At 47.0% G+C, this 57,671-nt stretch carries 56 protein-coding genes and 1 tRNA gene (1 of these 57 only partly in view); 26 read left to right on the plus strand and 31 right to left on the minus strand.

From position 1 onward, the window contains the following. Window positions 1-4: 4 nt before the first annotated feature. From fliS to LRP49_RS19095, 7 genes are all read right to left on the minus strand, one after another. The gene (gene fliS / locus LRP49_RS19065) at window positions 5-409 is read right to left on the minus strand and encodes a flagellar export chaperone FliS (protein WP_274144007.1); all 405 of its coding nucleotides are present in this window, start codon (window positions 407-409) and stop codon (window positions 5-7) included. Between the two features lie 12 nt (window positions 410-421). Next, window positions 422-712, minus strand: a complete 291-nt coding sequence (locus LRP49_RS19070) for a hypothetical protein (protein ID WP_274144008.1) — start codon at window positions 710-712, stop codon at window positions 422-424. A gap of 9 nt (window positions 713-721) precedes the next feature. Next, window positions 722-2,089 (minus strand): flagellar filament capping protein FliD, encoded by a 1,368-nt coding sequence (fliD, locus tag LRP49_RS19075; RefSeq protein ID WP_274144009.1) that lies wholly within the window; start codon window positions 2,087-2,089, stop codon window positions 722-724. Between the two features lie 16 nt (window positions 2,090-2,105). Beyond that, window positions 2,106-2,528, minus strand: coding sequence for a flagellar protein FlaG (locus tag LRP49_RS19080; RefSeq protein ID WP_274144010.1), 423 nt, complete (start codon window positions 2,526-2,528; stop codon window positions 2,106-2,108). Window positions 2,529-2,595: 67 nt separating this feature from the next. Continuing rightward, a complete protein-coding gene (locus LRP49_RS19085) occupies window positions 2,596-3,735 on the minus strand; it encodes a flagellin (RefSeq protein WP_274144011.1) in 1,140 nt (379 codons plus the stop codon). A 374-nt stretch (window positions 3,736-4,109) separates the two neighbouring features. Next, entirely contained in the window at window positions 4,110-5,249 is a 1,140-nt protein-coding gene (locus LRP49_RS19090) for a flagellin (protein ID WP_274144012.1), read from the minus strand. Next, a complete protein-coding gene (locus LRP49_RS19095; protein ID WP_274144013.1) occupies window positions 5,233-5,361 on the minus strand; it encodes a hypothetical protein in 129 nt (42 codons plus the stop codon). Before LRP49_RS19095 ends, LRP49_RS19090 begins: the two co-directional genes overlap by 17 nt. Window positions 5,362-5,713: 352 nt before the next feature. Between LRP49_RS19095 and LRP49_RS19100 the strand changes: the two genes are divergently transcribed. Further along, window positions 5,714-7,813 (plus strand): tetratricopeptide repeat protein, encoded by a 2,100-nt coding sequence (locus tag LRP49_RS19100; RefSeq protein ID WP_274144014.1) that lies wholly within the window; start codon window positions 5,714-5,716, stop codon window positions 7,811-7,813. Window positions 7,814-7,857: 44 nt separating this feature from the next. On the opposite strand, the gene LRP49_RS19105 is transcribed toward LRP49_RS19100, so the two are convergent. Further along, window positions 7,858-9,084: a sugar efflux transporter gene (locus LRP49_RS19105; protein WP_274144015.1), complete on the minus strand. Its 1,227-nt coding sequence runs from the start codon at window positions 9,082-9,084 to the stop codon at window positions 7,858-7,860. Between the two features lie 196 nt (window positions 9,085-9,280). Here LRP49_RS19105 and LRP49_RS19110 point away from each other — a divergent pair, with 196 nt between their 5' ends. Further along, window positions 9,281-10,165: an AraC family transcriptional regulator gene (locus LRP49_RS19110; RefSeq protein WP_274144016.1), complete on the plus strand. Its 885-nt coding sequence runs from the start codon at window positions 9,281-9,283 to the stop codon at window positions 10,163-10,165. A gap of 45 nt (window positions 10,166-10,210) precedes the next feature. Here LRP49_RS19110 and flgL read toward each other — a convergent pair whose 3' ends face one another. From flgL to LRP49_RS19180, 14 genes are all read right to left on the minus strand, one after another. Further along, window positions 10,211-11,404 carry a flagellar hook-associated protein FlgL gene (gene flgL, locus LRP49_RS19115; RefSeq protein ID WP_274144017.1) on the minus strand — a complete coding sequence of 398 codons (1,194 nt, stop codon included), beginning with the start codon at window positions 11,402-11,404 and terminating at the stop codon, window positions 10,211-10,213. Window positions 11,405-11,416: 12 nt separating this feature from the next. Then, window positions 11,417-13,294 (minus strand): flagellar hook-associated protein FlgK, encoded by a 1,878-nt coding sequence (gene flgK / locus LRP49_RS19120; RefSeq protein ID WP_274144018.1) that lies wholly within the window; start codon window positions 13,292-13,294, stop codon window positions 11,417-11,419. Between the two features lie 162 nt (window positions 13,295-13,456). Next, window positions 13,457-13,915 carry a hypothetical protein gene (locus LRP49_RS19125; RefSeq protein WP_274144019.1) on the minus strand — a complete coding sequence of 153 codons (459 nt, stop codon included), beginning with the start codon at window positions 13,913-13,915 and terminating at the stop codon, window positions 13,457-13,459. A gap of 42 nt (window positions 13,916-13,957) precedes the next feature. Further along, window positions 13,958-14,929 (minus strand): flagellar assembly peptidoglycan hydrolase FlgJ, encoded by a 972-nt coding sequence (flgJ, locus tag LRP49_RS19130; protein ID WP_274144020.1) that lies wholly within the window; start codon window positions 14,927-14,929, stop codon window positions 13,958-13,960. A 3-nt stretch (window positions 14,930-14,932) separates the two neighbouring features. Then, window positions 14,933-16,024 (minus strand): flagellar basal body P-ring protein FlgI, encoded by a 1,092-nt coding sequence (locus LRP49_RS19135; RefSeq protein WP_274144021.1) that lies wholly within the window; start codon window positions 16,022-16,024, stop codon window positions 14,933-14,935. A 28-nt stretch (window positions 16,025-16,052) separates the two neighbouring features. Next, window positions 16,053-16,838, minus strand: coding sequence for a flagellar basal body L-ring protein FlgH (flgH, locus tag LRP49_RS19140; protein ID WP_274144022.1), 786 nt, complete (start codon window positions 16,836-16,838; stop codon window positions 16,053-16,055). A gap of 15 nt (window positions 16,839-16,853) precedes the next feature. Further along, window positions 16,854-17,642: a flagellar basal-body rod protein FlgG gene (flgG, locus tag LRP49_RS19145; protein ID WP_274144023.1), complete on the minus strand. Its 789-nt coding sequence runs from the start codon at window positions 17,640-17,642 to the stop codon at window positions 16,854-16,856. A 16-nt stretch (window positions 17,643-17,658) separates the two neighbouring features. Further along, on the minus strand, window positions 17,659-18,408 hold the full coding sequence (locus LRP49_RS19150; protein WP_274144024.1) for a flagellar basal body rod protein FlgF: 750 nt from the start codon (window positions 18,406-18,408) through the stop codon (window positions 17,659-17,661). A gap of 180 nt (window positions 18,409-18,588) precedes the next feature. Continuing rightward, window positions 18,589-19,899: a flagellar hook protein FlgE gene (flgE, locus tag LRP49_RS19155; protein WP_274144025.1), complete on the minus strand. Its 1,311-nt coding sequence runs from the start codon at window positions 19,897-19,899 to the stop codon at window positions 18,589-18,591. A 21-nt stretch (window positions 19,900-19,920) separates the two neighbouring features. Continuing rightward, on the minus strand, window positions 19,921-20,664 hold the full coding sequence (gene flgD / locus LRP49_RS19160; RefSeq protein WP_420791631.1) for a flagellar hook assembly protein FlgD: 744 nt from the start codon (window positions 20,662-20,664) through the stop codon (window positions 19,921-19,923). A 27-nt stretch (window positions 20,665-20,691) separates the two neighbouring features. After that, window positions 20,692-21,108: a flagellar basal body rod protein FlgC gene (gene flgC, locus LRP49_RS19165; RefSeq protein ID WP_078751356.1), complete on the minus strand. Its 417-nt coding sequence runs from the start codon at window positions 21,106-21,108 to the stop codon at window positions 20,692-20,694. After that, window positions 21,108-21,506: a flagellar basal body rod protein FlgB gene (gene flgB, locus LRP49_RS19170; protein WP_078751355.1), complete on the minus strand. Its 399-nt coding sequence runs from the start codon at window positions 21,504-21,506 to the stop codon at window positions 21,108-21,110. Before flgB ends, flgC begins: the two co-directional genes overlap by 1 nt. Window positions 21,507-21,705: 199 nt before the next feature. After that, the gene (locus tag LRP49_RS19175; RefSeq protein WP_274144029.1) at window positions 21,706-22,533 is read right to left on the minus strand and encodes a CheR family methyltransferase; all 828 of its coding nucleotides are present in this window, start codon (window positions 22,531-22,533) and stop codon (window positions 21,706-21,708) included. A gap of 3 nt (window positions 22,534-22,536) precedes the next feature. Next, a complete protein-coding gene (locus LRP49_RS19180; RefSeq protein ID WP_274144030.1) occupies window positions 22,537-23,472 on the minus strand; it encodes a chemotaxis protein CheV in 936 nt (311 codons plus the stop codon). A gap of 129 nt (window positions 23,473-23,601) precedes the next feature. On the opposite strand from LRP49_RS19180, the gene flgA reads away from it, so the two are divergent. From flgA to LRP49_RS19195, 3 genes are all read left to right on the plus strand, one after another. Further along, window positions 23,602-24,300: a flagellar basal body P-ring formation chaperone FlgA gene (gene flgA, locus LRP49_RS19185; protein WP_274144032.1), complete on the plus strand. Its 699-nt coding sequence runs from the start codon at window positions 23,602-23,604 to the stop codon at window positions 24,298-24,300. Between the two features lie 86 nt (window positions 24,301-24,386). Continuing rightward, window positions 24,387-24,704 carry a flagellar biosynthesis anti-sigma factor FlgM gene (flgM, locus tag LRP49_RS19190; protein ID WP_274144034.1) on the plus strand — a complete coding sequence of 106 codons (318 nt, stop codon included), beginning with the start codon at window positions 24,387-24,389 and terminating at the stop codon, window positions 24,702-24,704. Window positions 24,705-24,709: 5 nt separating this feature from the next. Beyond that, window positions 24,710-25,135: a flagella synthesis protein FlgN gene (locus tag LRP49_RS19195; RefSeq protein ID WP_274144036.1), complete on the plus strand. Its 426-nt coding sequence runs from the start codon at window positions 24,710-24,712 to the stop codon at window positions 25,133-25,135. A 79-nt stretch (window positions 25,136-25,214) separates the two neighbouring features. Here LRP49_RS19195 and LRP49_RS19200 read toward each other — a convergent pair whose 3' ends face one another. Both LRP49_RS19200 and LRP49_RS19205 read right to left on the minus strand, forming a co-directional pair. Continuing rightward, on the minus strand, window positions 25,215-25,643 hold the full coding sequence (locus LRP49_RS19200; protein WP_274144038.1) for an LPP20 family lipoprotein: 429 nt from the start codon (window positions 25,641-25,643) through the stop codon (window positions 25,215-25,217). 17 nt (window positions 25,644-25,660) lie between these two features. Continuing rightward, on the minus strand, window positions 25,661-26,296 hold the full coding sequence (locus tag LRP49_RS19205) for a FlgO family outer membrane protein (protein WP_274144040.1): 636 nt from the start codon (window positions 26,294-26,296) through the stop codon (window positions 25,661-25,663). A gap of 208 nt (window positions 26,297-26,504) precedes the next feature. Between LRP49_RS19205 and LRP49_RS19210 the strand changes: the two genes are divergently transcribed. The 3 genes from LRP49_RS19210 (at window position 26,505) to LRP49_RS19220 (ending at window position 28,154) form a co-directional block, all read left to right on the plus strand. After that, window positions 26,505-27,638, plus strand: coding sequence for a flagella assembly protein FlgT (locus tag LRP49_RS19210; RefSeq protein WP_274144042.1), 1,134 nt, complete (start codon window positions 26,505-26,507; stop codon window positions 27,636-27,638). Window positions 27,639-27,710: 72 nt separating this feature from the next. Next, window positions 27,711-27,786 (plus strand) — tRNA-Arg (locus tag LRP49_RS19215). Between the two features lie 158 nt (window positions 27,787-27,944). Further along, on the plus strand, window positions 27,945-28,154 hold the full coding sequence (locus tag LRP49_RS19220) for a hypothetical protein (protein ID WP_274144044.1): 210 nt from the start codon (window positions 27,945-27,947) through the stop codon (window positions 28,152-28,154). Window positions 28,155-28,276: 122 nt separating this feature from the next. On the opposite strand, the gene LRP49_RS19225 is transcribed toward LRP49_RS19220, so the two are convergent. After that, window positions 28,277-29,317: a porin gene (locus LRP49_RS19225; RefSeq protein ID WP_274144046.1), complete on the minus strand. Its 1,041-nt coding sequence runs from the start codon at window positions 29,315-29,317 to the stop codon at window positions 28,277-28,279. Between the two features lie 449 nt (window positions 29,318-29,766). Then, complete coding sequence (gene gltX, locus LRP49_RS19230) at window positions 29,767-31,188, minus strand: glutamate--tRNA ligase (protein WP_274144048.1); 1,422 nt, start codon at window positions 31,186-31,188, stop codon at window positions 29,767-29,769. A gap of 254 nt (window positions 31,189-31,442) precedes the next feature. On the opposite strand from gltX, the gene LRP49_RS19235 reads away from it, so the two are divergent. Beyond that, a complete protein-coding gene (locus LRP49_RS19235) occupies window positions 31,443-31,655 on the plus strand; it encodes a hypothetical protein (protein ID WP_274144050.1) in 213 nt (70 codons plus the stop codon). Between the two features lie 56 nt (window positions 31,656-31,711). Here LRP49_RS19235 and LRP49_RS19240 read toward each other — a convergent pair whose 3' ends face one another. The 3 genes from LRP49_RS19240 to ligA form a co-directional block, all read right to left on the minus strand. After that, window positions 31,712-32,446 carry a YccT family protein gene (locus tag LRP49_RS19240; protein WP_274144052.1) on the minus strand — a complete coding sequence of 245 codons (735 nt, stop codon included), beginning with the start codon at window positions 32,444-32,446 and terminating at the stop codon, window positions 31,712-31,714. A gap of 69 nt (window positions 32,447-32,515) precedes the next feature. Further along, window positions 32,516-33,520, minus strand: coding sequence for a porin (locus LRP49_RS19245; RefSeq protein ID WP_274144054.1), 1,005 nt, complete (start codon window positions 33,518-33,520; stop codon window positions 32,516-32,518). Window positions 33,521-34,051: 531 nt separating this feature from the next. Next, entirely contained in the window at window positions 34,052-36,064 is a 2,013-nt protein-coding gene (gene ligA, locus LRP49_RS19250; RefSeq protein ID WP_274144056.1) for an NAD-dependent DNA ligase LigA, read from the minus strand. A gap of 199 nt (window positions 36,065-36,263) precedes the next feature. Between ligA and LRP49_RS19255 the strand changes: the two genes are divergently transcribed. From LRP49_RS19255 to LRP49_RS19290, 8 genes are all read left to right on the plus strand, one after another. Next, a complete protein-coding gene (locus LRP49_RS19255; RefSeq protein WP_274144058.1) occupies window positions 36,264-36,716 on the plus strand; it encodes a hypothetical protein in 453 nt (150 codons plus the stop codon). A 117-nt stretch (window positions 36,717-36,833) separates the two neighbouring features. Beyond that, window positions 36,834-38,648 carry a protein translocase subunit SecD gene (secD, locus tag LRP49_RS19260; RefSeq protein ID WP_274144060.1) on the plus strand — a complete coding sequence of 605 codons (1,815 nt, stop codon included), beginning with the start codon at window positions 36,834-36,836 and terminating at the stop codon, window positions 38,646-38,648. Continuing rightward, window positions 38,645-39,547, plus strand: a complete 903-nt coding sequence (secF, locus tag LRP49_RS19265) for a protein translocase subunit SecF (RefSeq protein WP_420791629.1) — start codon at window positions 38,645-38,647, stop codon at window positions 39,545-39,547. Before secD ends, secF begins: the two co-directional genes overlap by 4 nt. 172 nt (window positions 39,548-39,719) lie before the next feature. Beyond that, window positions 39,720-40,094, plus strand: coding sequence for a hypothetical protein (locus LRP49_RS19270; RefSeq protein ID WP_274144062.1), 375 nt, complete (start codon window positions 39,720-39,722; stop codon window positions 40,092-40,094). A gap of 50 nt (window positions 40,095-40,144) precedes the next feature. Beyond that, window positions 40,145-42,259 (plus strand): protein-disulfide reductase DsbD family protein, encoded by a 2,115-nt coding sequence (locus tag LRP49_RS19275; RefSeq protein ID WP_274144064.1) that lies wholly within the window; start codon window positions 40,145-40,147, stop codon window positions 42,257-42,259. Beyond that, a complete protein-coding gene (locus LRP49_RS19280) occupies window positions 42,252-42,773 on the plus strand; it encodes a protein disulfide oxidoreductase (RefSeq protein ID WP_274144066.1) in 522 nt (173 codons plus the stop codon). Before LRP49_RS19275 ends, LRP49_RS19280 begins: the two co-directional genes overlap by 8 nt. A 19-nt stretch (window positions 42,774-42,792) precedes the next feature. Further along, window positions 42,793-43,530: a DsbA family protein gene (locus LRP49_RS19285; RefSeq protein WP_274144067.1), complete on the plus strand. Its 738-nt coding sequence runs from the start codon at window positions 42,793-42,795 to the stop codon at window positions 43,528-43,530. A gap of 251 nt (window positions 43,531-43,781) precedes the next feature. Then, a complete protein-coding gene (locus LRP49_RS19290; protein WP_274144069.1) occupies window positions 43,782-45,350 on the plus strand; it encodes a lytic polysaccharide monooxygenase in 1,569 nt (522 codons plus the stop codon). A 65-nt stretch (window positions 45,351-45,415) separates the two neighbouring features. Here LRP49_RS19290 and zipA read toward each other — a convergent pair whose 3' ends face one another. Beyond that, window positions 45,416-46,357 carry a cell division protein ZipA gene (zipA, locus tag LRP49_RS19295; RefSeq protein ID WP_274144071.1) on the minus strand — a complete coding sequence of 314 codons (942 nt, stop codon included), beginning with the start codon at window positions 46,355-46,357 and terminating at the stop codon, window positions 45,416-45,418. Window positions 46,358-46,624: 267 nt separating this feature from the next. On the opposite strand from zipA, the gene cysZ reads away from it, so the two are divergent. From cysZ to crr, 5 genes are all read left to right on the plus strand, one after another. Further along, complete coding sequence (gene cysZ, locus LRP49_RS19300; RefSeq protein ID WP_274144073.1) at window positions 46,625-47,386, plus strand: sulfate transporter CysZ; 762 nt, start codon at window positions 46,625-46,627, stop codon at window positions 47,384-47,386. 200 nt (window positions 47,387-47,586) lie between these two features. Next, entirely contained in the window at window positions 47,587-48,555 is a 969-nt protein-coding gene (cysK, locus tag LRP49_RS19305; protein ID WP_274144075.1) for a cysteine synthase A, read from the plus strand. Window positions 48,556-48,873: 318 nt separating this feature from the next. Further along, window positions 48,874-49,131, plus strand: a complete 258-nt coding sequence (locus LRP49_RS19310) for an HPr family phosphocarrier protein (RefSeq protein ID WP_067415788.1) — start codon at window positions 48,874-48,876, stop codon at window positions 49,129-49,131. Window positions 49,132-49,185: 54 nt separating this feature from the next. Further along, a complete protein-coding gene (gene ptsI, locus LRP49_RS19315; RefSeq protein WP_274144078.1) occupies window positions 49,186-50,913 on the plus strand; it encodes a phosphoenolpyruvate-protein phosphotransferase PtsI in 1,728 nt (575 codons plus the stop codon). A gap of 42 nt (window positions 50,914-50,955) precedes the next feature. Next, entirely contained in the window at window positions 50,956-51,465 is a 510-nt protein-coding gene (gene crr / locus LRP49_RS19320; RefSeq protein ID WP_274144080.1) for a PTS glucose transporter subunit IIA, read from the plus strand. A gap of 84 nt (window positions 51,466-51,549) precedes the next feature. Here the strand turns inward: crr and LRP49_RS19325 are convergent, their stop codons facing one another. Next, window positions 51,550-52,371 carry a helix-turn-helix transcriptional regulator gene (locus tag LRP49_RS19325; RefSeq protein ID WP_274144081.1) on the minus strand — a complete coding sequence of 274 codons (822 nt, stop codon included), beginning with the start codon at window positions 52,369-52,371 and terminating at the stop codon, window positions 51,550-51,552. A gap of 243 nt (window positions 52,372-52,614) precedes the next feature. Here LRP49_RS19325 and LRP49_RS19330 point away from each other — a divergent pair, with 243 nt between their 5' ends. From LRP49_RS19330 to LRP49_RS19345, 4 genes are all read left to right on the plus strand, one after another. Continuing rightward, window positions 52,615-54,141, plus strand: coding sequence for a PTS fructose transporter subunit IIC (locus LRP49_RS19330; protein ID WP_274144083.1), 1,527 nt, complete (start codon window positions 52,615-52,617; stop codon window positions 54,139-54,141). 5 nt (window positions 54,142-54,146) lie between these two features. Beyond that, window positions 54,147-54,593, plus strand: coding sequence for a PTS sugar transporter subunit IIA (locus LRP49_RS19335; protein ID WP_274144085.1), 447 nt, complete (start codon window positions 54,147-54,149; stop codon window positions 54,591-54,593). Between the two features lie 18 nt (window positions 54,594-54,611). Beyond that, window positions 54,612-57,266, plus strand: coding sequence for a glycoside hydrolase family 38 N-terminal domain-containing protein (locus LRP49_RS19340; protein ID WP_274144087.1), 2,655 nt, complete (start codon window positions 54,612-54,614; stop codon window positions 57,264-57,266). 158 nt (window positions 57,267-57,424) lie between these two features. Continuing rightward, window positions 57,425-57,671, plus strand: partial view of a MurR/RpiR family transcriptional regulator gene (locus LRP49_RS19345; protein WP_274144089.1) — the start only. Its footprint extends 548 nt past the window's final position; only the first 247 of its 795 coding nucleotides appear in the window; it begins with the start codon at window positions 57,425-57,427; its stop codon lies beyond the right edge, outside the window.

Below are 57,671 nucleotides of genomic sequence, written 5' to 3' on the forward strand. Positions count from 1 at the left end.
GGAATTATGCGTCTGCTTGAGTGATATTGTGATATTCGGCGGGTATTTGATCCCACGCTGATTTAATTTCGCGCAAAATATCAATCACATCATCGATTGGTGCATCGAGATTATCGCGATTCGCCATCGTAACTTGTCGGATCATAAAATCATAAAGCGCATCAAGGTTGGTCGCAATTTCGCCACCATCTTCCATCGACAAACACGTTCTTAGGCTAATGATAATATCAAGAGCTTTACCCAAACGTTCGCCTTTGACGGCAATATCGCCCTGCAGCATCGCTGCCTTGCCTTGAATTAGACGCTCAATTGCGCCTGCCATCAGCATTTGAATCACTTTGTGTGGTGATGCTGCAGATAACTGGCTATCAACCGACACTTTTTTGTAGGCCTGAAGTGACCCTCTCATACCTTTCCTCACCTACTCGAATTTTTTATAAATTTGCACTGACTTACGCCCTTTAATAAGGTGACTGGCCTGAGCTGCAGTACGATCACGATGATTCTTAATCACATTAACAAGATGACGGGTTCGCTGCATTGCGATCCCCCAAGCCTCTTGTTCAGGCTTCTCCGGCAAATTCGTGATCTCTGCCAGACATTCCTTTCTTTCATTCAATAACCGTGCCATGTCATCAAGATTTACCTCTTCATGACCTAGTACAGCTAATAATTGTTCGTCTATGCGTTGCAGCTCAGCAAGGTTCGACATTGTTCACCCTTAGGCTGGCATGATATTCATCATCGCAGATAGCTGACCTTGCATCTCTGCCATTGCGTTATCCATGGCAGAAAACTGTTTCAATGTCCGATTTTCTAAATCTTCCATTCTACGATCCAGCTTCTCTTGCTCGTCTTGTAAACGTGTTCTCTGCTCACCAAGGCTCGACTCTCTATTTCGAATCGCCCCACCAGCTCCAGTGAAATTTTGAACAACTTCTTCAATTTTGCGGGCGAAACCTTGGTTACCACCAAAGAACCCTTCTAGCGCAGAGAAGTTTTGCTTTAACTGCCTATCCATCATGGAATGATTGATTTCCAATCGACCTTCCATGGTGGTGGCAATGCCCAACTCACTTAATGTTTTCAGCGAATCAGACGCACCCTCAATCGGTGTCGTAAACAATGTGCGCATTTGACTGACTGCGGATCGTATCACCGTATCGCCAATTAAAGGCCCACCTTGTTGGGTATCAGGGTCATACTTAGACAGGGCTTTGGTGACTTGGTAAAACGCATTGTACGCATCGACAAATTCTTCCATTGCCGCTTTTACCGTCGCTCTGTCTTCATCCACCTTAACGGTAACCGGACCAGATTCCACCGTTGTCAGCTTAGACACCGAAATATCAACGCCACGAATTGCATCAGAGAATGAATTCGAGTCACTCGAGACAGATGCCAAACCATCAATCAAAATGCGAGCATCTTTTGCTACCTGCATTTCGTTCATATTGTTCGTAGGACTGACCGGGTCGTAAGCAAGAGCCTCTAAGGGGCTACCAGGTAAAGCCGCTACACCAATACTAATCTGGTTCTTTTCACCCGTTTTGTCACCACTGAAGATCAATCGTGCGCCACTATCATCATTAATGACCGAGGCTTGAATACCGGGGTTGGAAGGATGCGCATTGATCGTTCGAACAATATCAAGCAAAGAACTTTTGTCCTGCTCAATATCAATGGTGGCTGAGCGACCACCTAGATTCAGCGTCAGTTGTCCTGCACCAAAATCCTCATCAGCATCTAAGCCTTCGGAAACCAGCTTGTGGGACTGTGCGAGTTGTTGAACATCGATGGAATAAACGCCAGTTGCGGCAAGGTGGGTAGCGGATGCAGAGACGGTTTCTTCATTACTAGAAACCGTACTCCGCGCCGCGAAGGTATTGTCACGACGAAAGTCATACATCAAATCTTTCATCGTATTGAGGGAAGTTTTGAGCCTACCGTAAGCACTGATGTTAGTTTCAACATCATTCATGTTCTTAACGATACGCTCTTGTTTGGGCGCGCGCTCTGCCTCAACAATTTTGTTGACCATGGAAGTAATATCCATGCCACTGCCAAGGCCCGTTGCACTCAAACCCATTTTGTCTTCACCTCAGTTATACCTTTTCTACAACAAGCCCCCTCGAATGAAGAGACAATTGTTGTGCCAGCTCGAGCATTTCTTTCTCAGGAATCTGTCGGATAATGTCACCACTACTCATTTCATAAACAGTGACGACGTTTCTTCCAGATGCCTCATCGAGTCGAAACGACAAGCCTTTGTTAAAGGTAGACACAAACTCATCCAGTCGCTCAACCAGCACCTCGAGCTGTTCTTGCTGCATCTTTCTCGAGTCTTCCAAACGGTTCGCTTGTTCTACTCGACGTTGAGACAGCTTTTCAACATTCTCTGCCATTCGCTGCTGGTTTGTGATTTCGGGTTGAGTCCCCTCCACAGAACGATTACTGCTAGCAACTTTCGTGCCTGACTGTGGAGTCACTTGAGACAGGGATGACGTTGAAACGGATGTTATGTCCATTGTTGTTCACCTCCTGTTAGCTGTTGACGGTGAGGGGCAAGCTCACCGTCACATGGCTAATTCTCTATTAACCTAACAGGCTCAGTGCAGCTGACGGTGCTTGCTTCGCTTGTGCAAGTATAGACGTACCAGACTGCTGTAGGATCTGAGATTTAGTGAACTGGGTCGTCTCTTTCGCAAAATCCACATCACGGATTCGGCTGTTAGACGCGCTAACGTTCTCGTTAACGTTGTCCAGGTTAGCAATTGCGTGGCTTAGACGGTTTTGCTTCGCACCCAACTCTGCACGGTGAGAGTCGATGTATTGCATCGCGTTATCAATCAAACCAACCGCTTTCTGCGCACCACCTACGGTACCAACATCAACGTTTTGAATGGTTTCATCAACTTTAGTTGCACCCGAAATACCCAGAGACGCAGCCAGTGCACCCGCAAATGTTACGGTAGAGCCCGCTGCCGCAACAACTTGTAGTTCGCCGTCTTCAGTTACAGACGCAGACACTTTGCCATCTGCCTGACCGTTAATGTACGTCGCTACTTCTTCCACGTCATCGCCGCCTTTTGCAGCAATGTTCAGATCCAAAGAGTTGCCATCAGCATCAACCACTTTGATATCCAGTGACGCACCCGCTGTTGCAGTCCAAGCTGCCATATCACGGCTTGCGGCTACAGACGCTTTGTAGGTTGCACCACCCATTTTGGTTTCGTCAGCACGGATGTTTTTGAATTCCATCATCACGGCTTCACCGGCGTCAGCACCAATTTGGAATGCTTTCGTGCCGAATGTGCCGTTCAGAAGTTTCGCACCACCGAAAGACGTTGTTTCCGCGATACGGTTCAGTTCGTCTTGCAGAGCAACAACTTCTTCTTGGATTGCAACACGCTCTTGGTCGCCATTCGCGCCGTTAGCTGATTGCAGAGACAAGTCACGCATACGCTGCAGGATGTTGGTGGATTCTTCCATCGCACCTTCAGCAGTTTGTGACATTGAGATACCGTCGTTTGCGTTACGAACTGCAACGTCTAGACCACGGCTTTGTGAAATCAAGCGGTTAGAGATTTGCAGACCTGCTGCATCATCCTTTGCACTGTTGATACGGAAGCCCGAAGACAGGCGCTCCATCGACGCATTCAACGAGTCAGTTGAATTGTTCAAGTAGCGCTGAGCGGTCATTGCAGGCACGTTAGTGTTTACTGTAATAGCCATAACTATTCTCCTTTGGTACTAAGTCCGGCTTCCGCCCAGCAACCCAGGGAAAACCAGTTATAAATCTCTCACAACCCATGTAACGGCAGCTTCGGAAAAACCTTTACAACTTTTTTCCCGTTTTTTTTACAGCGTGTATTTCAGAGGAAATTTTGCTGTTGCCGCATGGTCCTATGGATTGTTTTCGCCTTAGAAAAGAAAAACTTTAGTGACAAATGACATTTTTCTTTCGAGAAGCACTAACGAGGAAAGGGAATAAAAATGGTTCTACGGTAAGAAATGGTCTGAAGAGCGAGAAACGACGGTACTTTCGGGGATTTTCAGGCATAAAAAAAGCGGCAATCAGTTGCCGCTTTTTTCGATATTTTAATCGGTTATTGAAGCAGATTAAGTGCCGCTTGAGGCAACTGTTTCGCCTGTGCCAATATCGATGTACTCGCTTGCTGCAGGATTTGACCTTTCGTAAGCTCCGTCGTCTCTTTAGCAAAGTCGGTGTCACGAATTCGACTATTAGACGCAGACACATTCTCTTGGATATTCGAAAGGTTACTGATGGTGTGGCTTAATCGGTTTTGTTTCGCACCAAGATCTGCACGCTGGCTATCAATATACTGCATTGCAGAGTCAATCACGCCCACACCCATCTGTGCACCGCCGACTGTACTGACGTCAATGTCCTGAGCTGTTTTATCCGAACCTGCACCAGACGCAATACCTAACGATGTAGCGAGAGAACCGCTAAACGTCACACTACCACCAAGCTTGTTTTCTGCGACAAAGAGCTGCAACTGGCCATTTTCGGTTACTGACGCCGTTACGGCTTCATCCGATTGACCATTAATGTAGGTCGCAACCTCTTCAATGTCGTCACCTACCTTGGCTGAAATATCAAGGCTAATGGTTTGGCCGTCTTTGTTCACGAACTCGACGCCAAGTGTTGTCGCACCTGACACTTCCCAACTGGCAGACATTTGCGCCGTACCGACAAACTCTTTGCCACCCATGCGGAAATCATCTGCACGAATACTGGTGAGTCCCATGATGATCGCTTCACCTGAATCGGAACCAATCTGGAAAGCTGCTTCACCGAATGAGCCATTGAGAAGACGACGTCCACCAAACGCTGTTGTTTCAGCGATACGGTTCAATTCATCTTGCAATGCGGAAACTTCTTCCTGAATAGCCACACGCTCATCAGGACCGTTCGCACCATTCGCAGATTGTAGTGACAGATCTCGCATACGTTGCAGGATATTGGTAGATTCCTGCATTGCACCTTCCGCTGTCTGAGCGATAGAGATGCCGTCATTCGCGTTACGCATTGCGACATCTAGACCACGAGTTTGCGCAATGAGTCGGTTTGAGATCTGTAGACCAGCAGCATCATCTTTTGCGCTGTTGATCCGACTACCAGACGACAAGCGTTCCATCGACGTATTGAGATCGTTTGTCGACTTGTTCAGGTAACGCTGCGCAGTCATCGCAGACACGTTGGTGTTAACTGTTACACCCATTTTGCTCTCCTTTGACTTTCGCGTTTTTGCGAAACAGCCTACCCGCGACAAACATGTCCGATTGCGAAGCGGGACCAGCCTTCAGTTCGTTATCAGGGTCAGTATCCAGCATTGCCGATACCTCATGCCCAGATATATACAATTAGCGTGCCAATTTTTATTGTTCTTCAATTTCAAGCACTTAGCCAAATTGCACGCAGTGATATTTTCCAGAGCGGCAAAAAAAACACCACATTTTTGTTTAAGACGGCAAATCAGATCCTCTGATCCTGCCTCTTCATAAACATAGCATTACTTCTCAAAAATTAGATAGATGCACAGTAAATAAAACAAAATGTCTGCCGATAAGCTGTAATAAGGGGGACTCTAACCCTGCTAGAAATCAGCATTACGGCACGGTATTTGCTGGCTTTACAGCGATATTTAACTGCAAACTTTAAGCCACAACTTAAAACGGATTATCTATGACCAATCCCTCACCGACGAACGAGAATGCAATGACATTAGAGCAGGCATTTGAGCACGGTATCTCTCTCTACCAACACCAAAAGAAAAAAGAGGCACGTGAGGTTTTCGAGCAAATCCTTTCACATGCACCAGAAGCTGTGCCGGTGCTGCAAGTGCTTGCCGTTATGGATACTGAGGATGGTGCATGGCAAGTGGCAATTGCCAAGCTAGACAAAGCGTTAACTATTGAACCCGGTAATGCATCACTGCTTTTTGATAAAGCCAGTGTGCTGACACAATATGGTGTAAACAAAGAAGCTTTGGACATCATTGATAGCCTACTCGCCGTTGCCCCAGATCACCAAGAGTTACTGACAATGCGGCAACAGGTTACCGCTGCATCCGGCAAGTTGGGCGAAAGTCGCCGCACGGCAAAGTACAAAGCCGCGAGCCAAGAACAGAAAAACAGCGCATTAGGCAGTGAAGTGACTGAAACACTCAATCTTGCCAAACAAATGCTGACGTCAAACAACATCGACCAAGCCAAGCAGCTTTATCAAGCCGTCATTAGTGTCGCTGGTGATGTACCTGAGGCACTGTTAGGGCTTGCGCGTGTTCACATCCAAGAAGACAAGCAGGCATTGGCGTACCAAACACTCTCTCGGGCGGCGGACCAAACTGAACCGAATAAAGACATTTGGGTTTTACTTTGCCATACCGCAATCAAGATTGAAGATTACCGAGCAGCCAGAGCACATTGTCAGTTCTCCCTGAAGCAATGGCCAGAAGACCCCATTCTTTGCCGCTTGATGCTACTTAGCTACCTCAAAGAAGAAAAATGGCTCGAAGCGTATCGAAGATCAAAAGAATACGTTCGCTTGTTCCCAAATGACGCTGACATTCGTTATCGCCTGGCCAATGCAAGTTTTAACCTGCTCAAGTCTCGACATAACTTCACACCTGAAGCGATTAAAGAGTGTCAGGGGCTTATCGAATCAGCGAGCGAGATTGCAAAAGACAAAAGCAAGCTGGATTTGTCTCGCTATCTGGCGGAGGTGCTTTGGTACAAAGGTGAAGCACGAGAAGCTAAGGCCCTTCTTGAAGCCTATATGGCACAATATCCGGATGATGTGGACTCAGGCTTTAACTCGAGCTTTGTCTATCGCTCACTCGAAGAGTGGGATGAATACTATCGTACCAATGAACTGGGTATTGAAAGCGGTAAGCGTCTAAAGTACCGCGGCGATATTCCGCAATGGGATTTAACCAGACCCAAAGAAGACGTTGTATTGGTTATGCCAGAGCAAGGGGTTGGTGATGAACTCCTGTACCTACACAACCTAGATATCGTGTTGAACAACTGCCAAAAAGCATACGTTGCATGTGACCCGCGCTTAGTCACATTGGTACAAGCCTCTTTCCCTGACGTTCACACCATTCCTATTACACGTTCAGACAATCAGGATATCCAAATCCCTGAATCGGTATTGAATGAAGCAAATTCTTGGATTGCTGGTGGTAGCCTTGCCGCTCTCTGTTACCGCGAGTACGGCCGCCATGTTTTCCGTCCAGGCTACATTCAATTGCCCGCGCCAATTACAGCGAAATGGAAAGTAGCGTTAGATAAAGTGCGACAAGCCAACCCTGGCAAACCTCTTATCGGTATCTGCTGGCGAAGCGGCTTAGCCGCGGCATCTCGAAACATGCACTATTTGATCGCGGAAGAAACGGCGCATTTGCTCAAGCAGTTACCTGATGCCGTATTTATTAACCTGCAGTACGGCGAATGCAAAAAAGAGCTGGAAAAAATGGCGAAGCTAACAGGGACTCGCGTACTTCAATTAGATGGATTGGATCTTCGTGGTGACTTTTGTGGCACTGCCGCTGTTATCGGTGAATTAGATACAGTGATCACGGCGGGCACCGCCGTCCACCGACTCACCACCGCCGTCGGTACGCCTTGCCACGTGTATTTCGCGGGTACCAACGAGTCCGACTTCTCCTGCCCTCGTGAATTGAGTAATGAAAAAGAAATTGGGTATTTCTATCCGCCTATGATGGAAAACAAGTACCCGCTACTTGAGTCGATGGCGACAAACATTAAGCGGATGCTTTAATCACCACACAACAACGAAAAGGCCAGCGTTTGCTGGCCTTTTCTTTATACTCGCTCGGTGGCGAAGTTTTCCGACTCCCTCGCTTTTTCTCTGCTGAGGGAGACTGTCAGCAGCAAAAGTGCTGACACTCCGGCAAACATCATCGCAATCATCACATAGTGGTAACTGTATAACTCCGCAATCATCCCTACAGTCAAGCTAGACATCAGACTTGCCACCATCATGCTATTGTTGAAAAGCGTCGTTGCCGTCCCCATCTGATTTGGCATTTTATTTTGAATCACCACCATCCCCAAACTCGCGCTGATACCCACTGAAAAGCCATTGAGAATTTGCAGTGCATACATTTGCCACAACTGCTCCGCATTAAAGAGCAATACGTAAAACACACACGCTATTGATGCACTCAGCACCATGAGTTTTTGAGGTGCGATCTTGATGGCCCACAGTCCCGCGAACACCATAATTGGAATCTCCAAAAACGCTGCCAGTCCCAACAATTGGCCTGCAACAGACCCGGAAAGCGAGAGTTCCTTAGTGACATAGAGGGGAATAGTGATGACATACATGTTGTTTGCCCAAAACAACATGAGCACAGCCCCCAAATACATCGGTACACCGGCAATTTTTCGCCACGGCATTTTTTTAACAGTCGCCCGCTCCCCTGCCTTTTCTCCCGCGTTCTGAGTTGTAAACGGCGAGGTGTTAAGAACAACGATGACAGACACAGACATCACCAGAGCCGCAAACAGGAACGCTCCATTGAAGCCAATTATGTCTTTGACGATGAAAGCAATGGGAGGCCCAATTACCCATGCAAGTGACATCATTGCGCGCATCAAAGACACGAAAATCGTGCTGTTTTCTCCAAGTTTTTGGTCCGCAAACTCTCGACCCAATGCAAACGTTTGTGGCATCGCTGCGCACGAAACACTGAAGACAAAAATCGTCACCACCAGTGCCAGATAGTAGTTTCTGATGAAGACAAAGAGCAGCATGGTCACGATAAATGCGGCCTGAGAAAGCGCAATAATGCGTCGACGCTCCCACCCATAGTCAGACAAGGTCGCAAGAAGCTGAGAAACGAATACGCCACTGACCACCGATAACGCGAGGTAAACCCCCATTTGTGAAGGGGACGCGCCAAGTCCATCGATAACAAAAAGGCTCATTAGCGGCATAAAAAAGCCGCCGCCTAATCCAGCAAACAAACAGATAAGCAGGTAACACAGCGGCTCTTTTCTGACTAAAAAGTGTAAGTAGCTTTTCATTTTCTCTCATTCTCCTTTCAGATTTGCATATCAAACCTGATGGGTATTCGTAGTGCAGTGAGGAGAAGTGTAAAAACTAAACCTTGCTTTGTGTGATGATCATCGGGCAACCACTGATACTTTTCTGTCATTTTCTTCCATATCAATGACATTACTAGTAAAAAGAGAGGGTTATACGAAAGGATAGAGATACCCAATGAAGCCGATGATTGAACCCATAGACAAAGATGTGAGCCCCAATTGGCATTTCGCCGACTACTACTGCGATCATTCAAAAGACTTTGTTCACTGTAATTGGCACTATCACAGTGAACTGGAGCTGGTGCTTTATGTCGATCCGCATTCTGTTAGTGCAGGCAAGCTCATCATGGATGACTATGTCGGAGACATTACCGATCAAACTGCGTATCTAGTGGGGTCTGGGATCCCCCACATGCTGACAGGCAGCTCGATTGCAACAAAAGATAAAGCAAGCAGTTCTCACATCATGTGGCTTGATCAAGACTGGTTACACAAAATGATAGATAGCGTTCCTGCGCTATCTTCCGTCAACGATTTACTCGTACGAGCCCACAAGGGGCTTAAGCTTTCCCCCGTCGTTGCTCAACAACTTTTTGCTCTGATGGACGGTGCTTGTCGACTCAAACCTTCGGCGCAGTTCCTGCGTGTTGTCGAAATTCTTTTACTGCTCAGTGACGATAAGAATGCGGAAAGCCTGACATCTCGTCCGTATTGCCTGTATGTCGCCAAAGACACGCCAATTTTGGATAAGTTAGAAAAAGCGCAGCAATATATTGCCGACCACTACAACGAACCGATTACTGTTCAGCATATTTGCCAACACTTACACATGAGTGAAAGTTCGGTGTATCGCATGTTTGAAAAGCATTTTTCTAACAGCTTTTCAGAACACCTAAAACGTTACCGGTTAGGGAAAGCCAGTGAACTGCTGATCCGTTCTAACATTCTCGTTTCCGTTGTATCAGAACGGGTGGGATTCAGTAACCTTTCCAACTTTAACCGCCAATTTAAAGCCGCCAAAAGAATGACACCAACCGCATTTCGTCAGTTATTTGGATAAAAAGAAGGGAAGAAAAAGGGCAAGGTATCGCCCTTTTTATTTGGCTTAAATGTAATTAAACAAACTCAGATCTTTGGTTTTCGCAAACGCTTGTTGTGACGCTTGCAACGCGAGCATGTTTTCGTTCATGTCGATAACAGCAGTCGAGTAGTCCAAGTCTTCCATCGTGCCTAGGGAACGGTTTAGTACCAACTTGAAGTCTTTGTGCATACTTTCTTGTCGGTCAAGCGTCGTCAAACGTGTCCCGACTTCTGACCGCGCTTTGTTGAGGTGTTTAAATGCAGCGGAAAACTGCTCGGTGACTTGGTGCAATTCAGCCGTTGCGGAAGCATTGAAAATACTTTCATGAGATAGGTCGATGCCTTTTTTAAATGCATCAAACACATTAAACGTATCTTGGCGGTCCAAAACAATGCGGTCACCGTCTAGCATCTCCCCTTCAAAACTCACGCTTAACGTGCCAAATTGCACGCCATTTTGTGGGTCGTAAACCCCTGAGCTCACGACATTGCCGTCTTGTGTCAGCTCATATTGGGTCTGTCCGTTGCCATCAACGTTAAAACTCACCGCATACTCAGAGGCATCGGCGTTGTTCGTATTTGTCGCTTGAGACATCAACAACAAGGACCCATCTTGAAGATCGTACTCTGGCTGATAATCACCAAAAGGGTTTTCGATTTCCATGAAAACCTGATCACCTGGATCGCTCGTTTGTACTTCAACCGCTGGTGCAACTTGCGCGGTTCGATGGTAGCTGTCACCGGCATAACGCACATTCAGCGCGCTGTCGCGGTAGAAAGGTTGCTTGCTCGACTGTGTGCCGGAAAACAAGAAGTTGCCCGATTCATCTTTGGCATTCACCAAGTTCATAAAGTTATCGTACAGACCTTTTAAATCTTGGCGGTGTGCCGTTCGGTCATCTTCTGATAACGAACCGTTGATCATTTCCATGCTTTTTCGTTTGGCACTGTCGATGAGCTGTTCAGCATCATCAATAGCAATTTCGGCACGCGTTTGACGGTTTCTCGCCAAGGTAATGGAATCAACGTACTGATCGAGTTGCTTGTCTTGCTGACGAAAGTTTTGAATGTAGATTGATGACACAGGGTCATCCCCTGAGGTCAATACACGCTTGCCCGTCGCAAGTTGATCTTGGTTGTCCTGCAACTTCACCTGCTGGCGCATCAGGTCATTAGACACTGATTGGTAATTGTGAAAACTGGCAATACGGCTAATCATCACTCAGATCCTTTATCGGGTTGCATTCAGCAGAGTTTCAAACGTTTCATTGGCCGCGGTCATAATGCGTGATGACGCCATATAGGCTTGTTGAAACTTCATCATATTGGCCGCCTCTTCATCCAGGTTTACCCCTGAAATTTCGGCCACGCGTCCTGCCGCTGCGTCATGCTCTACGCGACTTACATCTTCGAGCCGCGCGTACGAAGCTTTCTGAACGCCAAGGTCGGTATTTAGCCCTTCGTAAACGTCGATTAAGCTTGAGCGTCCACCATCCATCAGCTTCATCGTCTGCAGTTGCTGCATACGAATTAGGTTTCCGTTCTCACCATCTGCAGGCTTTAAACTCACCGCAAAAATGTCTTCAGGGGCTGCTCCCCCGGTCAACTCAAACACCGTTCCATTCACATTCACAGGAGTGCTTGGCGGATAAGCTTGAGGAGCAACGAGAATATTGCCTTTCATATCCAATACGGCGAATTGGGAGGCATCAGGCGAAATAGCAACTTGAAACTCTTCTTGTGCACCGGGCTGCAACACTTTCAAGTTACCTTGACCTGTTAACACTGATTTTGAACTGACGTAGCTTTGCGCGGCGATCTTCGCTGGGTCTTCCATTGTGACCGTAATTTGGCCTGCACCTTGTCGGACAGGACGAACAATGACGCGCTCACCTGCCGCCAAGCCCGCATCAACTTGAATTCGAAGACCGTCATATGAAATTGAAGGCGGTGTTCCAGACGGCGTCACAGACACGGTGTTTTTTTCAGGATCCACCAAGGTGTACTGACTGCCGTCGTATTTGAGTTGATAGTCGCCTATTTTCAGCTTAGATAAGTCATCGATATAGACTTTCAGATCAGCGGTAGAATCTGGGCTAGTAATGACACGATCTGCCGCAATTTTGTCGCTATTAAAGTCAACAAAAATGTCCGCCCCCACATTGCCCGCCAAATCATAGCCTTGTGACTGGAGCTCATTGATGGACAGCGCGAAGCCTGCCGCAAGGCGACCAAGTTCATCGCGCGCTTGCCCTAAGGTTTTGTCGCGATACTCGAACATCGCGCCCAACTTACCGCGAATATCGGCGTTATCAATAGGTTTTAAGGTTTTGCCTTCAACCAATGCCAGACGACGTTTCTGATGATCTGGCACACCCGGCACCGTTCTAAGCTCACTTGAACTAAGCCCCGATACTAGGTTATGGCCACTACCAATGATGACGTTATACAAACCATCATCACGCTGATTAATACTGACTTGGGTGAACTCAGACAGTTCATTGATAAGGCGCTGATGTCTGTCCAAGAGATCGTTGTCTACCGCTTGGCTTTTCAACATGGCCTTATGAATGTCCACCAGCTCACGACCTATATCATTCATCCTGGTCAGCGTGGCATCAATCTCGACGGAGGTATCCGACTCTTGTGCTTGAAGCATGGTGTTAATGTCATTTAGCCCCGAAGCAACCATGCGCGATTTTTCCAATACAACCTTTCGCGCTCCCATGTCGCTTGGGCTATCGGTCAGGCCTTTTACGGCACCGTAGAATTCGTTCATGTTCTCAGGAATTTTTTTCGCTGAGTGCGACATCATGTCATCGAGCATGGTGAGTTGGCTGTTACGTGTTTGCGAGTGAGACAGAGCGGAAGTGGAAATGTTGAATTCGTTGACCGCAAATTTGTCGTAGTTACGGCGAACAGATGCCGCATGCACGCCATGGCCCCATTGGTTCGCGGACCAATAGGCGGAGTCGTTGGCACGCTGTTCAACGGACTGACGGCTATAACCTTCAGTGTTCACATTCGAAATGTTGTGACCCGTTGTATTCAGCTGCCGCTGTGCTGTCAAAACGCCCTGAGAACCGAGCGTCAGCAGATCAAACCCCATTCTGCCCCCGTGTGCAACTCTGCATCACTGTTTATACGTAATTATTATGCAAAGTAATACAAGAATCGTGCCACAGATGATTTATATTATTTTTCAACACATTAGGCAGGGGTAACAACTGTGGAATTGCTATGATTTTCCTTCAAAGGCAACGGTTTGCCGTTATTCAGTAATCCAAGTCCATAATCCAAACGAGAAATGCGGCAAAAGATCGATGCCAAGGAAGGATTTAATAAGATACAAGGTGATAATAGCGACCGAGAAAAGCACCAAGCTTCCCATGAGCAGGAAAAACACTTTACCCGCATTCGCCATTCTCTGTTCTGCACGTGTCAGGTCACGTCGGTTGCGCCCCAACAAAAAAACAAAGTAATAACTCCAGCTAAAGCTCCCCATGACGGTTCGAATATCGACAATGTGTTGTGCTTTGGCTCGAGTTCCAAACATGAGTTTCAATTGAAGCAACTGCGAGTCGGTAAAACTGCTTGCAACATCTTTGGGGATTTTATCTAGGAAGCCACGAATAAAAGGATCGTTGTGTATAGACCCTTTTATGTTTCCTGTCGGTTTGATTAATGACTCGGGTTCGTTTGATGGAAGCTTATTTGGTTGTTCGGACATGTTCATTCACCTGCGCATTAGATAAAGCCCAAACTGCTGAACTTACGGCTCCATCAACCCTTTGACTCGACCGAATATGCTCATAATTTTATTTGCATACTGTGGATCGGTTGCATAGCCTGCTTGCTGTAGCCCACTGATAAACTGCTCGGGTTGCGCCGTCTGCTGTAGGGCTGTTGCATAACGAGGGTTTTGATTTAGAAAACGGACATAATCATCAAAGCTGTCCTCATACGAAGCATAGGCGCGAAATGATGCCATTTCCTGTACAGGAATATCTTCATAGAATTCCAACGTTTGCGTAGCGACTTTATTTCCAGCCCAACGAGGATCCGCTTTGATGTTGAACAAGTTGTGACTGCTGCCTCTCGCATTGGCTATCACCTTTTTTCCCCACCCTGTTTCCAATGCGGCTTGCGCAATTAACAAGGCTGGGTCCGTACCTAGGCTACGCGCCGCTTTCTTCGCATACGGTGTTAAACGAGAGACAAATTCGTCTGGAGACTCAAACGGGGCTGCTTTTGCTGGCATTGGCGGAAGTGCATTAGGACTACCTAACGGCATCCCTTCAGCCATGCCATTGACTCCCTCGGTTAACACAGGGGAATTTTCCGGACTGCCTACTGGCGCAAGTGGCGAGATCTTGTCGAGATTGATACGTTGACTAGCAGGGTTGTTTGCCACGTCCATCGGTTCACTGTTTTGTGAGCCTTTAAACTGCTGGACTATAAGATCGGCCAACCCAAGAGAACCCTCTCTCGATAACGCGCTCGACAGCTGTTCATCGGCCATTTGCTCATAAAACTTCGATGTCCGATCGTCAATCAGATCGGATTCAAACGCTTCATTTGCTTGTCGCATGGATTTAAACAGCATTTGGGTAAACAGTGCTTCAAACTGCTCTGCCGCCGCGCGCATTGCATCGTCCGATTGCTCGCCGTTGGCGGCTTTTTGCCGCAACACATCAAGTCGGCTTAGGTCATGAATAAATCCAGTATCAAGAGGTGCTTTCATGGCTTAAATCACTATCAGTTGGCCATCGATTGCGCCAGCTTGCTTTAGTGCCTGCAAGATAGCCATGAGATCAGACGGTGCCGCACCAACGCCATTAACAGCGCGAACGAGATCATCCAAGGTTACCCCTGGTTTGAAATGGAACATGCGTCCATCTTCTTCTTTTACTTCAACGCCCGAATCCGGCACCACCACCGTTTCGCCGCCCGAGAATGCACCCGGCTGACTCACTTGAGGGTTCTCGTTGATTGTCACGGTCATGCCGCCATGTGTGATGGCTGCAGGACGCAATCTGACATTTTGACCAACAACTATCGTACCCGTGCGGCTGTTCACAATGATTTTTGCGGCGGCATCTGCGGGGACAAATTCAAGGTTTTCAACGGTAGAAAGGAATGCCACTCGCTGAGAAAGATCGCGCGGTGCTCGAACACGCACAGAGGTTGCGTCAAGCGCAGAGGCTGTGTTCGGACCAAGGAAGCTGTTAATGGAGTCAGCCAATCGCTGAGCAGTCGTGAAATCAGATTCAAACAGGTTAAACGTAATGTGATCACCACGACCAAAAGGAGTAGGTACTTCTTGCTCTACCGTCGCGCCGTTAGTAATACGTCCGACCGTTGGCGTATTACCGACGATGGAGGAACCATCCGCACCTTCTGCACTGAAACCACCCACAATCAAGTTGCCTTGTGCAACTGCATACGTCTTTCCGTCCAAGCCTTTCATAAACGTTTGAACAAGCGTTCCACCGCGGAGGCTTTTTGCGGAACCAATTGACGATACGGTGACGTCAATTTTTTGACCTTGCTTTGAAAACGGCGGCAACTCGGCACTTACCGCTACGGCGGCAACGTTTTTCGTTTTTGGCTTTGTGCCTGGTGGCAATTGAATGCCAAAGTTTTTCAGCATGGCGTTAAAGCTTTGATCGGTAAACGGTGTACTTTCCCCCGTCCCCGCTAGACCTACGACAAGCCCGTAACCCACTAACTGGTTACTGCGCACACCAGCCACTTCCGAAACATCTTTAATTCGGGCAGCTTGCGCAACAGGGCTTACCAATAAGGCAATTAAAAACAGCTTTAGCCAATGCTTCACGTCAATTCTCCGGCAACGTTAATACGCGTTAAAGAACGACATTAAAGAATCGTGCCAACCATCCCTGATCTTGGGTATCTTGACGATCTCCAGTACCAGAGTATTGAATTCGTGCGTTTGAGATACGGGTAGAAGCAACCGTGTTCTCTTGGCTGATATCGTCAGGACGTATCGTGCCACTTAGGCGAATATACTCATCACCCGTGTTCAAGGTTAGCCACTTCTCACCGCGGATCATTAGGTTACCGTTCGCCAGTACATCAACCACCTCAACCGAAATTGATCCACTGATGCTGTTGCTTTGATCGGCACTGGTTGAGCCGCTGGTTTTATTGTCATGGCTTGCCGCATATGAAAGGTTGGAGTCGCCAATGGTGACTTCCTGCCCGCCCATTTCCATCGGGTCCATACTCAGGTCACTGGATTTGTTCGCGTCACTGCTCGCGCTTTTTTTGGCTTGTGTCTTTTCTTCAAGCAAGACAGTGACGATATCACCAATGCCTCTTGGCTTGGTGTCGTCATACAAGTCTTGTGCTTGTGAAACACTAAATAGAGAGCCCGTGGCTGTCGCATAGTGTTCCGGCTGAGATGTCGGATGTAATGGCGTCCAATTAGGATCGCCTGCAATAGCGTCTTCACGCTGGCGCAATAGACCAATCAGTCCCTCACTGCCCGGATCCGTTGAACCTTCAACAGCGTCAGTTTCTGTCGTGCCCTGAACAATCTCATCTTGAGGCAACAGATTGTCTGGATTTAGCATCGAACAACCTGAGAGGGTTGCCAACATCACACCCGTTAGCAGTAATTTTCTCATCCGCGCACTACTCCATTAAAGGTTTTGGTTTACGTAACTCAACATCTGATCGACAGATGAAATCACCTTGGAGTTCATTTCGTAAACTCGTTGTGCTTCAATCATGTTAACCAGCTCTTCTGTTACGTTAACGTTGGAGGTTTCCAGCATTGACTGACGGATACTTCCCAAACCATCAAGACCCGGCACACCCTCTTGTGGGTCACCACTCGCACCCGTTGGCAGGTAGAGGTTTTGCCCAATCGGCTCAAGGCCACCTGGGTTAATAAAATCAACTGTCGTGATCTGTCCCAAGACGGCATTGGCGGTCTGACCACGCAGGCGCGCTGAAACCTCACCGTCGGTGCCAATCGTGACTTGAATCGCATCAGGTGGAACAACAATTTCTGGCTCAACCGGGTAACCGGCACCCGTCGTGACAAGCACACCTTCATCATTCAAGGTGAACTGACCGTTGCGCTGGTAACCAATGTTGCCATCCGGCAACAGTACTTGGAAAAAGCCGTCGCCTTCGATCATCAGATCGAGCGCATTATTCGTCGTTTGCGCGTTACCGTTGGTGTGAACGCGCTGCGTTGCGACAACTTTAGAACCCGCACCCAGCATCAAACCACTAGGCAGTTCCGTATTTTGAGAGGACTGACCGCCCGGCTGGTTGATGTTTTGATAAAACAGATCTTCAAATACCGCACGCGATTTTTTAAAGCCTACTGTCGAGGCGTTCGCGAGGTTGTTCGAGATCGTCGAAATGTTGGTTTGTTGGGCATCAAGGCCGGTTTTACTTACCCACAGAGCTGGATGCATGCTTAATCCCTCTTAATTAACCCATACGCAGCAAAGAACTGGACGCTTGATCCATCTCTTCTGCGGTTTTCATTAGTTTGACTTGCATTTCAAAGTGACGCTGAAGGTCAATCAGGCCGGTCATTTCGCCGATCGCATTGACGTTACTTCCTTCAAGCGCACCAGTAAGAAGGGTGACGCCGGCATCTGCATCATAGACAGTGCCAGGGTTGATTGGTTTAAAAACACCGTTCTTATCTTTAAATAAATCTTGGTTGTCTGGGCGAACCAGTTTGATACGACCCACTTCTTCCATCGCTTCTGGTGGTGCACCTTGAGGCAACACAGAGACTGTACCGTCTGTACCAATCTCAATTTTCGAAACAGGAAGTGGCAAGAAAATTGGCGCACCGCCGTCACCCAAAATCAAATGGCCATGGCCGTTTTGCAGCAGACCGGTCTGATCAACTTTCAAATTTCCGACACGGGTATAGCCTTCTTGGCCTGTGCCGTCTAAAACCGCCAACCAACCGTCACCTTTTACCGCAACGTCCAGCTCTCGGCCCGTCGTAATGGTCGAACCTTGCGCAAAGCTATGCCCAGGGCGTTCTGTCATATTGAACACACGCGTGGGGAGGCCTTCACCATAAGCTTGCATCGCTCTGGCTTGCTCTAAATCAGCACGAAAGCCCGTAGTGCTTACGTTTGCTAAGTTATTCGCTCGTAATTGCAAGGCTTGCATGTCTTGCTTTGCGCCACTCATGGCGAGAAATAATGCGCGATCCATTAAGACGTTCTCCTGTCGCTTATGCAATACAACAAGCAAGAAGAGTGCCAACTGGTTAAAAATTGATTTAACAGTAAGTTAGCCTAATTTCTAGGCAGCAAATACAAGAAGGTGAGAATCAGATTGGGAAAGGAATTGCCGCCCAAAGAATGAGCGGCAATAAAGGAGATGACGAAGATGCTATCGAATCTGAAGAATGGTCTGTTGCATCTGGTTGCCCACTTCTAGTGAACGCGAGTTCGCTTGGAAGTTACGCTGAGCAGTGATCAGATCCACCAGCTCTTGAGTCATGTCGATGTTTGATTGCTCAATGGTGCCGCTTTTCACTTTACCAAATGCACCTTGCATCGCTTCACCCCAAACAGCTTCGCCTGAGTTCTGCGTTACTTTCCATTGGGTGTTACCCGCTTGAGATAGGCCTTGCTGATTGGACACGCGAACCATAGCAACACGCCCCAATGCCACGTTCTCACCGTTACTGTAGGTCGCCATAATGGTACCTTTAGAGTCGATATCAACTTTGGCCAGGTATCCCGTGGTAGCACCATCTTCTGCAAACTTACGCATTTCAAATGGCGATGCGTACTGCGTAGGATCTTCAAAATTGATCGTCAAAGCCTGAGAGCCATCTGCACCATTCATTTCAAGACCCGCACCATTTGGACCAAACTCTACCGTTTGGATTGGCGCGCCGTTGTTGACGGTGTTGACCGAACCATCACTATTGAACTCAACAGAGTGACCCACTTGCCCCAAGGCATTCGTAAACTCACCACCGGTCAGACTCAGTGGTTTTTCACCGGTTGGATCGGTCGCCGTATAATACACAGCCCACTTGTTTGGCGTCACATTGTCTTTCACATAGTAAGTCGTCAGTTTGTACGGCTGTCCTAGGGAGTCAAAAATGGTCGCAGATGTTGCTTTGTTATAGGTATCTGGGTCTTCAGGGTTGAACAATGCTGGGTCTTTTTCTGCGCCACCTGCTGGCAAGTTCAAGCCGATATCTACGTTCTCAGACGCACGAGGCTGACCAAATTGATCGGGTACATTCAACGCTTTAGGTTCAAACGACCCCACCTGAAGTGTTTCAGTGTCAACGTTGTAGCCCAATAAGTACTGACCTTCGGAGTTTACAATGTTGTTGTTTTTATCAAGATGAAACGCACCGTTACGTGTCAACGCGTTGTCTTGCGTTGCCAAGTTATCATTTGCCACAGCAAAGTAACCATTACCACTGATACGCAGATCAAGAGGGTTATTGGTGTAAATACTTGAACCTTCGTGGAACTGTTGAGCAACGATGGACGTTTGTACACCGCTACCTGTCGTGGTTTTCGCGTTTGAAAAAATGGACGCTGAATACACATCACCAAACTCAGCACGCGATTCTTTAAAACCAAAAGTGTTGGCGTTCGCAATGTTGTTACTGGTGGTGTTCATGTCTTTTTGGGCTGCCGCTAGGCCGCTCAATGCGATATTTAATGATGACATTGCTGGAACTCCTTAATCTTTTTAGCTCTGGCTTACATCGCCAATATTGGCTTTGCCGACTTCAAGCACTTCAGATAGCTTGATTGGCGATGTGTAACCCGCGATATTCAGCATCACATTGCCGTCACCGTTCCCGAGAAGAACACTGTTTACGTTTGCGTACGTCGACAGTTCGAAATCCTGGGATTTGCCGTTCACATTGCCACTTACATTCATTGAGTAACTGCCTTCCGGCAGAACATTGCCATTGTCGTCTTTTCCGTCCCACTCAACACGGTGGTCACCCGGTGATTTTTCGCCAAGGCTAAAGGTTCGTAGTAATTCACCACGCTCGTTTTGAATTCGAACAACAACGTCGTTCAGTGCTTGCGGCAGCTTAACCATGGCCGCAATACCACCGACAGCAGATTTAAATCCTTCATTACCAGGGACAAGAACATCCTGACCAACCAGTGATGATGCTTGCAATGCTTGACTTGAGGTCATCGCGGCATTCAACGAACCAAACTGTTCGTTCATCTTTCCAATGCCATCGACCGTTGCGAACGATGCCATCTGCGCAATCATCTGTTCGTTATCAACAGGCTTAAACGGGTCCTGATTCGCCAGCTGCTTGGTGAGCAGAGACAGAAAGTCTTCCTGGTTCAGGTCAACCTGCCCCGTCACTTTCTCTCCGGTATCACCGCGTTCTGTGCGTTGCTTTTCTTGTAACGCTTTGAGCTGGTCCATGTAGCTTCCGCTACCTACGCCACCCGCTCCATCTATAGGATTCATAACGCTGGTCTCCTACCTTTACTCGCCCATTTGTAGTGTGCGCATCAGCATTTGTTTGCTTGCTTCTGCCACTTCTACGTTGGTTTGATAGGAACGGGAGGCTGAAATCATGTTAGCCATCTCTTCCATCACGTTGACATTCGGTTTGAAGATATAACCTTCAGCATTCGCCATTGGGTGCTCAGGGTTATACTCCGCTCGCAATGGTTTTTGGCTTTCAACAATCCCTGCCACACGAACCGGTACACTTGAACCGTTTTGTGACGTTGCTTTGTTTAGCTCAGCCGCAAAAACAGGGTGGCGCGCTTTATATGTTTCAGCTGCTGAGCTGCTGACGGAATTCGCATTCGCCAAGTTGCTGGATGTTGTGTTGAGTCTTACTGACTCAGCACTCATGGCAGAACCAGTAACATTAAAGACGTTAAACAGACTCATCAGTTACCCCCTTTCAAAGCTTTGGATAAGTTCTTGAACTTAGAACCCAGAAAATCTAATGATGCCTGATACTCAAGCGCGTTTTGCATAAACAAATTACGCTCCACTTGCGCGTCAACGGTGTTGCCATCGCCAGTATCTGGCTGGTTGGGGATACGATACATTTTTTGGCCATTCACCTGTGAGGAGGCATCAATGTGCCGCCCATCGGTTCTACTAAGGCCAATCTTTGCCCCTGAAGTTGCCGCCTGAAGCGCACGCTCGAAGTCGACATCTTGGGCTTTATACCCTGGCGTATTGGCGTTGGCTAAGTTACTCGCCAAGGTCTCAGCACGCTGAGAACGGACACCTACCGTGTGTTGGTGTACACCCAATGCTTTGTCGAACGATATCGCCATCTGGCAACCTCCTAAAATCTACTAAACCGAAATTTGCAATATAGATGCCAACTTTTACAAATCTCGTTATGTTTATAATTATATTTTTGTATTTGTTGGTTTTTTCTTGCTAATACTGAAAAACCATAAGGGCAAGCCAAAACATGCAGACACAAAAAAAGCGGCAACTTCTGTGCCGCTTTTCGAAAGATATAACGCTTTATTTCAGCTTGTAGATAATCCCTGGGTTACAACGGATCATTTCAAAGCGGTCGGTCAAACCAGTAAGCGACTCAGACGCACCAAGCAGCAAATAACCACCCGGATTAAGACTTCCAGCCATCTGGTTAAGTACTTGCGACTTCATCTCTGGCGAGAAATAAATCAACACGTTGCGACAAAATATGATGTCGAACTTGCCCAGCAAACCATAGCTATCCATCAAGTTTTGAGGCTTGAACGTTACCATACGCTTTAGCGGATCTTTGATTTTCATGCGGCCATCACCAACATCTTCAAAGAACTGCCTTTTACGTTCTGGAGACAAACCTCGACTGAGGGCCAGATTGTCATACACACCAGCGCGACAATTTTCGAGCATAGTTGACGAAATATCCGTCGCCGTAATAGAGACGCTACCCAACATGCCCGGCTTTTTGGTTTGAACCTCTTGAATTGTCATCGCCATAGAGTAAGGCTCTTGCCCAGACGAACTCGCAGCAGACCAAATCTTAATTGGACGCTTTGACTCTCCTATTTCAGGAAGCAATCGGTTCGCCAGTACGTCGAATGGATAACCATCTCTAAACCAAAGCGTTTCATTAGTTGTCATCGCATCGATAGCTGCAACCGCTAAATCTCGATTACGATTAGACAAAACAAGCTGAAACAACTCAGTCATCGACGATAGACTAAAGCGCGTCAATAACGGGCTTAAACGGCTTCTTACGAGATACTGCTTACTGTCGCCAAGAACGATTCCACACTTCGCTTCTAGGTACTTACAAAAGTCGCGATATTCTTGATCTGTTATGGCTATATTTGTCATTGATTAGCTTTCTTGGCCTTTTACCGCTTGGATGACTGCTGCGCTCAGCTCATCGGGATCAAATTTTGGAATAAATGCATCAGCACCAACACGCTGAACCATCGCTTCATTGAATACCCCGCTGAGGGACGAATGCAATACTACATGAAGATCTTTGAGATTCGCATCCTTTTTGATTTCAGTGGTTAACGTATAACCATCCATTTCAGGCATTTCAATATCTGAAATTACCAGCGCGAGCCTGTCGTAAATATCGCCTTCTGCGACCATCTCTTGCAGCTTGTTCAATGCATCACGACCATCGTACGCCAGAATAACGTCGTAACCGATAGTTTCGACAGCACGTTTCACCTGACGACGAGCCACACTGGAATCATCAGCCACCAGCACAACATTCGGGACAGACTTGCCCTCTTCCACAACGGGTTTTTGTGACAGTACTTCTTCGCTGATTTCTTCATTCACTGGCGAAATTTCGTTGAGGATTTTTTCCACATCAAGAATTTCAACCAGTTCGCCATCAATTTCAGTCACTGCCGTCAAGTAGTTAGAGCTACCTGTTCCTTCTGGCGGCGGCAAAATGGCTTCCCAATGCATGTTTACGATTCGCTCAACAGACCCGACCAAGAATCCCTGCGTCGAACGGTTGAATTCCGAGATGATAATGAAGCGATTTTCTGGGTCATCAATTGGCATGCCGCCAGTTGCCAAACTCATGTCGATAACAGAAACCGTCTGACCTCGAATATGGGCAACCCCTTTGACCAGTGGGTGTAAATTAGGCATGGAGGTCAGTTTTGGACATTGGAGCACTTCCTTTACCTTAAAAACGTTGATGCCGTAGCGTTGTCTACGCATCAAACGAAAGGTCAATAGCTCTAGACGGTTTTGGCCGACAAGTTGCGTACGCTGATTGACCGTATCAAGAATCCCAGACATAAGATAAACTCCATATTGCCCTGTTTTTGTTATCGTATTGCAGCAAACATTTGCGCAAGCCTGTATTCTGGCATGCGAATTGAAAGAACACTGCAGCTATATTAACTTTCACTAACCATTCTGTGACTTATGTGTTATCAACGATTAGCTTGCTTCATTATCGGCACACTTGTCAGTGGCTTTAGCTCAATTATAGCCGCTGCTCCAGCAAATCAACTCCAAGCAGTAAAAGATGCTGCGGAAAGTTTCGTTGAAACGCTGATAACCGCGCCAGAACACGGAAAATTGGAGGTTCAGGCCGGACATCTGGATTCTAGGCTCACACTGTCAAACTGCCCTTCTGAACTAAAAACCACGGTTCCTGGACGTCAATCTCTTAATAAAAGCGTAACAGTCATGGTTCGCTGCGAAGAAGATGATTGGCAGGTCTACGTTCCCGTCCAAATTAAGTTACTTACACCCATCATTGTTGCCAAAAGACCCCTCGATCGCGGTGTCACACTGACAAACGAGGATTTGATCATCCAGCTTGTGGAAGCGCGCTTTCAGCGAGGTCAAACCTACACCGACGCAGACATCATCATCGGTTCACGAATTAAACGAAATGTGGGGATTGGCGAACCCGTTCAAGGCAATGATATTTGTATGGTCTGCCGCAATGATGAAGTCATAATTACAGCATCAGGGTCTGGATTGAATATCATTGCAAAAGGCAGCGCATTGAGTGACGGTGCTCTCGGAGAACAAATTAAGGTTCGCAACAGTAAATCCAACCGAATTGTAGATGCTACAATCACAGCAGTTGGACGTGTGGATGTGAAATTCTAAATTAGTGACATTTAGTGCTAAAGTTCACATAAGTGCTGCCGATACTGTGAGCAACAGAAGGTTCGGACAGATATTAAGGCTTAGTTATGGCAAGTATCGATCATTTGCGTTCTGGTCAGCCGTTAAATACGAACAGAAGCAACCAAAGCAAGTCACAAAACACCGCCGTTGAATCAAACGGTTCGGGAGAGGTGCGCAATCATCGCGGTGATGCGTTCTCATTAAGCGAGCAAAGCCGTGCAATCGGTGCGATGAATCAGCAAATGGCCAGTGAAGCGCATTTTGACAGTGCGAAAGTCGCTGCCATTAAAGAAGCAATCGCTAACGGTTCGTACAAGGTTGATGCAGATCGTCTGGCATCTAATATGCTCAGGCACGAAGACGAACTTCGTGGACTTAAGTAATTTAGATGTCGACACCAACGTTTGAACAATTGCTTCAAACTCAATCAGACAATGTGAATGAGTTATTAGAAGTAATGGAAAGCGAGACAACAGCAATTGCCACGCGCAAAGCTGCTGATATAGAGTCTTGCGCCAAAAAGAAGCTTACAACAATACAGCGAATTCAACTCACTGATGCGCAGTTAGCGCGATGCAGTGAATTGTCGACTCCGTCAGACGAGGTTAAAGAGCAAATAAATAAAATTAAGCAAACGCTCGAACAATGCCACTCTGTCAATGAAAGTAATGGTGCCGCCCTTCAACGTGCTCAATTGAGCATGCACAAGCTGCGTAACCTTTTCCAAGAAGCTGCTGGTAAGAATGAATTAACCTACGACAGCGAAGGACAAGCTTCCGGTAGCCGTACACTGGGCACCAACGTTAAAGCCTAATCAAGAACATTCAAAAAAAGCAGCCTTCATGGCTGCTTTTTTGTTTGTGCTATCTGGGTCAGCGTCAAAACCACATCAGTTAGAAAATCACTGCCGAGTCTGATGGTACGTGATGCGATTCGCCGTATTCTTTCATCTTGTTCATTTTACGGAGGTTAAGCTCCATTTCAGTGACATAGCTGTCACCCACTTTGTAGCTTGAAATCACTTCGGCTGCACGAATAATGCCATCTGAGGCACCGTGCGTTCTGTCTTGACCAAGGCTTTGATCATCCACTTCCGTCAAACCACTGATGCGAACGCCGTAAACCTGTTCTGACAACTCTTTGTAGGCCTCCAGTTTTGATGCGCGCATTGCTCTAAACTGTTTTTCTTCTAAAGTATCGCCGCGTTGCGCACTGATCGATGCAGTCCCAACGGCCGTTAGAAGTTCATCAGAACGGATAGTTGTCAAAGGTTGGCAGGCAGTAAGCATTAGAATGAATGCAGTTGTTAGCCAAGTTTTCATGTTCGCTCCGCTCTCTATCAAGGTTTAAGAATAACGGTATCAACCGAATGTTTACGTTTATCGCCACGGATAATCACGCCATCTTCAATGCGGACTTTACGCAACGTATCAATATCGCGGCCAATTCTGTCCGCCGGCAAGAAGCCTTGTGACGACGCAACCACGACACGGGAACGCATACCGACGATACGTGCGTTCACCAAAACACCGCCTCCTTGGCGAAGCATAGTGCCCGTCAAAACGTAATCAATTTGCTGCTCTGGATGCAACTCTTTCCAATCACGGCTAAGGGTAAAGTCCCCCTCTTGAGTAACGCGAATCGACCCTGTGTTTTTAAAATCAATCACAGTAAATCCGCGTCGCTGCATCTGATAAATCATGCCTTCGGTTACAGAATTACCCAACCAGTTGGTTTCATCCATTTCCTCAACGTCAACAAAAGACACGACAGCCATCGGCGTGCGTGCTGTGAGGTAGTTGTTCGTTTCAAGCAATTCTTCCGCAAGACCGTCAAGAAAGTAATCTAGCGTGTGCCGAGGTGTTTGCTGTAACAGAAACTGGCTTCCCGAATACGGCTCCTTGCCGTTATAAATCGGGTTATAAGCGCAGGAAACGGTTACTAGACTCATCAATATAACTATCCAGTTTTTCATTATTGTCTGGCTCCGGGCACGTTCACAGTCTTCAGATCGAGCGTTTGAAAATTAACCGCCTAATCAGACCTTTATCTTTCCAAATTTTAGGAACATTATTTGCATCATCATGGTCATACAATTGCCGTATCTGCTAACCACGTTGCCGCTTTCTATGCGATGTCTATCGGTCTAGCAATTTTTATACCTATTATTGGAAACGGGCCTTATGAGTAAAAGATTTCTTACACCTCTCGCAACAGGATTGCTGCTTGCAGCTGCGTCAACACAGGCTGCGTGGTACGAGGTAACGGGAACAAGCACCGTTTTAAAAAATTCAGAACAAGCCAGAGAACGCGCATTAGAAGATGCTATTTTTCAGGCACTAAAGTACTCAGGTGCCGATATTGGTGGGTTAGCTGACATTCGTCCATACCTAAAAACTCCCCGATCCGATTATCAATTCAGTGGTAATGAAGTCAGGCATATCCAGATCATTGATACGAAAGAAAGAGGTGGCGTCATGAAATTGACTGCCCGTATCGATATCTACCCATCGGCAAAAGCTTGCCACAAGAACCAATATAAGAAAGGACTCCTGATGAGCCGATTTGATATCGTCTCACCTCAGCACGCCGCACTAGGGGGAATCTTCCAATTCGGTGATGACTTCACCGTGCTGCTACAACGTCAATTCGAAACGCAGGCACAAAGCTTTGTCGCTCAAGGGATCACCCCGCACCATGTTTCCCCCTCTTCTCCCGACGTGGCTACTATGATTGCCGAAGACACAGGTGCTCAGTTTATCCTTGTTGGCTCGATCACGGATATGAGTGCGACTATCGACAAAAAGCGCTTTAAGGATGATGAAACCAATCGTCAACTCGCGCTTTCCGTCGATGTGATTGATGGGAAGTCTGGAGAGGTCATCTATCAAAACAGCTACCGTGACATTGCCGCCTGGCCTTTTGAGCGCCATAGCCAGGTAGACACGAAGACCGCCCGCTTTTGGACATCACCCTATGGCGAAATGGCACAACGTGTAAGCAGAAATATCCTTCTCGATCTAGAAAGCAATCTGTCTTGTCGCGCGTCAACGCCTGAAATCGTTTCCATCAATGGCCAAGTAGGACAAATAAATGCTGGACGCATTCACGGGGTGAAGTACGGGGATGAATTGTCGCTGTGGCATAACGCTTCTTTTACGGATCAATTCGGAGTATTACGTACCCAATTGAAAAAAAGTGAGATGTTGCTGACGGTAAGTCGTGTGTATGAAAGCTCCGCAGAGTTTACTGTTGCGCCTGTAGAGCTTGGTTCAAGCATCCAAATTGGTGATTTAACCACCAAAGGCACACAATAGGGTCACTTAAGGCTTAACCTATTCTAATCATTCGGTATACTAAGCGTCTTGGTGTCACCCTTGGCACCAATTGCTCCCATAGCTCAACAGGATAGAGCAGTCGCCTCCTAAGCGATCGATCGGGGTTCGAGTCCCTGTGGGAGCGCCAATTTCCTAAACAATAATCCTTTCAAATCAACAGCCCTTCGTAATGTAACGACCTAAACCCCCATCTTAAATATGAGATAGAGATCTTATTTTTCAACACGAAATGTAAATTCCTCCTAATCTGATATCGAACATCCAGAAACAGTTAGGAGGTAAATAATGAAAAAGTACGTATCGTCTGCTGCATTAGTTTGTTTGTTGTCACTTATTGGCTTTAGTGCCCACGCAAGCAATGGTAACGGCAATGCGACACAGTCCGGGCCATTGGTCATCTGCACATACGCTGATGGCTCTTCAAACTATGTCCCTTCCGTAATTTGCTCTCACAATGGCGGGACGTTTGTTCGAAATTGGGGCAACCAATGGTAAGCCTCAACCGAGACACATAAAGCGGCTGTCTCCCAAAAACAGTTAATTTTCTGTCTCACACAAAAGAAAAAGCGAGCCCAAAGGGCTCGCTTCTGTTTGAGTAACTTCTATCTAAATAGAGATTACCAGTAGTACTCAGTACCCAGCATGAAGCGTGTACCGCTACCACCGTCTTCTTTGTTGCCATACATTTCGTAGTTACGAGCATCGAAGTAGATAACCATGCTTGGCAGAGAGTACAGCAGACGTGCAGTCATTGCAGTTGAGCCTTCTTTACCCGCAGCTGCAGTACCAACATCAGCATCACCTGCTGCAGAGTAACCTACTTTCGCCAACCACTGGTCGTTCAGCCAGTAACCTGCAGTCACAGACAATACGTCTTGTGAATCGTTGGTTGCATCGTTTTCCATCATCTTGTAGCCAGCGGTGATGGTTGCTTTACCGAACCATACGCTACCACCGATCAAGCTGTAGCTAACGTCGCCTTTCTTCTCAGTGCCTTCCATCCAACCATCTTGGGTGTAGTGACCACCGTGGATGCTGAAGTTGCTACCAGTGTACGAACCAGCTACCGACATAATCGCGTGGTCAGTGTCTGAACCCATGCCACTCAGAGTTGCTTGGAAGTTGAAACCACCAAAGTTTGCTGAGTCAAAACGCAATACGTTATCTGCACGCGTTTCGTAATCTGCACCAATGTTATTGTTCCAATCGAATACGTTACCTAGACCTGGGTTAGTGTGTGGCCAGTCAACGTAATCATATACAGCGATAGTACGACGACCAAAAGTGATGGTACCAGTGTCTTCGAATTGGAAACCTACATATGTGTCACGACCACCTAGGATACCGTGGTATTTGTTCCATGGGTCAGTACCGCTGTCACGGTTGTTCGCGTTACCAGATTCGATTTGCCATACAAAGTTTGGAGCAAAGTTGTCAAACTCAACTACGCCACGGAAACCGATACGTGATTCAACTTCAACGCCTGCAGATTGTTGTGAACCATTACCTGCTGGATCCCATACTTGGTAAGAAGCTGCCGCTTGTCCGTAAATTTGTACCGCTTCGCCAGCCAGTTCGATTGCTGCGTTTGCAGAACCAGACACAGCAGCCATTGCTACTGCTGCGCCTAGAAGAGAACGTTTAAAAGTCTTGTCCATGGAAAACTCCTTAAAAATGTTTAAACCGATAGAGAGTTTCGTTTGCTTTAAGTTGGCCGCCGAAAACAAACGACATCGGTGTTTTTGTATTGATTTAATCTATCAACGCTGTGCAGCTTAATTCGTATCGATAAAAAAAAAATCCACAACTGAACGAAGTTTGAATTAGTTCAAAATTAGCTTCTAAAAGATTATTAACCTCTTAAAAACAATAACTTAAACGACATCAATTCAGGAAAAAATATCTAAATATCACATCAACCAACAGACAAGTGATACGCATCACGATTTATAGGCAATACAAAAAACATAAAAGGCGATCAGGGGTAATTAAGGGGGCAGGATAGTGAAGTAAATCGCAGTTTATTATTGATGTGTTATTCAACTAGAGGCTATTAAAGAAAAAAAACCCCGAACGAAGTCGGGGCTTGGTTAGAAATTAGCTTTACTTATTGCGCTTCACGCTTTGCGATATAGTCAAGTGCAAGCTCAATACGTTGAACAACACGCGCTTTACCGACAAGTTGCATTACAGCATCAACGGAAGGTGACTGACCTTGACCAGTAACAGCAACGCGAAGTGGCATGCCTACTTTACCCATACCAAGTTCCAGCTCAGCACAAACATCAGCAATAACAGTGTGAAGGTTTTCTGTTGTCCACTCTTCAACCGCTTCTACTTTTGTCTTCGCGAGCTCAAGTGCTTCTTTCGCAACAGGGCGCAGGTGTTTCTTCGCAGCTCCTGCTTCAAACTCTTCAAAGTCCTGATAGAAGTAGCGGCTTTGCTCTGCAAGCTCAACAAGTGTGCTGCAACGCTCACCCACTAGTTTTATCACATCAGTGATCGCAGGGCCGTTTTCAACCGAAATTTCTTTCGCATCCATGTGCCACTGGAGATACTTGGCCACGTACTCTGGCTCAGCAGTCTTAATATAGTGGTTATTCAACCATAGTAACTTATCAGTATTGAACGCAGATGCTGACTTGGAAATAGATTCTAGTCGGAATAGCTCAATCATCTCTTCTAGAGAGAAAATTTCCTGATCGCCATGAGACCAACCTAAACGCACCAGGTAATTTAGCAGAGCCTGAGGCAGGTAGCCTTCATCACGGTATTGCATAACACTAACCGCACCGTGGCGCTTAGACAGTTTTGCTCCGTCATCACCCAAGATCATTGCGCAATGCGCAAACTCAGGAATCGTCGCATTTAGTGCCTTATAGATATTGATCTGACGAGGTGTATTGTTGATATGGTCTTCACCACGAACAACTTGCGTAATTCCCATGTCGATATCATCAATAACCACACAGAAGTTATACGTCGGGCTACCGTCTGTGCGGCGAATGATCAAATCATCCAGCTCGCTGTTTGAGAATTCAATTCGACCACGGACATAGTCGTTGAAAACAACAGAGCCTTCTTTCGGATTGCGGAAACGAATACAGAAAGGCGCATCATCGGCAACATTGCTATTAGCTTCAATAATACGCGGGTGGTTCGCATCGTAGCGAGGTTTAACACCTGCCGCCATTTGCTCTTCACGAATCTCGTCTAGCAACACTTTCGGCGCGTAACACTTGTACGCTTTATCTTCCGCCATCAGTTGATCAACGACTTCGTTGTATCGGTCAAAGCGTTTTGTCTGATAATAAGGACCTTCGTCCCAGTTCAGACCTAGCCACTCCATACCCTCGATGATCGCGTCAATAGCTTCTTGGGTAGAGCGTTCCAAATCTGTATCTTCTATACGAAGTACAAATTCACCGCCAGTATGTTTAGCGTATAGCCAAGAATAAAGTGCAGTACGCGCACCACCTACATGCAAGAAGCCAGTTGGGCTTGGTGCAAAACGTGTTTTAACTGTCATGTTAATCCTATAACGTTCAGCAAAGTTCTAAGGACACGGAATGAGTTCCGAGAAAGCGGCTATTGTAAGCGTTGAAGAGGCGTTGAACAATCATTCAATGGCTTTTGAGGCACGGCATATAGAAGATAAGCGTCACTGAAATAACAGTGATGAACTGTCTCAAAATCTAGATCAAGATCTTATTTTTCATCGAGAATTGTAAAATAGTCCTACCATATTTGTGAAAGATATAACAAATAGTTAGGAGAGTTACGATGAAAAAGCTAATTTCTTTAGTGGCAGCAGTAGGTTTCGCATCCATCATCAGTTTTTCTGCACATGCGGATGGAAATAACAGTGGTGGCGCAACGCAAGCTGGTCCGTTAGTCATGTGTGACTATGCAAACGGTACTAAGGACTATGTTCCAAGCATGATTTGTAAATTCAATGGCGGTACGTTTGATCCCAACGTTGGTCAGCAGTGGTAACCCCATAGAATTGGCAAAAATAAGGGCTTCACAATTGAAGCCCTATTCGTCTCTAGTTATGAGCGAACGTTTTCCACCGCCCATTGAAGAAACTGTTGTTGCTCTTCAGCACTCATTCGTAAAAAGTCAGCCTGCATAAGAATCATGGAGTTGCCAGAAGATACCTTAACTTTTTCAGCTACCGTTACTGACTGAACAGCTTTGACAGGGCTTGTTGCTACTTCAGGTGCGACAACAACAGGTGCTACGACTGATGTTCCATTGGCTGGTATTGCCAAAGGTTTGGTTGCCACTACCATTTCTTCAGCTTTTTTAAATTCGATACCGTGTACTTTGTTAAACGCATCAATATCATCTTGATAATCACGCAACAGCCCCTTGCCTTTAGGCAAGAGCATTTGGTTTGCTTGAATTTCTTGACCATTATTTGCTACAAGAACAAAGGAAGGATTCTTTTTAAAATCGCCGATATCTCTTTCGGCAAAGATTTTTTTCGTTGGACGAATTTCGAGCGAAGTATCACTAACATTAAACGTGAGTACGAGAGGATCCGTTTTAAATTTGTCCCACTCAGAACCGCCAGTTTGAACAAGTTTAGATACACGGACAACAAGCTGATTCACGCCATTTGGTAAAGAGAAACGTGTTTTACTCGTCACTGAAAGCGGCAATTCCTCACCATTTACAACTATAGCTTCAACATCAGTACTCAGTTCCACATCTACAGCAGCATGTGCGAACAATGGCAAGAACCCAAAAAAGATAAACAGTGATTTAAAAATACGTTTCATATAGTCCTCCATGAAAAAAGCGAGCGTCCGGAGACGCTCGCTTCAATAGTACTACATCTGTATTAGAGCTTAGAAGTAGTATTCTGTACCAAAGACGAACTTGGTCACGTCATCTGTTTTCGTTGCACCATCGACGTCGTAGTCACGTACGTCGAAGTACAGAATTGCGCTTGGCAGCAAGTAACCAACACGTGCAGTCATTGCTACATCGTCGTTATCTTGGCCAGTAGTTTCTGCGGCTTTCGCATAACCTGCTTTAACGAATACATTGTCAGCAACATTGTACGCAGCAGTGAATGAGTAAGTCGCTTGGTCAACATTTGTCAGACCATTGTCTTGCTTTTTGTAACCAGCAGTCAGAGTCAAGTCACCCAGGAACATGCTACCACCGACAATGTAGTAAGAAGCGTCACCAGCAGGAGCACCTTCTGATTCGTACTTGTCTTGGTTGTAGTAGCCAGCGTGTACACTGAACATTGATTGCGAGTAAGAACCAGCAATACTTGTTACAAGCGCGTCAGTGGTTGAACCCATGCCGCTCAGAGTTGCTTGGAAGTTGAAACCGCTGAAAGAAGCAGAGTCAAAACGCAGAACGTTGTTAGCACGGCCTTCGAAAGAAGCACCAGTGTCATTACCTGCACCCCAAGTGTTATCAAACACATCACCCAGACCTGGGTTAGTGTGTGGCCAGTCAACATAGTTGTATGCTGCTACCAACTGACGACCGTATTTGAACGAGCCAACGCCGTCAAAGTCAAAACCAAGGTAAGTATCGCGCTGACCAAGGCTACCACCGTCGCTGTTTGCGTTACCAGCTTCCATCTGCCATACGAAATCAGGTGCAAAGTTGTCAAACTCAACACGGCCGCGGAAACCGAAACGAGACTCGATGTCTGTTGCGATTACGCCATCTTTGCCTTCACCTTGCGGGTCAGTTGCGATGATTGCACCAGCAGCTTGTCCGTAAAGAACTACGTTCTCACCAACAAGTTCGATAGCTGCATTTGCACTACCTGAAACTGCTGCTAGAGCTACTGCAGCACCCAATACTGAACGTTTAAACATTTTTTCCATGGAAAATAACTCCTAAAAGGGATTTTTCAGAATGTTCGTACACTGCCTTAAAGGTTGGCCGCCGAAAGCAATGTCCGATAATTCAAATCTCCAAAACAATTTAGACTTCATTGCTTTAGATTTATTTATTAACCGATTGAACTCTCCCTCAATCGATATGTCCCAGCCTACTTCCACATAAAAAAACATCAACGAGAACTTTATTTGTTATTAAAAAAATATGACTCGGTGCAAAGTTCCATCCCTGTTCGTGATCACGATCTCGTATTTATGTTTTTATATAAAAAAATAAATATAAACGAATAAATATCAGTAACTTAAAATGTAATGGCATTGTATTAAACGCCTAAAAAAGCACTAACGAGATCATCATCACAACTGTGAATTCATCGAGTAATGGCTAATTACCCCTTAAATTTATCGGCTAATTTTTAGACGAAAAATATTAGATCTGCCTCGCACCACATTTTTGCTGGCATAAAAAAACGCCGACAAACATGTCGGCGTTTTTCATTACAGAACGAAATAATTTTACGATGATAAAAGGGCTATCATTCCCTCTTCATCCAATATTTCGATTCCTAATTGTTGCGCTTTTACCAATTTCGATCCCGCAGCTTCACCAGCAATCAGCAAATCGGTTTTTGCAGAGACGCTGCCAGTGACTTTAGCGCCTAAAGCTTGTAATGCTGCTTTCGCGTCATTTCTCGCCATCTGAGAGAGCGTACCTGTCAGTACGACGGTTTTCCCAGCTAAAGGTTGTGGCTCACTTTCATCGCGTTGTTCAATAGCTGCCCAGTGAACGCCACCTGCCAACAATGCATCAATGACCTCAATGTTGTGCGCTTCGCTAAAGAATGATGCGACGTGTTTTGCCACAATGACACCCACATCTTGTACATTTATCAGCTGCTCTTCTGTTGCTTCACGAATGGCATCAAAGGTAAAGAAATGGTTGGCAAGATTTGCTGCCGTGGCTTCCCCAACTTCACGAATGCCCAGTGAATAGATAAAGCGAGGTAAGGTGGTTTCTTTTGCCTTCGCTAAGGCATCAACAAGATTCTGTGCAGACTTAGGCCCCATACGATCAAGCATCGTCACTTGACCTGCGGTGAGTTTGAATAAGTCTGCTGGCGTTTGAATTAGCTCTTTATCAATCAGTTGCTCGACAATTTTGTCGCCCAAACCGTCGATATCGAGTGCTTTGCGTGAAGAGAAGTGCTTAATTGCTTCTTTACGTTGTGCGCGGCAGATAAGTCCGCCCGAGCAACGTGCCACCGCTTCACCTTCAATACGCTCGACGTGAGATTGACAAACCGGACATTCAGCAGGGAAAACCACATCCCTCGCATCATCTGGACGACGACTTTCTACCACGCTGACAATTTGAGGTATTACATCGCCAGCACGACGAATAATCACGGTATCGCCGATTTTCACGCCAAGACGCGCTATTTCATCCGCATTGTGCAGCGTTGCATTCGATACGGTGACACCGCCCACGAAAACAGGCTCTAACTTAGCAACTGGCGTGATTGCTCCCGTACGACCGACCTGAAACTCGACATCTTGAAGAAGAGTGATCTCTTCTTGCGCTGGGAATTTATAGGCAATCGCCCAACGCGGTGCACGCGCAACAAACCCCAAACGCTGCTGCGTTGCAATGGCATCCACTTTAATCACAACACCATCAATTTCGTAAGGAAGTTCATTTCTGCGCGTCATGATGTCTTGGTAATAGGCCATTACATTCGCTAAACCTTCGACCTTTTTCACTTCAGGGCTGAGTGGAATACCCCACGCTTTTAGCTGCTCCAACCGACCTATATGAGAATCGCCAAACGCGTCAGACATCACGCCAACAGAGTAAGCATAAAAACGCAGTGGACGCGTTGCAGCAATTTTTGGATCTAGCTGTCGAAGGCTGCCAGCCGCCGCATTACGCGGGTTAGCGAAGGCCTTTTCACCTTTTTTTAGGTTTTTCTCGTTCAGTTTTTCAAAGCCTTCTTTGGGCATGAAGACTTCGCCACGCACTTCTAAGCGCACCGGCCAGCCTGAACCCTGAAGTTGAAGAGGAACATTGCGAATGGTACGTGCATTGTGGGTGATGTTTTCCCCAGTTGTGCCGTCACCGCGCGTAGCTGCTTGTACAAGAATACCGTTCTCATACATCAAACTAACAGCAAGACCGTCCAGTTTGGGTTCACAGCTATATGTGAAATCATCAGCGACGCTCAACCTGTCTCGCATACGCTTTTCAAACGCAGTAAGTTCCACATCGTCAAACGCGTTGTCCAACGACAACATTGGGATTTCATGACGGACCTGCTCAAACGCACCTAGTGGCTGCCCACCAACGCGTTGGCTTGGTGAGTCTGCCGTAATCAATTCAGGGTGCTCAGCCTCTATCGCTAGCAACTCTTGCATCATCCTGTCGTATTCAGCGTCAGGTAATTCGGGCTTATCCTCTACGTAATAAAGGTGGCCATGGTAGTTCAGCTGCGCTTTTAGCGTCTGCAGTGTTTGTTGAGTGTCCGTGGTCATCAATGCTGCCTAATTCGTCTTCACCATTGCACTGGTACAAATGGTTAGTGGTAGGAAATGTTCGACATTATATACCCAAGCAACCTTAATTCTGTATCTTCAGGTTGCTTGGGTATTTACCTGAGCTTGACCAAACTGTACTTGTTGAAAGTGATCGGCAGCAGTAAGATGTCCGCCCAATTCGAGGTATAGCTTCACGATGCAGACAAAAGAAATGAGTAAAAAAGGTGTGATGGGCGTGATGCTCAGCATTCTGCTCGTCTTTTTGTCAGCCTTCGCGCCTGTATCTGGCTACAGTCAGCCGCTTCATTCCGCAAGCGTCAGTCACCTCACTCAGGCCAAAGAAGCCGACGCATCAGGAAACTCAGTATCTGACGCGCAAAGTGCCCCGGTCAAATCATTGGCTCCGAGCCTGTCCTCTATTGTTAGAGCTGGCTCTTACATGCCAGAGCACTCTAATGGTGCAGAACCTGAGTTTGAACTCGTCACTGAGCTGAATACTCACAGCGCACGCAATCCATTTCTTCAAGTCCACGATCTTTTTAGCCATTGGCATGACTGGACACTGAGACCCCCATCCACAGCACATCGCTTGTCCGGCTGGAAGGACTCCAATCTCCTATATCGATTTATCAGTCAATCTCGAGCCTAGCATCACGTTTTGCCGCCAATCGGCACTTTAAACTCTCGCGCTTCTCCATTGCTTAACTGCAATTTGAGCGTGATGTCGACGCTATTGCCCATCATAAATGGGTGAACGAGATTACAAATGAAAAAACGACCTCAACGAACGGCTGTGCTGAATCACTATCCAGCATGGAAATACGTAGTGCTGGTAACCACCATCATTATTTTACTGTTTTCCGCCCTCCCTTCTTGGTTTGGCGAAAATGCTGCCGTTATTTTAACGACAGATGCAACACCACCATCAGCAGTCGCACTAAAACACGATTTGGAACGACAAGGGATCAGTGTTTCACGCATTGACCAATCAAATGGAAAGACGACCGTCGTCTTAGGTCAATCAGAACAACAGAACGCAGCAAAGCAGGTACTTACAAAAAACACTGAGACTGATGACTCAGTGACCTTGGCAATGGTGCCCGCAGCACCTCAGTGGCTGCTAGATATGGGTTTCAAACCCATTAAACTCGGCCTGGACTTACGCGGTGGTGTTCAGTTCCTGCTTGATGTAGACATGCAACAAGTATTCAAATCCCATGCATCTCAAGCAGCAGAATCCATTCGCGACCACGCGCGCGCAGAACGCATTCGTGGAGTACGCGCTCAACTAACGAAAGATAATGGTGTCACCATTATTGCGCCAAGTAGTCATGATGAAGCCGCCTTACGTCAGTTTATCAACCAACAATATCCGCAATGGGATGTCACTGGCAGCGGTGAAAACACCCTTTCGATGCACCTCAAAGCGTCAGAAATGCAAACCTTGACCAACCTTACGGTTCATCAAAACCTGCAAACGATGCGAAGCCGTATTCAAGAGCTTGGGATTACGGAAGCTGCGGTACAACGTCAAGGTGAGCACCGTATCCGTATTGAGTTGCCCGGTGTGCAAGATCCTGCCGCAGCGAAAAATGTCATTGGTGCCACCGCAAGCCTTGCTTTCTACGAAGTCGTTAGTGACCACAAACCGGGGTCGATCGTGATCAATGACCAAGACGGCCGCCCTGTTCACGTAAATCGCAGACCCGTATTGACGGGTGATCATATTGTCGACGCGCGCGGCAGCATGGGCGACATGGGCATGCCGGAAGTGAACATCACTCTGGACTCTGCTGGCGGTCATATGATGTCTGATTTCTCAGGAAAGCACATTGGTAAGCCAATGGCGACCGCATTCAGTGAATACACCCGCAACGCTGAAGGACAGACTGAGCAATCAACCTCGATCATCAGTATCGCGACCATTCAAGCACAGCTAGGAAATCGCTTCCGAATTACCGGTGTCGGCTCGCTGACCGATGCGCAAGATTTGGCATTGCTGCTTCGCGCTGGGTCATTAACCGCACCTGTCACTATCGTTGAAGAGCGCACCATTGGTCCGTCTTTAGGTGCTGAAAACATTCAAAATGGTTTTGCTGCACTGGCACTTGGCATGGGTTTAACCCTGCTATTTATGGCGGCGTGGTACCGTAAACTAGGCTGGGTTGCAAATGCCGCGCTAGTTGCCAATATGGTGATGTTGTTAGGTCTGATTGCATTGCTTCCGGGTGCGGTTTTGACACTTCCTGGTATTGCTGGCCTCGTCCTGACAGTGGGCATGGCCGTTGACACCAACGTGCTGATCTTTGAGCGAATCAAAGAAAAACTGCGTGAAGGCCGCAGCCTCGCACAGTCCATTGATTTAGGTTTCAGCAGTGCATTCAGCACCATTCTTGATTCCAACATCACGACGCTTATCTCTGCCGCGACGCTTTACGCTATCGGTAATGGTCCAATTCAGGGGTTCGCACTCACGCTTGGACTGGGTCTGCTGACCAGCATGTTCACAGGTATTTTCGCTTCACGAGCGATCATCAATTTGGTTTGGGGCAGAGACGCACGTCGAGGAGTGAAAATATGAGCCTGATTAACATGAACAATGCCACTAAGTGGCGTCACTTCGGCACGCTGATCTCCTTTGTACTGATCGCGCTGTCTATCATCTCACTGAGTACCAAAGGGTTAAACTTCGGCCTCGACTTCACTGGCGGCATGATCAGTGAGGTTCGCCTCGACCCTTCACTGACTGCCAACGACATACAACACAAATTGGAAGCGGCACTCCACCAGCCAGTTACCGTTGTGTCTGGGGGGGAGAGTGGAGACTGGGTGTTGCGTTACGCTGCGCCAGAAACCTTGAGTGACCAGCCTGAATTGAAACCACTGTTGGAATCATTTTCCAAGCAAGTGGAAATGATAAACGTCAGTTTGATGGGGCCACAGGTTGGACAAGAGTTGGCAGAACAAGGCGGACTAGCTGTTCTGATCACCTTATTAGTTATTCTTGGCTACCTTAGCTACCGATTTGAATGGCGATTGGCATCGGGTGCACTATTAGCCCTGCTTCATGATGTGTTCTTATTGTTAGGCTTCTTCTCGATTACAGGGATGGAATTCAACCTTACGGTGTTAGCGGCACTGCTGGCCGTATTGGGTTATTCGCTCAATGACTCCATCATTATCTCCGATAGAATTCGGGAACTACTGAAAGCAAACGTCGATTTACCGATTGCAGAACTCAACAATCGGGCCATCGCGTCAACACTTTCAAGAACCTTAATTACATCAGGGACGACACTGATTTCTGTCGGTTCGCTATGGTTACTTGGTGGTGAGCCACTGTTTGGTTTCTCTGTCACCATGTTCATTGGTATTGTCGCGGGTACTTGGTCAACCATGACCATCGCTACAATCATTCCTGAGATGGCAAAACTGGGGCCTCAGCACTACGCGCAGACGCCGGTCTCTGATCATCCTTAAACACGAAAGCCCGCACATTGCGGGCTTTTTTACGTCCATTGTTTCAATTTTTAGGTCTTTTTACATCAATCATTGGAACTCCTTGTAGATTCCTCTATCGAAGACCCTGTAGTCTTGCTTTTACGTACAATGGAAAACAAAATGCCACTAACGCACGGACAATGATACTGACATGAGACCGGAGACAAAAAACAAAGCACACGCGCAGTGGGCACTCACCTTGGTATGGTGGGTCGTTTTTGTTTGTCTGTCACAAAATGCAGGGCTTATCAAAACATGCCAGCTAAACACAGACGCTGTCAGCACTTCCGTGGCGCACCATATCGACCAAGCTTCAAATGATGATGACGAAAATTGTGCACTTTCTGAAAAGCTGCTCTCCGCATCTAAAGATCATTGGGAAAACATCACCCTCTCACTGTTTGTTTTTGTCTTTCTGTTTATTGGCTGGCAATCAGCACAAAAACACTTTTTAGGGTTTGTTCCTAGCGAGCCCATACTCCCGCCTTATCGAAGGCACCTGACATTTTGTGTGTTTCGAGAATAAGCAACGCTGAAATTTCCCAATTTTAGATTTGTTTTATTCAAGGACATGTAATGACTTCCAAAGCTGATATTTTTCATCTTATTCGGCGTATTGTCTGTGCACTGCTTATTACGGCATTTGCACCTTCACTCGTTCAGGCTGAAACCACCTCGACAGGATGGCTGACTAGCCCTGCGCATCCTCCCGTACAAGCTCGCGTAGTGCTGACGGGCGACGTCGATCCCAATAATCAAACGGTGAACGGTTTTATCGAGGTCACACTCGACGGAGACTGGAAAACCTACTGGCGATCTCCCGGAGAAGGGGGCGTCGCACCCAGCCTTAATTGGCAAGCCTCCCAAAATATCCAAAGCGTCGACTGGTCATGGCCAGCACCGCATCGCTATGATCTACTGGGCATAGATACCCTCGGCTATAAACATGACGTGATATTTCCGATTGCTTTGCATGTAGAGGATCTATCACAGCCTGTAACCTTTGCAGGCACACTGACGCTTTCTTCCTGCACCACGGTTTGCGTACTCACGGACTATCCGTTCTCATTGTCATTTAATCCTGAGCAATTGACGACGGATGTTGATGCCCTTCACTTGTATGCAAAAGCGGTGAGTCAGGTGCCGAAAGCGTCACCGCTTTTAAACGATGTAAATGCGGTTTGGGATAGCAATTCACAAACACTGCAGGTATCTGCCACCAAAACCTTACCGTGGCAATCTCCAGATATCGTGGTCGATAGCAACGCTGAGGCTTTGCTTGATGTGGCCTATTCCGTCCCAACCGTTTCGGTAGACGGCAATACGGTGACGGCCACGTTTAAAGCCAGTAGCTGGATGGGGACTCCTGAGCTTTCAGGCGAAAACATCAACCTGACTTTTATTGATAAGGATTTTCTTGCAGAGCAACACGTCACTGTTGCAGCAGGGCTAATCAGCAAAACAACACCAGCGTTTTCATTTGGTTCAGCAGTCATCTTTGCACTGCTGGGCGGACTTATCCTCAATATCATGCCCTGCGTATTGCCTGTCCTTGGCATGAAACTGAGCAGTGTGATAACGGCACAGGGCTTGGATAAGAAACATATCCGTCGACAGTTCATTGCATCGGCAACCGGCATTGTGTTTTCGTTTTGGCTAATTGCTGGATTACTTATCGCACTCAAAGTCACCGGCAATGCTGTTGGCTGGGGTATTCAATTCCAAAGTCCCTTCTTCATTGGATTGATGGTGGTCATCACCACCTTGTTTGCCGCCAATATGCTGGGGTTGTTTGATATACGCTTGTCATCCAATACCAGCACTTGGCTAGCTACCCGCGGTGACAACAGCTATTCAGGGCACTTCGTGCAAGGCATGTTCGCCACGTTATTGGCGACACCTTGTTCCGCGCCCTTTCTTGGTACAGCCGTGGCCTTTGCACTTGCTGCATCGACGCCGACCTTGCTCGCAATCTTTACCGCTCTGGGCATAGGAATGGCACTACCTTGGCTATTGGTTGCCGCTTTCCCTGCCTTGGCGAAGCACCTTCCAAAACCCGGGCCTTGGATAAACAAACTGAAGTCGCTGTTCGGCTTTATGATGCTGGCAACTGCACTTTGGCTGATAAGCCTTCTAACCAATCACCTCCCGTTTGGTTCGGTCGTCCTCATCACACTCGCTGTTTTGACGCTTGCCATTTGGCGTGTCACTAAGGTGTTTGGTAAAAAGCGCGCCATCCTTGTCAGTGCCTTTGGCATTGTACTCAGCACATCCGCCCTATTAATCGCAAGTTTAACGACCTCGCACTGGGTGACACCACTGCCTCAAGATCTACCTTGGCAAAAGCTGTCTGAACAGCGAATTGCCGCTGAAGTCAATGCTGGTAATGTTGTTTATGTCGATGTGACCGCTGACTGGTGCATTACCTGTAAAGCCAACAAAATCGGTGTATTGCTTCAAGAGCCAGTATACAGCCGTCTTCAGGCACCAGACGTCGTTACGCTTCAGGGCGATTGGACAGTACCGAGTGAATCAGTGACAAATTACCTGCAAAAACACGGTCGTTATGGTGTGCCATTCAATATTGTTTATGGCCCCAATGCACCCGAGGGAATCCCGTTGCCTGTGGTGCTTTCAGATAAAGACGTGATAAACGCGATTAACTGGGCCAAAGGAGCAAACAATGGATAACGACAAGAAAAAAGCATCATGGCGACAACCGCGATTTTGGCTTCGAGAAATCTTGCCCTACGTGGCTTTGTTCTTGGTTATTTCTTTCGCGGTTGATCTTTGGCGCAGTCAGGACATGCCAAGTGGCAAGGTTCCGAGCCAACAAATGACAACCGTTAACGGCCTAGATATCGATTTGGCCAAAATGAGCCAAGAACAACCTGTCCTGGTTTACTTTTGGGCCACATGGTGTGGCGCATGCAAGTTTGTCACCCCAACGGTCAATTGGCTCTCTGACGATCATCAAGTCGTCTCCGTCGCGATCACATCAGGCGACAACGCGCGAGTAAAACGCTATCTGGCGGGACATGATCTGGATTTTGACGCCGTCAACGATGAACGCGGAGTTTTGGCAAGTACTTGGGGCATTCAAGCAACACCGACCATCGTCATCATCAATAAAGGTGAAATTACATCGATTACCACAGGCATCTCCACACCGCCGGGATTACTGGCACGCCTGTGGCTTTCATAACGAAATTTTGAGGGTAAACATGAAAAAACTCACTATTGCCATCGTGGCATCGCTGTCACTTTGGGCAGCAACAAATGCATTTGCTAACGACGTAACACTCAGCAACACCGAGCAATCTCAGCTTGACGATATTGTCACTATGTTGAAAGGGAACCCTGAGTTGATCCCTAACTTACATCAGGGCATCAAGGGATACATCACTCAGCAAACACAAATCGATCAAGTGTTGGTGCAAAATCACGACTACCTCTACAACAACCCGAAACACCCGCAATTTGGTGCGGTAAATCCAAAACTGACCATTATTAACTTTACCGATTACAGCTGCCCATTCTGTAAAAAGCTGGATCCTGTTTTGCACCAAGCCGCGCTGTCTTACCCGGATGTAAGAGTCGTGAATGTGTTGGTGCCCTTAATCGAAATGCGCAATCCGCTCTCTGACAAAAACTCGGCGGCGTTCGCCATCAATGTTTGGAACCAAGACAGAGACAAGTTCTTTGATGTAAATGAAACGCTGATCAAAAAGCCAAGTGCCCACGACAACCGTTCTGTTACCAACGTGGCAAAGAAATTTAATACCGAGGCCAGCTTAAAATCGTCTGAAGAAACTCAGAAGATAATTGAAAAGAATTATCAGCTGTTCAATGAACTCGGTCTGCGCGGCACACCCGCAATGGTCATTGGTGATCAAATCGTTCCAGGCTATGTGCCAATGGAAGAGCTCAAAAAGCTCATCGATAACGCGCTCGCTTCCTAGGCAAATCTGCTTTTACCCATAATCGGAGAGGAACTTCCTCTCCTTTTTCCTCTAATGCCTTCCTCAATTCGCTACATCTCTCAAAGTAGATCACGCATTTCTTACATCCATTGAAACCTTACATCTTCTTTTTCGAGTGACCATAAATTTGAGCATCTTCAAATTGAAGGACAGCGTTCAATTAACCAACCCTTGGAGTGCACAGTAGAAAAACAACATTGTATTAACAATTAACATAAAGAGGAAAAAGCATGTTACGCACTCGGCTCCTACCCTATGTCGCTGTTGCTTCGGCTGTTTCATCCATCGCTATAACGAGTAATGTCTCAGCACACGGTTACATGGACTATCCTCCATCCAGACAAGAAATTTGTTATCGCGATGGTGGCTATTGGGACTCCAATGACGGCTCAACGATCCCTAATGCAGCATGTCGTAATGCCTATGTAGAATCTGGTTGGTATCCTTTCGTACAAAAGTCAGAATTTGCCAAGCTGGTTTCAGACTACAATAATCAAACCGCTGTTGAACTCGCGGTGCCTGATGGCGAGCTTTGCTCCGCTGCCGATCCAAAGAAATCTGGCATGAATACGCCTTCAACGGAATGGCAAAAAACACCGATAGATCCTTCTCTCAATGGCAAGTTGACACTTCTCTACAACGCCATGACGCCGCATAATCCTAGCTTTTGGAAAATCTATCTTTCCAATGCCAGCTACAACCCAGCCGTAGACACCCTCAAGTGGACTGATCTGGATATTCTCGCTGAGTTTGGCAATGTTCCTGTCGTCGAAATCAATGGCACCAAGTATTACCAAATGGAAATTACCCTGCCGACAGATCGCGTGGGAGATGCCATCCTGTTTTCCCGCTGGCAACGCGAAGACCCCGCTGGAGAAGGTTTCTATAACTGTAGCGACATCAGCTTTGGTGGCGATGTCACGCCCCCCACGTGGACTAACATCGGTAACGCGATTAAATCAACGACCAACGCAAATGCAGGTGATACCGTCTGGTTCCGCTTGTTCGATGCCAATGGCACAGAAACCATCTTCGAAAAACTCCCCATTGACGCGACTAACGAATCAGAAGCCGTTTGGACAACCCAGCTTGCGGAGATTGTGAATGCCTCGACCATCGCGTTGATGGGTAAACAGGCAACTGACGGGACAATTACGTGGGACAGCAACGATATTTATGCAAACGCCGTTTATGCCATCGATAAAAACAGCACTTTCCAACTGGAAGTAAAAGCCGCACCAAGTAACAACGCACCAGCCTTAAGTGCTCCAAGCTTGGTATCGGTTGAAAGCGGAAAGAATGTCACGATCGCAATCTCGGCGTCAGATCCGGACAATGACGCCCTTACCTTTACCGCGAGTTCAGGCACGCTTTCGGTCACTGGCAATAACGCATCGCTGCTTTATGTTGCGCCAACAACAACCACCGATATCGCCGAGCAACTGCTCGTGACCGTCAGCGACGGAACAGCAACCACAAATGCGACGATCACAGTCAACATAACGGGTTCTGGCGCGGTAGGAGAAACCAATTGGTCTGCCGATGTCGTTTACCTAGGCGGTGATAAAGTTACGCATTTTGGGACAACGTATACCGCTCAATGGTGGACGAAAGGCCAAGAGCCTGGCACATCTTCTGCTTGGGTGGCAGATAAAGCCCCTGGTGATACGGCATGGAGCACTGACAGCACCTACACGTCAGGAGACACAGTGACATACCAAGGAAAAGCCTATAAAGCAAAATGGTGGACGAAAGGTGATGTCCCCTCAAATGGCGGACCTTGGCAGGAAATTATTTAGCGCAACAGGTATAAAAAAACGCCCCACAATGTGGGGCGTTTTTTATTCTTTTTGTCTTTTATATATTACGCATGCGCATGAAATTGTTTAATTTTCTCGCGATAGCCATCAAGTCGCTGAGGCGTCATCATGTTGCGATTGTCATCCGTCACTAAACCACCCATTTGGTCAGCCACTTCCTGAGCCGTTTTCAGCATCAACTTAAAGTTTTGTTCCGCCTCACCAAAACATGGCAACGTCATAAAGAAGGTGATGCCTGGCGTAGTAAACTGATGAATGGAAGTCAGCGGGAAACTGCCCGGATTAAACATATTTGCCGCACTGAAAAGGACTTTACCCGTGCCCGCCAAATCTGCATGTCGATGGAAGATATCCATCTCACCAAACAACATACCGTGCTGCTCTAGACAATTGATCAGATCTTCACCCGGGAACTCAACGTTACCGCTGGCCTGTACATTGATGATAAGAACTTGTGTTTCAGGCTCTTTGGGTGCTTCCTCAACAATGTCTTCTTCAACCACGTCCTCAACAGCATCAACGGTTTCTTCAGATACCGTCTCGGTAACGATTTCCGTCTGCTCTGTCTCATACGCTGGTTTCGCAGTCGCAACGTCGTGAGTCGGTTCGCTAACCGTGCGCGTCGCATCGTCATCGCTGTCTGATGCGGTAAAGACGGGGAGATCGATCTCTTCATCTTTTACGACTTTTTGAGCTGGCTCATCACTGGCAAAAAGCGGGTCTACCTCTGGTTTATCACCAAAACTCAACTCAGGCTCTTTTCGTGGTGCTTTCGGCGTTTCTGGCTCACCCGATTTAATAACGCGGACGGAACCAATACCATCTTGATCGAATCCAGTGTCATCTTTGTCCCTAAGTTTGCCAATAGGTCTTTCAGCAAACTTTGCAGGCTTTTCCTTTCGGCTAGTCCATAGGCCATGAAGTAGCAGCGCAGCAATCGCTACTGCTCCCAAAATGATTAAAACAAGGCGCAATTCCTGCATCATTTAATCTCAGTATTTATCCAATTAACGACGATCGGCGTACCTATCTAAACACCTAGGAACAGCCTTTGGCAATGTCGCACTCACAAATTGCTGACTACTGTACCAAAAAGTGTATAAAAGTTAACGTCCATACCGCGAGAACACTGAAAAAGTCACTGTTCTGTCTAGGTTTTGACAACCCGTTCGAGCAAAAATTCGCCAAAGTCACAAATTGCTATTCTCACCCTGAAACCGTTACCATTAGGAGACTTACAGCAAGGAGACGTTATGACACCTTCTCAATTGGCCAAGCAACCCGTATCCGGGGCTAGCTATTTTCTCCGCGGATTCTCGTTGGCTTTTACTCCAGGCATACGAAGATTCGTCATTATTCCGCTCGCGGTAAATCTGATTTTGATGGGTTCGCTAATTGGTATTGTATTGTCGCAGCTAAGCGGTTGGATTGATGGCTGGCTCTCTTACATCCCCCAATGGCTTGATTGGCTGTCTTATCTTCTCTGGCCAATGCTGGCAATTGCGATCTTGGTGATATGTTCATACTTCTTCAGTACGGTCGCAAACTGGATTGCCGCACCTTTTAACGGCTTACTGGCTGAGCACTTAGAAGCGCACCTTACAGGTAAACGTCCACCTGATGATGGATTAGCGGGTGTGATTAAAGATCTCCCACGCGTGTTTAAACGTGAATGGCAGAAACTCTGGTATTACCTACCAAAAGCATTGGGGTTGCTTATCTTGATGTGGATCCCTGCAATTGGCCAAACATTAGGGCCTGTGCTTTGGTTCCTATTCAGTGCCTGGATGATGGGGATTCAATATTGTGACTACCCGTTCGATAATCACCGAGTGTCTTTTCCCAACATGAAAGCCACCCTGCGCCAAAACAAAGGCTCTACCATGAGCTTCGGTGGTCTGGTGATGTTTTTCACCATGACGCCAATACTCAACCTGTTTGTCATGCCCGCAGCCGTCTGTGGCGCGACCGCAATGTGGGTCGATAAGTACCGCAACGACCTCGCACGTTACTGATCCATCCATAAAACAACACCTTTGTTCTGAGTTAACGATCACTCAGCAAAGGTGTTTTGTTCTCCTATTGTGCATATAACTGCGAAGCCCACCTGAAACAAACCTAATTACAATAAGATATAACTAGACATTCCTTTGAAATTAGAAAATACACGATATGCTTGTATCCGTATCCCCCTGCAACCGAAGGAACGAAGAAGATGGGTAAAATTTACGAAGACAATTCAACCACTATGGGCAACACTCCACTGGTACGTTTAAACCGTGTATCTAACGGAAAAGTGCTGGTTAAGATTGAAGCTCGCAACCCTAGCTTTAGCGTTAAATGCCGTATCGGTGCAAACATGATTTGGGATGCCGAAAAAAGCGGCAAACTGAAGCCAGGCGTTGAGCTTGTAGAACCCACCAGTGGTAACACAGGTATCGCACTCGCATACGTTGCTGCGGCGCGCGGTTACAAACTCACGCTGACCATGCCTGAATCAATGAGCCTTGAGCGCCGTAAGTTGCTGAAAGCACTGGGTGCAAACCTCGTACTCACCGAAGCAGCGAAAGGCATGAAAGGTGCCATTGCAAAAGCAGAAGAGATTGTTGCTTCAGATCCAGAAAAATACTTACTACTTCAGCAGTTTGATAACCCAGCAAACCCAGAGATTCACGAGAAAACAACAGGTCCAGAAATCTGGGAAGACACTGACGGCGAGATTGACGTGTTCGTCTCTGGTGTTGGTACAGGCGGTACACTGACCGGTGTAAGCCGTTTCATTAAAAACACCAAAGGTAAGGCAATCACGACCGTTGCCGTTGAGCCTGCTGAATCACCTGTTATTACACAAACCGTAAATGGCGACGCAGTACAACCAGCACCGCACAAAATCCAAGGTATCGGCGCAGGTTTCGTACCTGGCAACTTAGATTTATCACTGGTTGATAAGACAGTACTGGTTACGTCTGATGAAGCCATTGCGATGGCGCGTCGACTGATGGAAGAAGAAGGTATTTTGGCGGGCATCTCTTCCGGTGCAGCGGTAGTTGCTGCCAACAAAGTTGCTGAATTGCCTGAGTTTGCGGACAAAACTATCGTCACCATCCTGCCAAGTTCTGGTGAGCGTTACCTGAGTTCTGCACTGTTTGCAGGTATCTTCACAGAGCTCGAAAACCAGCAATAATCAACTATCTCAGTTATTTGACATTCTCATTACTGAAAATAAAAAGCCCCTGTTGGGGCTTTTTTTGTTTGATTTTTCGAGCCTGCTCTAGTAAAAATTCCCCGCCTTTTATTTTTAAGCTCGAAATTAATCCGTGACTCGAATGTGAGCAAGTTGTAGATTTGAGTGAAAATGTCACAAAAATTTGACTTGGATTAAGCAAGAGCATTCAAATCTTGGTTAGTTTACGGTCCACCGATAGCCAAAGAAGGCCATTCGGTTTAAGCTATCCACAGATTTAATACATAAACCTAAATAAATAATGTATCGGGGTAAAACATGTATCAAAAGCAAGTAGAAATCACTGCTGAAAACGGTCTGCACACTCGTCCTGCTGCTCAGTTTGTTAAAGAAGCAAAAGGCTTCGACGCAAAAATCACTGTTGTATCTGGTGGTAAAGAAGCAAGCGCGACTAGCCTGTTCAAACTGCAAACTCTGGGTCTGACCAAGGGTACTGTAGTGACTATCAAAGCTGAAGGTGCACAAGCTCAAGAAGCAGTTGATTTCCTAGTTAAGCTGATGGACGAGCTGGAATAATCCAGCTCTTTTTCTATCCATTAGTTTTTAATTTGATCAACGTAGGGTAAAGCTATGATTTCAGGTATCCTGGCATCTCCTGGTATTGCTTTCGGCAAAGCGCTGCTGCTCCAAGAAGATGACATCGTCATCAATAAAAATCCAGTTCCAGCGGACCAACTAGACGCGGAAATCGCACGACTATTTGACGGTCGTGAAAAATCTAAACAGCAACTTGAAGCGATTAAAGACAAAGCTCGCATCACTTTCGGTGAAGAGAAAGAAGCGATCTTTGAAGGCCACATCATGTTGCTTGAAGATGAAGAGCTAGAAGAAGAAATCATAGCTTTCATTAAAGACAATAATGCGTCTGCTGAATACGCGATTTACAGCGTAATCGAAGAGCAAGCGACGACTCTTGAATCATTGGACGATGAGTACCTAAAAGAACGTGCAACTGATATTCGTGACATCGGCTCACGTTTCATCAAGAACACTTTGGGTATCACCATCGTATCTCTGAGCGCAATCAACGAAGAAGTTATTCTGGTTGCTAACGACCTGACGCCTTCTGAAACTGCGCAAATCAACCTAGACTACGTTCTGGGCTTCATCACCGACATCGGTGGTCGTACGTCTCACACTTCTATCATGGCGCGTTCTCTTGAACTGCCTGCGATCGTTGGTACCAACGACATCACTAAGCGTGTGAACAACGGCGACATGCTGGTTCTTGATGCAATCAACAACAAGATTGTTATCAACCCAAGCGAAGAAGAACTAAACAAATTCAAAGCGATCCGTGACGAGTTCATCGCAGAGAAAGAAGAGCTGGCAAAACTGAAAGACTTGCCTGCTGTTACTCTGGATGGCCACCAAGTGGAAGTGTGCGGCAACATCGGTACAGTGAAAGACTGTGACGGCGTTAACCGTAACGGCGGTGAAGGCGTTGGCCTGTACCGTACCGAGTTCCTGTTCATGGACCGTGACTCGCTGCCTACTGAAGAAGTTCAGTACAAAGCGTACAAAGAAGTTGCAGAAGCAATGCATGGCCACCCAGTGATCATCCGTACTATGGATATCGGTGGTGACAAAGATCTGCCATACATGGATCTGCCAAAAGAAATGAACCCATTCTTGGGTTGGCGTGCAGTTCGCATCAGCTTGGATCGTCGTGAAATCCTTCGTGACCAGCTGCGTGCAATCCTGCGTGCATCAGCGCACGGTAAGCTACGCGTGATGTTCCCAATGATCATCTCTGTAGAAGAAATCCGTGAACTGAAGAAAGCGATCGAAGAATACAAAGCGGAACTGCGCGCTGAAGGTCTGGCATTCGACGAAAACATCGAAATCGGTGTAATGGTTGAAACGCCTGCTGCTGCGGCGATTGCGCACCACCTGGCAAAAGAAGTTGAATTCTTTAGCATTGGTACAAACGACTTAACCCAGTATACTCTGGCGGTTGACCGTGGTAATGAGTTGATCTCACACCTGTACAACCCACTATCACCAGCAGTACTGACCGTTATCAAGCAAGTTATTGACGCTTCTCACAAAGAAGGTAAATGGACTGGCATGTGTGGTGAGTTAGCTGGCGATGAGCGTGCAACCCTGCTTCTAATGGGTATGGGCTTGGATGAGTTCAGCATGAGTGCTATCTCAATCCCACGCATCAAGAAAATCATCCGTAATGCAAACTTTGCTGATGTTCAAGCAATGGCGGAAGAAGCACTGGCAATGCCTACTGCAGCAGAAATTGCTGAACACGTAGAAAAATTCATTGCTGAGAAAACTGTCTGCTAGAATACGGCAGCAAAGTACTGTTAACGCTTAGGAGCAAACACTATGGGTCTGTTTGACAAACTGAAGAAGCTGGTTTCTGACGACAGCAGCGATGCTGGCGCAATCGAAATCATCGCACCGCTGTCTGGTGAAATCGTAAACATCGAAGACGTGCCAGACGTTGTTTTCGCTGAGAAAATCGTTGGTGATGGCATCGCGATCAAACCAGCTGGCGACAAAATGGTTGCACCAGTAAACGGTACCATTGGTAAGATTTTCGAAACCAATCACGCGTTCTCTATCGAATCTGAAGACGGCATCGAGCTGTTCGTTCACTTCGGTATTGACACCGTTGAACTGAAAGGTGAAGGCTTCAAGCGTATCGCTGAAGAAGGTCAGACTGTTAAAGTTGGTGACCCAATCATCGAGTTCGATCTAGCGATGCTAGAAGAGAAAGCGAAGTCTACTCTGACTCCTGTTGTTATCTCTAACATGGACGAAATCAAAGAGCTGAACAAGCTTTCTGGTGCTGTTACTGTTGGTGAAACTCCAGTACTGCGCATCAAGAAGTAATTCTTAGATGCGAAAAAAAGCGCAGCCTAGGCTGCGCTTTTTTTGTATCTGTCTATTTTCACTTAACTATTAACATTTTTGGGATTATAGAGCTAAAGCCTCATGCCTAGTTCGATACTGGCTGGGCGTCATACCAGCCAGTCGTTTGAACATACGGCAAAAATAATCCGCATCCACAAAGCCACTTTCCAATGCCACCTGTTTGACTCGAAGTCCTTTCTCTAGCAGTAAATGTCTTGCATGAGCAAAGCGCTCGCGATTGACGTATTCGTTAAACCCGACCTCACCGTATTGTTTGAACAAATGCGAAAGATAGCTAGGTGAAATACAGAACTCGCGTGCAACCGAATCCCGACAGATCTGTTCATGAAAATGACAACGCAGATAAGTCAGTATTTGCTGAAAGAGTACCTTTTGCTTCGACACATCAATCGCCTGTTCTTTCAGAGATGATGCTATATATGCCAACAGTCCATCAATTTTTCCTTCAACGTTGGTTCTGTATAGCGCAGGCACTTCAACGACCCATTTTGCCAAACTGATACATCGGCCATCTTGCCAATGGTTATAACTCAGCCCAAGCTTCTCGCCTTTAAAGCAGATACTGAGTGTATTGGCATCTTGGGCAAACGGTAAGTTCCAACCATCCGGCGATACACAAAGTACATCGCCTGATTTCATCTGCTCAGACGCTCGCACCCCCTCAGCCTGACTAAATAACATTTCAACGCAACCATCGACCACGATTTCCAAGCGTTGTGTTGGAACCCGCCAAGCAAGGATTGGCGCATCATTGCAAGGCACCGCCCATAGGCAGTGTCGATTTTGAATATGCTGCAAACGCTGTACTAACTCAGCAATAACGAGAAATGATAGCGGCTCAGCTTGGAATGAAACATTTGGCATCAGGTTATCCACTCACCAATAGGTAGAAAATAAATTCAAAGAACTCAATATTCGTACACTTTACGGTGAAAAAATTTACAGCATTCAGGGATTTTTTCTATGAAGTGGCGCACCCTTTGCTGTAAATATTTACAATTAACCGTCTATTTTGCGCATTGTCACAGTTAAATATTGGAAAAATTTTCATTATTCGCCTGCCCTATATCCCCTATATCTATTATTCGGTCGTAGAAGGAGAACCTCATGACCAATAACGTTGTCGCGATAACCGCTTGTGCTGCTGGTATCGCACATACCTACATGGCTGCAGAAGCTTTAGAGCAAGCCGGTAAAGAACATAACTTTTCAGTCAAAGTAGAAACACAAGGCTCCATTGGTGCTGAAAATATCCTGACTGAACAAGACATTGAAAAAGCAGATCTGGTAATCATCGCCTCCGATATTGAAATCGATTTGGCACGCTTTGCTGGCAAACGCGTTTATAAAACTCGCCCGAAAGCGGCGATTCGCGATGCGATGGCTCTAATTAAAGAAGCGGATGAAAACGCAACGGTCTTTGGCGCAAAAGGCACTAAAGTCGGCAACGTCACGTTAGGTAAAACCACTGAGAACGGCTTTGTTCAACACATTATGAGTGGTATTTCTTACATGGTGCCGATGGTTATCGCAGCCGGTCTATTACTGGCGATCGCGAATATCTTCGCTTTCCAGAAAGACGACCTTGGCCGCATGGTCGCATGGGGTTTTGATCAAAAAGACCCACTCGGCTACTTCATGTTCCACCTTTTTAAAGTCGGTCAAATTGGTTTCACCTTGATGATCCCGCTGTTCGCTGGCTTTGTAGCAAACTCAATTGCAGACCGCCCAGCAATTGCTCCTGCAATGCTAGGTGCCTACATGGCAAATGACCCTAGTTTCCTAGGTACTAACGCAGGTGGCGGCTTCCTGTCAGCCATTCTGGTTGCCTTCCTTGTCGGTTATTTCGTGAAATACCTGAAAAAGGTAAAATGGCCAAAAATCATCCAACCTATCGTGCCGATCATGGTTATCCCTCTGATTGCGACCTTCTTCATCACTGTTGTTGTGCTTTACCTGATTGGTCAACCGATTGCAGGTGCAATGAGCGCGCTGTATGACGGCCTGAACTGGATGACGACCAACTATGCCTCTTCGACCTTCATTATTGGTGCCATTATTGGTGCGATGATCGGCTTCGACTTTGGTGGCCCGGTAAACAAAACCGCATTGATTTTCGGTACCGCAGTATGGACGGACACCGTCGCGAAATACGGTATCGAAGGCGCAAACTTTGTGCCGGGCACTGCAGCGCAAGCAGCAATCTCTGTTGCACCACTGGGTATCTTCCTTGCGTCTAAGTTGTTCGCCAAACGCTTCTCTGCAACCGAGAAAATCTCAGCAAACTCAGCCTTTGGTATGGGTATCGTGGGTGTCACCGAAGGTGCAATCCCATTTGCTGCCGCTAACCCTGTACAAATCATTACTGCAAGTGTGGCGGGCTCTGCGCTAGCTGGTGGCTTGGTTGGCTACTTGGATGTGAAATTCTACGGTGGTATCGGCTCTCCACTGGGCACCTTTGTTGGTTACATTGAACAGCCAATTCCGTTTGTGACTTGGATTGCCTGTACGTTCGCAGGTATTGCAACAACCGCGATGATTATTGGCTTCTGGCGTCGTCCTAAAGCGGTAAACGCCACAGAATCAACACCTGTTGAAACGGTCACAGTCGAAACAGCAACCACCAACGGATAAGCAATATGAACGCAGTATTCTCACTTGAGCACATTTTAACGGATGCTCAATCTACCACTCAAAAAGCCGCTTTCCGCTTTATCGCTGAAAACGCCTACGCCTTGGGTTTTGTTGACAGTATCGAGGGTTTTGAAGCGGGTTTAAAAGCGCGCGAAGAACATGACAGTACAGGTTTTATGGGCGGCATTGCCATCCCTCACTGTAAGTCGGAACATGTCACCAAACCGGGGATATTTGTGGTGCATTTCACGCATCCGATTGAATGGGAAACCATGGATGATGCCCCAGTCACGACCGTCGTGTCTCTGGCCATCCCTACATCAGGTGCTGATGAAAGTCTGGTGATGTTGACCAAACTTTCTCGCGCCATGATGAAACCGGACATTCGAAGCACCTTGCAAAGCGAAGACTCGCAAGCGGTGCTGGATATTATCCATCACGTAATTGCGTAAAACTAAGCGGGCAGTGCTATGACGAAACAACTTCATGTGATTTCCCACACCCATTGGGATTTTGAATGGTATTTCTCTACCCATGAGTCGCTCATCCAGCTTATCTACCATATGGAAGAAGTGATGGATGCCCTTGAGAAAGGGGACGTCGACAATTACTATCTGGATGGGCAATTGAGTATCGTTGAAGACTATCTCAATGCCTGCCCGCATCAACAACACCGCTTATCTGCGTTGGTAGAGAGCGGGAAACTTAAAATCGGTCCTTGGTATACACAGACCGACCAGCTCATCATTGCGGGGGAATCTATCATCCGCAACCTGCAACTTGGTATCAATCTTGGCAAAGCGTTAGGCGGTGTTGAGATGCTCGGCTATGTGCCTGACTCGTTCGGTCAGAGCGTAGATATGCCGAAAATCTACCGTGGTGTCGGCATTGACAAGACCGTATTTTGGCGTGGACTCTCGACCGATGTTTACCCCTACCGCGAAGGTCGCTGGCAAAGTGATGATGGCAGTGACGTTACCTTCTACAACATACGAGACGGCTACTACGTCGGCGGACAATTGATTTACTGTGACGATGCGGTTGCACTCGTCAGTCAGGTCGAAAAAGGCTGTTTAAGCCAAGACATCGCTCTGCCACTCGGCGGCGACCAACGCTACGTTGACCGCAACGTCAAATCGCGTATCGAGCAGTTTAATCAGCAATTATCAGAGGCAAACCTTGATGTTCGCTTGGTTGAGAGTAGTTACGACGCATTATTCGACCGTCTGAAAGCACAAGATCTCCCAATGGACATTCTAAGTGGTGAGATGATTGATGGGCAGGTCTCAAAGATCCACCGCTCTATCTACTCATCTCGTGCCGATCACAAGCGTTTAAACGATATGCTTGAGCGTCGCATCACCCTAGAACTCGAACCCTTGATGGCACTGGCAACACGCTTTGGCATCGGGTACCAAAAAGAACTTATCAATAACCTCTGGCGCATCATGACGCGAAATCATGCCCATGACAGCGCGGGGGGGTGCAACACAGACAAAACCAACAAGATCATTGTTGAGCGTTTTGAGCAGGTTGATCAGATGTCTTCTGCGGCGCGAGACTATTTAGTTCGCAAAATCGCGGAATCACAACCTGTCCTAGAGAATGGCGCAAGGCTGACACTCTTCAACACATTGCCGTTTGCACGTGAGCATACACAAAACCTCACGCTTTCAACCAAATCAGCAGGCTTTACGCTCTCAACAGTGAGTGGCGAACCCGTCGCATTTGACGTGATTGCACAAAGCCAGCATTACAACGGCAGCATCCAACGCGATCCAAAAGACAACGATCCTAATGGTTACTATTACCAAACCGAGATAGCGATTCGCCACAGTATGCCAGCGCTGGGCTTTACCTCTTTGGTGATTGAAGAAACCCGAGATGCTCTAACACCCATTGACGAAAAAGCCACTTACCTCATAGAGAACAACCGCTACCGCATCGAATACACAGGTGGCGGACTGCATTTGATTGATAAAGACAACGAGCGTCGCTGGGAATACTTCCTTACAGCGCGTGATGGGGGTGATGACGGCGATACCTATGACTACTCGCCACCCGCCCAAGATTGGGTTATCGACTTGTCATTTAATCATGCCGAATGTGTCACTCAGTGCGGCGCGTTACAACAACGCTTAACACTCTCTGGCCAATGGATGCTGCCAGAAAATCTAGAGGCCCGCTCCCACCGTTTCGCTGATACGCAGTGTGACTACGTGCTGACATTGACGCTGCAAGATGGCTTACCGCTTTCCATTGAGTTCGATATTAATAATCAGGTTGATGACCACCGTCTTCAGCTCGTCGTCAACAGCCCGATTGAAACCAAAGAAAGTATTGCTGATACGCCGTTTGGCTTCGTTCGTCGCCCGCACTATCAGTTGCAAATGGCTGACTGGCGTGAACGCGGCTGGAAAGAAGAGCCTTGCGGTATCTATCCGATGATCAACCTTGTCAATGTGAGTGATACCGCCACAAGCTTGTCAGTTCTGGCACAAGGCATTAAAGAATATGAAGTGTTGCTGGAGTCGCCTTCTCAGCCAAGCGGCAAAGTGGCACTGACTGTGTTCAGAAGCGTTGGCTGGCTAGGCAAACCGGACCTGATCCGTCGTCCGGGTATCGCATCAGGTCAACAGTACAAATACATTCCAACACCCGATAGCCAAATGAAAGGCCACCAAATCGCCAAGTTGGCATTGCTGTTGGATGACAAGTTTGACGCGGCGGCTGTCAACCACGCTTCTCAGCGTTGGAGCATTGAGCAGCCATACTACCAAGCGCAATCGCTAAATCAGTTCACGAATACTCTGAAGTATTTTGTGATGCACCCACTTTCAAACACCGTTGTCGATGAAACATCAATGCTGACTGTCGATGCACCTTCATTGGTTTGCAGCAGCATTCAATACGAAGACGGGGCCGTTTTTGTGCGCGTGTACAACCCGTCTGAATATGCGATTGAAGACGCAGGCACCCTACAATTTGCGCAAGATATTCAAGATGCATGGGAAACCAATCTACTGAATCAACCGCTGCATCTGTTAACCATCAGCCAAAATGCTATTCATTTCGGCAAGTTCCGCGCGAAACAAATTCGCACTTTCAAAATCGCGCTTGAATAAGAGGAGTGTTTTGCCTTAACCCCTTACTGAATGCATGCTAGCAATACTTTCCCCAGCGTACAGACTGTGTGACTGGGGAAAGAAAACGCTCGCCTTAAAGCTGCAACTTCCAGTGATGAGGGTATAGTAAGGCAAACTGACAATGGCCTATGGTACTGATGAACAAAGATATCGGACTGCTTTTTGAATATGCACGGAGCAAATTCACGTCTACCGACAGCAAGATTGCGGAATACTTTCTTGCCCGAAAGCCAGTCAAAACTATTGAAGAGCTTGCCGTAGACATCGGTGTTTCCACCGCGTCTATCACCCGCTTTTGTCAAAAGCTGGGACTGAACAATTTTAAAGAGTTTCTGTTTCTCTATCAGGGTCAACTAGACAGTGCTAACCCCCCATCGAAACGTG

This window comes from Enterovibrio qingdaonensis (assembly GCF_028683135.1).
GTDB classification, from domain to species: Bacteria; Pseudomonadota; Gammaproteobacteria; order Enterobacterales; family Vibrionaceae; genus Enterovibrio; species Enterovibrio qingdaonensis.

Excerpts from the sequence above, each read along its gene's own strand:
- LRP49_RS19340 (WP_274144087.1), top strand. The coding sequence starts at position 54,612 with ATGACGAAACAACTTCATGTGATTTCCCACACCCATTGGGATTTTGAA.
- LRP49_RS19245 (WP_274144054.1), bottom strand. The coding sequence starts at position 33,520 with ATGGAAAAAATGTTTAAACGTTCAGTATTGGGTGCTGCAGTAGCTCTA.
- LRP49_RS19090 (WP_274144012.1), bottom strand. The coding sequence starts at position 5,249 with ATGGGTGTAACAGTTAACACCAACGTGTCTGCGATGACTGCGCAGCGT.
- zipA (WP_274144071.1), bottom strand. The coding sequence starts at position 46,357 with ATGATGCAGGAATTGCGCCTTGTTTTAATCATTTTGGGAGCAGTAGCG.
- ligA (WP_274144056.1), bottom strand. The coding sequence starts at position 36,064 with ATGACCACGGACACTCAACAAACACTGCAGACGCTAAAAGCGCAGCTG.
- LRP49_RS19105 (WP_274144015.1), bottom strand. The coding sequence starts at position 9,084 with ATGAAAAGCTACTTACACTTTTTAGTCAGAAAAGAGCCGCTGTGTTAC.
- LRP49_RS19095 (WP_274144013.1), bottom strand. The coding sequence starts at position 5,361 with ATGCTGGATACTGACCCTGATAACGAACTGAAGGCTGGTCCCGCTTCG.
- flgK (WP_274144018.1), bottom strand. The coding sequence starts at position 13,294 with ATGGGGTTTGATCTGCTGACGCTCGGTTCTCAGGGCGTTTTGACAGCA.
- flgH (WP_274144022.1), bottom strand. The coding sequence starts at position 16,838 with ATGAGAAAATTACTGCTAACGGGTGTGATGTTGGCAACCCTCTCAGGT.
- LRP49_RS19330 (WP_274144083.1), top strand. The coding sequence starts at position 52,615 with ATGACCAATAACGTTGTCGCGATAACCGCTTGTGCTGCTGGTATCGCA.
- LRP49_RS19235 (WP_274144050.1), top strand. The coding sequence starts at position 31,443 with ATGAAAAAGCTAATTTCTTTAGTGGCAGCAGTAGGTTTCGCATCCATC.
- LRP49_RS19110 (WP_274144016.1), top strand. The coding sequence starts at position 9,281 with ATGAAGCCGATGATTGAACCCATAGACAAAGATGTGAGCCCCAATTGG.
- LRP49_RS19205 (WP_274144040.1), bottom strand. The coding sequence starts at position 26,296 with ATGAAAAACTGGATAGTTATATTGATGAGTCTAGTAACCGTTTCCTGC.
- flgC (WP_078751356.1), bottom strand. The coding sequence starts at position 21,108 with ATGAGTCTGTTTAACGTCTTTAATGTTACTGGTTCTGCCATGAGTGCT.
- LRP49_RS19200 (WP_274144038.1), bottom strand. The coding sequence starts at position 25,643 with ATGAAAACTTGGCTAACAACTGCATTCATTCTAATGCTTACTGCCTGC.
- LRP49_RS19255 (WP_274144058.1), top strand. The coding sequence starts at position 36,264 with ATGCAGACAAAAGAAATGAGTAAAAAAGGTGTGATGGGCGTGATGCTC.
- crr (WP_274144080.1), top strand. The coding sequence starts at position 50,956 with ATGGGTCTGTTTGACAAACTGAAGAAGCTGGTTTCTGACGACAGCAGC.
- LRP49_RS19275 (WP_274144064.1), top strand. The coding sequence starts at position 40,145 with ATGACTTCCAAAGCTGATATTTTTCATCTTATTCGGCGTATTGTCTGT.
- fliS (WP_274144007.1), bottom strand. The coding sequence starts at position 409 with ATGAGAGGGTCACTTCAGGCCTACAAAAAAGTGTCGGTTGATAGCCAG.
- flgA (WP_274144032.1), top strand. The coding sequence starts at position 23,602 with ATGTGTTATCAACGATTAGCTTGCTTCATTATCGGCACACTTGTCAGT.
- LRP49_RS19080 (WP_274144010.1), bottom strand. The coding sequence starts at position 2,528 with ATGGACATAACATCCGTTTCAACGTCATCCCTGTCTCAAGTGACTCCA.
- cysZ (WP_274144073.1), top strand. The coding sequence starts at position 46,625 with ATGACACCTTCTCAATTGGCCAAGCAACCCGTATCCGGGGCTAGCTAT.
- LRP49_RS19070 (WP_274144008.1), bottom strand. The coding sequence starts at position 712 with ATGTCGAACCTTGCTGAGCTGCAACGCATAGACGAACAATTATTAGCT.
- LRP49_RS19220 (WP_274144044.1), top strand. The coding sequence starts at position 27,945 with ATGAAAAAGTACGTATCGTCTGCTGCATTAGTTTGTTTGTTGTCACTT.
- LRP49_RS19100 (WP_274144014.1), top strand. The coding sequence starts at position 5,714 with ATGACCAATCCCTCACCGACGAACGAGAATGCAATGACATTAGAGCAG.
- LRP49_RS19195 (WP_274144036.1), top strand. The coding sequence starts at position 24,710 with ATGTCGACACCAACGTTTGAACAATTGCTTCAAACTCAATCAGACAAT.
- LRP49_RS19125 (WP_274144019.1), bottom strand. The coding sequence starts at position 13,915 with ATGTCCGAACAACCAAATAAGCTTCCATCAAACGAACCCGAGTCATTA.
- gltX (WP_274144048.1), bottom strand. The coding sequence starts at position 31,188 with ATGACAGTTAAAACACGTTTTGCACCAAGCCCAACTGGCTTCTTGCAT.
- LRP49_RS19310 (WP_067415788.1), top strand. The coding sequence starts at position 48,874 with ATGTATCAAAAGCAAGTAGAAATCACTGCTGAAAACGGTCTGCACACT.
- LRP49_RS19180 (WP_274144030.1), bottom strand. The coding sequence starts at position 23,472 with ATGTCTGGGATTCTTGATACGGTCAATCAGCGTACGCAACTTGTCGGC.
- LRP49_RS19335 (WP_274144085.1), top strand. The coding sequence starts at position 54,147 with ATGAACGCAGTATTCTCACTTGAGCACATTTTAACGGATGCTCAATCT.
- LRP49_RS19270 (WP_274144062.1), top strand. The coding sequence starts at position 39,720 with ATGAGACCGGAGACAAAAAACAAAGCACACGCGCAGTGGGCACTCACC.
- LRP49_RS19175 (WP_274144029.1), bottom strand. The coding sequence starts at position 22,533 with ATGACAAATATAGCCATAACAGATCAAGAATATCGCGACTTTTGTAAG.
- fliD (WP_274144009.1), bottom strand. The coding sequence starts at position 2,089 with ATGGGTTTGAGTGCAACGGGCCTTGGCAGTGGCATGGATATTACTTCC.
- flgJ (WP_274144020.1), bottom strand. The coding sequence starts at position 14,929 with ATGAAAGCACCTCTTGATACTGGATTTATTCATGACCTAAGCCGACTT.
- LRP49_RS19290 (WP_274144069.1), top strand. The coding sequence starts at position 43,782 with ATGTTACGCACTCGGCTCCTACCCTATGTCGCTGTTGCTTCGGCTGTT.
- flgG (WP_274144023.1), bottom strand. The coding sequence starts at position 17,642 with ATGCATCCAGCTCTGTGGGTAAGTAAAACCGGCCTTGATGCCCAACAA.
- secF (WP_420791629.1), top strand. The coding sequence starts at position 38,645 with ATGAGCCTGATTAACATGAACAATGCCACTAAGTGGCGTCACTTCGGC.
- flgE (WP_274144025.1), bottom strand. The coding sequence starts at position 19,899 with ATGTCATCATTAAATATCGCATTGAGCGGCCTAGCGGCAGCCCAAAAA.
- LRP49_RS19240 (WP_274144052.1), bottom strand. The coding sequence starts at position 32,446 with ATGAAACGTATTTTTAAATCACTGTTTATCTTTTTTGGGTTCTTGCCA.
- LRP49_RS19225 (WP_274144046.1), bottom strand. The coding sequence starts at position 29,317 with ATGGACAAGACTTTTAAACGTTCTCTTCTAGGCGCAGCAGTAGCAATG.
- LRP49_RS19210 (WP_274144042.1), top strand. The coding sequence starts at position 26,505 with ATGAGTAAAAGATTTCTTACACCTCTCGCAACAGGATTGCTGCTTGCA.
- cysK (WP_274144075.1), top strand. The coding sequence starts at position 47,587 with ATGGGTAAAATTTACGAAGACAATTCAACCACTATGGGCAACACTCCA.
- ptsI (WP_274144078.1), top strand. The coding sequence starts at position 49,186 with ATGATTTCAGGTATCCTGGCATCTCCTGGTATTGCTTTCGGCAAAGCG.
- secD (WP_274144060.1), top strand. The coding sequence starts at position 36,834 with ATGAAAAAACGACCTCAACGAACGGCTGTGCTGAATCACTATCCAGCA.
- flgM (WP_274144034.1), top strand. The coding sequence starts at position 24,387 with ATGGCAAGTATCGATCATTTGCGTTCTGGTCAGCCGTTAAATACGAAC.
- flgB (WP_078751355.1), bottom strand. The coding sequence starts at position 21,506 with ATGGCGATATCGTTCGACAAAGCATTGGGTGTACACCAACACACGGTA.
- LRP49_RS19285 (WP_274144067.1), top strand. The coding sequence starts at position 42,793 with ATGAAAAAACTCACTATTGCCATCGTGGCATCGCTGTCACTTTGGGCA.
- LRP49_RS19150 (WP_274144024.1), bottom strand. The coding sequence starts at position 18,408 with ATGGATCGCGCATTATTTCTCGCCATGAGTGGCGCAAAGCAAGACATG.
- flgL (WP_274144017.1), bottom strand. The coding sequence starts at position 11,404 with ATGATTAGCCGTATTGCCAGTTTTCACAATTACCAATCAGTGTCTAAT.
- LRP49_RS19280 (WP_274144066.1), top strand. The coding sequence starts at position 42,252 with ATGGATAACGACAAGAAAAAAGCATCATGGCGACAACCGCGATTTTGG.
- LRP49_RS19325 (WP_274144081.1), bottom strand. The coding sequence starts at position 52,371 with ATGCCAAATGTTTCATTCCAAGCTGAGCCGCTATCATTTCTCGTTATT.
- LRP49_RS19085 (WP_274144011.1), bottom strand. The coding sequence starts at position 3,735 with ATGGCTATTACAGTAAACACTAACGTGCCTGCAATGACCGCTCAGCGC.